The organism is Thioalkalivibrio sp. ALE30 (assembly GCF_000377465.1).
Taxonomy (GTDB): Bacteria; Pseudomonadota; Gammaproteobacteria; order Ectothiorhodospirales; family Ectothiorhodospiraceae; genus Thioalkalivibrio.
The window spans coordinates 1-55,571 of sequence record NZ_KB898174.1 but is presented as its reverse complement, the minus strand read 5'-3'; the positions used below and the strand labels follow the sequence as shown (position 1 = coordinate 55,571).

Annotated in this window: 56 protein-coding genes, 1 other RNA gene and 1 pseudogene; 29 read left to right on the top strand and 29 right to left on the bottom strand. The window is 68.8% G+C overall.

Going from position 1 to position 55,571, the window contains the following annotated elements; translation table 11 throughout:
- Positions 1-280: 280 nt before the first annotated feature.
- Complete coding sequence (locus D107_RS0110565; RefSeq protein ID WP_018876521.1) at positions 281-742, bottom strand: nuclear transport factor 2 family protein; 462 nt, start codon at positions 740-742, stop codon at positions 281-283.
- The gene (locus D107_RS0110560; RefSeq protein ID WP_018865593.1) at positions 718-1,128 is read right to left on the bottom strand and encodes a nuclear transport factor 2 family protein; all 411 of its coding nucleotides are present in this window, start codon (positions 1,126-1,128) and stop codon (positions 718-720) included. The genes D107_RS0110565 and D107_RS0110560 overlap by 25 nt, the downstream gene beginning before the upstream one ends.
- A gap of 137 nt (positions 1,129-1,265) precedes the next feature.
- Here D107_RS0110560 and D107_RS0110555 point away from each other — a divergent pair, with 137 nt between their 5' ends.
- Complete coding sequence (locus D107_RS0110555; protein WP_018881415.1) at positions 1,266-2,156, top strand: PfkB family carbohydrate kinase; 891 nt, start codon at positions 1,266-1,268, stop codon at positions 2,154-2,156.
- Between the two features lie 53 nt (positions 2,157-2,209).
- Here the strand turns inward: D107_RS0110555 and D107_RS0110550 are convergent, their stop codons facing one another.
- The 15 genes from D107_RS0110550 to D107_RS0110480 all read right to left on the bottom strand — a co-directional run bounded on the left by D107_RS0110550 (position 2,210) and on the right by D107_RS0110480 (position 13,732).
- On the bottom strand, positions 2,210-2,479 hold the full coding sequence (locus D107_RS0110550; RefSeq protein WP_018865595.1) for an HPr family phosphocarrier protein: 270 nt from the start codon (positions 2,477-2,479) through the stop codon (positions 2,210-2,212).
- Complete coding sequence (locus D107_RS0110545) at positions 2,451-2,876, bottom strand: PTS sugar transporter subunit IIA (protein WP_018865596.1); 426 nt, start codon at positions 2,874-2,876, stop codon at positions 2,451-2,453. The genes D107_RS0110550 and D107_RS0110545 overlap by 29 nt, the downstream gene beginning before the upstream one ends.
- 51 nt (positions 2,877-2,927) lie before the next feature.
- Positions 2,928-3,800 (bottom strand): RNase adapter RapZ, encoded by an 873-nt coding sequence (rapZ, locus tag D107_RS0110540; RefSeq protein ID WP_018865597.1) that lies wholly within the window; start codon positions 3,798-3,800, stop codon positions 2,928-2,930.
- Between the two features lie 7 nt (positions 3,801-3,807).
- Positions 3,808-4,839: an HPr(Ser) kinase/phosphatase gene (gene hprK / locus D107_RS0110535; RefSeq protein WP_018881414.1), complete on the bottom strand. Its 1,032-nt coding sequence runs from the start codon at positions 4,837-4,839 to the stop codon at positions 3,808-3,810.
- Positions 4,840-4,890: 51 nt separating this feature from the next.
- Positions 4,891-5,358, bottom strand: a complete 468-nt coding sequence (locus D107_RS0110530) for a PTS sugar transporter subunit IIA (protein ID WP_018881413.1) — start codon at positions 5,356-5,358, stop codon at positions 4,891-4,893.
- A gap of 3 nt (positions 5,359-5,361) precedes the next feature.
- Complete coding sequence (hpf, locus tag D107_RS0110525; RefSeq protein WP_018865600.1) at positions 5,362-5,700, bottom strand: ribosome hibernation-promoting factor, HPF/YfiA family; 339 nt, start codon at positions 5,698-5,700, stop codon at positions 5,362-5,364.
- A 16-nt stretch (positions 5,701-5,716) separates the two neighbouring features.
- Positions 5,717-7,198 (bottom strand): RNA polymerase factor sigma-54, encoded by a 1,482-nt coding sequence (locus D107_RS0110520; RefSeq protein ID WP_018865601.1) that lies wholly within the window; start codon positions 7,196-7,198, stop codon positions 5,717-5,719.
- Between the two features lie 88 nt (positions 7,199-7,286).
- The gene (lptB, locus tag D107_RS0110515) at positions 7,287-8,057 is read right to left on the bottom strand and encodes an LPS export ABC transporter ATP-binding protein (RefSeq protein WP_018881412.1); all 771 of its coding nucleotides are present in this window, start codon (positions 8,055-8,057) and stop codon (positions 7,287-7,289) included.
- Entirely contained in the window at positions 8,054-8,581 is a 528-nt protein-coding gene (gene lptA / locus D107_RS0110510) for a lipopolysaccharide transport periplasmic protein LptA (protein WP_018881411.1), read from the bottom strand. Before lptA ends, lptB begins: the two co-directional genes overlap by 4 nt.
- Positions 8,562-9,107 carry an LPS export ABC transporter periplasmic protein LptC gene (gene lptC, locus D107_RS0110505; RefSeq protein ID WP_018881410.1) on the bottom strand — a complete coding sequence of 182 codons (546 nt, stop codon included), beginning with the start codon at positions 9,105-9,107 and terminating at the stop codon, positions 8,562-8,564. The genes lptA and lptC overlap by 20 nt, the downstream gene beginning before the upstream one ends.
- 38 nt (positions 9,108-9,145) lie before the next feature.
- Entirely contained in the window at positions 9,146-9,685 is a 540-nt protein-coding gene (locus tag D107_RS0110500) for an HAD family hydrolase (RefSeq protein ID WP_018865605.1), read from the bottom strand.
- Positions 9,685-10,662, bottom strand: a complete 978-nt coding sequence (locus D107_RS0110495) for a KpsF/GutQ family sugar-phosphate isomerase (protein ID WP_018865606.1) — start codon at positions 10,660-10,662, stop codon at positions 9,685-9,687. The genes D107_RS0110500 and D107_RS0110495 overlap by 1 nt, the downstream gene beginning before the upstream one ends.
- The gene (locus tag D107_RS0110490; RefSeq protein WP_018876516.1) at positions 10,659-11,636 is read right to left on the bottom strand and encodes a calcium/sodium antiporter; all 978 of its coding nucleotides are present in this window, start codon (positions 11,634-11,636) and stop codon (positions 10,659-10,661) included. The genes D107_RS0110495 and D107_RS0110490 overlap by 4 nt, the downstream gene beginning before the upstream one ends.
- Positions 11,637-11,692: 56 nt before the next feature.
- Positions 11,693-12,619 (bottom strand): NAD-dependent epimerase/dehydratase family protein, encoded by a 927-nt coding sequence (locus D107_RS0110485; protein ID WP_018878134.1) that lies wholly within the window; start codon positions 12,617-12,619, stop codon positions 11,693-11,695.
- Positions 12,620-12,634: 15 nt separating this feature from the next.
- Entirely contained in the window at positions 12,635-13,732 is a 1,098-nt protein-coding gene (locus D107_RS0110480; protein ID WP_018878135.1) for an LLM class flavin-dependent oxidoreductase, read from the bottom strand.
- Between the two features lie 102 nt (positions 13,733-13,834).
- Here D107_RS0110480 and D107_RS0110475 point away from each other — a divergent pair, with 102 nt between their 5' ends.
- The 11 genes from D107_RS0110475 (at position 13,835) to hisC (ending at position 23,209) form a co-directional block, all read left to right on the top strand.
- Positions 13,835-14,488: a hypothetical protein gene (locus tag D107_RS0110475; protein ID WP_018881409.1), complete on the top strand. Its 654-nt coding sequence runs from the start codon at positions 13,835-13,837 to the stop codon at positions 14,486-14,488.
- Positions 14,489-14,561: 73 nt separating this feature from the next.
- On the top strand, positions 14,562-15,395 hold the full coding sequence (locus D107_RS0110470; RefSeq protein ID WP_026143123.1) for an ABC transporter ATP-binding protein: 834 nt from the start codon (positions 14,562-14,564) through the stop codon (positions 15,393-15,395).
- Positions 15,388-16,170 (top strand): lipid asymmetry maintenance ABC transporter permease subunit MlaE, encoded by a 783-nt coding sequence (mlaE, locus tag D107_RS0110465; RefSeq protein WP_017942738.1) that lies wholly within the window; start codon positions 15,388-15,390, stop codon positions 16,168-16,170. The genes D107_RS0110470 and mlaE overlap by 8 nt, the downstream gene beginning before the upstream one ends.
- A 28-nt stretch (positions 16,171-16,198) precedes the next feature.
- Positions 16,199-16,657, top strand: a complete 459-nt coding sequence (gene mlaD / locus D107_RS0110460; protein ID WP_017942739.1) for an outer membrane lipid asymmetry maintenance protein MlaD — start codon at positions 16,199-16,201, stop codon at positions 16,655-16,657.
- Positions 16,658-16,703: 46 nt separating this feature from the next.
- The gene (locus D107_RS0110455; RefSeq protein ID WP_017942740.1) at positions 16,704-17,348 is read left to right on the top strand and encodes an ABC transporter substrate-binding protein; all 645 of its coding nucleotides are present in this window, start codon (positions 16,704-16,706) and stop codon (positions 17,346-17,348) included.
- A complete protein-coding gene (locus tag D107_RS0110450; RefSeq protein ID WP_017942741.1) occupies positions 17,345-17,662 on the top strand; it encodes a lipid asymmetry maintenance protein MlaB in 318 nt (105 codons plus the stop codon). The genes D107_RS0110455 and D107_RS0110450 overlap by 4 nt, the downstream gene beginning before the upstream one ends.
- 90 nt (positions 17,663-17,752) lie before the next feature.
- Positions 17,753-19,012, top strand: coding sequence for a UDP-N-acetylglucosamine 1-carboxyvinyltransferase (murA, locus tag D107_RS0110445; protein ID WP_017942742.1), 1,260 nt, complete (start codon positions 17,753-17,755; stop codon positions 19,010-19,012).
- 37 nt (positions 19,013-19,049) lie between these two features.
- Positions 19,050-19,700, top strand: coding sequence for an ATP phosphoribosyltransferase (gene hisG / locus D107_RS0110440; RefSeq protein ID WP_017942743.1), 651 nt, complete (start codon positions 19,050-19,052; stop codon positions 19,698-19,700).
- Positions 19,701-19,711: 11 nt separating this feature from the next.
- Positions 19,712-20,779 (top strand): 3-deoxy-7-phosphoheptulonate synthase, encoded by a 1,068-nt coding sequence (locus D107_RS0110435; RefSeq protein ID WP_017942744.1) that lies wholly within the window; start codon positions 19,712-19,714, stop codon positions 20,777-20,779.
- Between the two features lie 37 nt (positions 20,780-20,816).
- On the top strand, positions 20,817-22,118 hold the full coding sequence (gene hisD, locus D107_RS0110430) for a histidinol dehydrogenase (protein ID WP_018881408.1): 1,302 nt from the start codon (positions 20,817-20,819) through the stop codon (positions 22,116-22,118).
- Positions 22,115-23,209: a histidinol-phosphate transaminase gene (hisC, locus tag D107_RS0110425; RefSeq protein WP_018880006.1), complete on the top strand. Its 1,095-nt coding sequence runs from the start codon at positions 22,115-22,117 to the stop codon at positions 23,207-23,209. Before hisD ends, hisC begins: the two co-directional genes overlap by 4 nt.
- 229 nt (positions 23,210-23,438) lie before the next feature.
- Here the strand turns inward: hisC and D107_RS0110420 are convergent, their stop codons facing one another.
- The 6 genes and pseudogenes from D107_RS0110420 to D107_RS0110395 form a co-directional block, all read right to left on the bottom strand.
- Positions 23,439-27,968 carry a DEAD/DEAH box helicase gene (locus D107_RS0110420; RefSeq protein WP_018881406.1) on the bottom strand — a complete coding sequence of 1,510 codons (4,530 nt, stop codon included), beginning with the start codon at positions 27,966-27,968 and terminating at the stop codon, positions 23,439-23,441.
- A gap of 24 nt (positions 27,969-27,992) precedes the next feature.
- A complete protein-coding gene (locus D107_RS0110415; RefSeq protein ID WP_018880004.1) occupies positions 27,993-28,295 on the bottom strand; it encodes a hypothetical protein in 303 nt (100 codons plus the stop codon).
- A gap of 61 nt (positions 28,296-28,356) precedes the next feature.
- Positions 28,357-29,490 carry an alkaline phosphatase family protein gene (locus D107_RS0110410; RefSeq protein WP_018881405.1) on the bottom strand — a complete coding sequence of 378 codons (1,134 nt, stop codon included), beginning with the start codon at positions 29,488-29,490 and terminating at the stop codon, positions 28,357-28,359.
- Positions 29,491-29,572: 82 nt separating this feature from the next.
- On the bottom strand, positions 29,573-29,893 hold the full coding sequence (locus tag D107_RS0110405) for a BolA family transcriptional regulator (RefSeq protein ID WP_017925236.1): 321 nt from the start codon (positions 29,891-29,893) through the stop codon (positions 29,573-29,575).
- Positions 29,894-30,005: 112 nt separating this feature from the next.
- A pseudogene (locus tag D107_RS13340) lies at positions 30,006-30,304 on the bottom strand (type II toxin-antitoxin system RelE/ParE family toxin).
- Entirely contained in the window at positions 30,301-30,525 is a 225-nt protein-coding gene (locus tag D107_RS0110395; RefSeq protein WP_018138966.1) for an addiction module protein, read from the bottom strand. Before D107_RS0110395 ends, D107_RS13340 begins: the two are co-directional and overlap by 4 nt.
- Positions 30,526-30,642: 117 nt before the next feature.
- Here D107_RS0110395 and D107_RS0110390 point away from each other — a divergent pair, with 117 nt between their 5' ends.
- The 3 genes from D107_RS0110390 to D107_RS0110380 all read left to right on the top strand — a co-directional run bounded on the left by D107_RS0110390 (position 30,643) and on the right by D107_RS0110380 (position 34,056).
- Positions 30,643-31,311: a haloacid dehalogenase type II gene (locus tag D107_RS0110390; protein ID WP_018881404.1), complete on the top strand. Its 669-nt coding sequence runs from the start codon at positions 30,643-30,645 to the stop codon at positions 31,309-31,311.
- Between the two features lie 98 nt (positions 31,312-31,409).
- Positions 31,410-32,579: a GNAT family N-acetyltransferase/peptidase C39 family protein gene (locus D107_RS0110385; RefSeq protein WP_018881403.1), complete on the top strand. Its 1,170-nt coding sequence runs from the start codon at positions 31,410-31,412 to the stop codon at positions 32,577-32,579.
- A complete protein-coding gene (locus D107_RS0110380; RefSeq protein ID WP_018881402.1) occupies positions 32,572-34,056 on the top strand; it encodes a RimK family protein in 1,485 nt (494 codons plus the stop codon). Before D107_RS0110385 ends, D107_RS0110380 begins: the two co-directional genes overlap by 8 nt.
- A 151-nt stretch (positions 34,057-34,207) precedes the next feature.
- Here the strand turns inward: D107_RS0110380 and D107_RS0110375 are convergent, their stop codons facing one another.
- Together D107_RS0110375 and D107_RS0110370 are read right to left on the bottom strand one after the other, a co-directional pair.
- Positions 34,208-34,753 (bottom strand): glycine cleavage system protein R, encoded by a 546-nt coding sequence (locus tag D107_RS0110375; RefSeq protein ID WP_018876500.1) that lies wholly within the window; start codon positions 34,751-34,753, stop codon positions 34,208-34,210.
- Between the two features lie 120 nt (positions 34,754-34,873).
- A complete protein-coding gene (locus tag D107_RS0110370) occupies positions 34,874-35,695 on the bottom strand; it encodes a TatD family hydrolase (protein ID WP_018881401.1) in 822 nt (273 codons plus the stop codon).
- 359 nt (positions 35,696-36,054) lie between these two features.
- Between D107_RS0110370 and pepN the strand changes: the two genes are divergently transcribed.
- The 6 genes from pepN to D107_RS0110340 all read left to right on the top strand — a co-directional run bounded on the left by pepN (position 36,055) and on the right by D107_RS0110340 (position 43,978).
- Entirely contained in the window at positions 36,055-38,691 is a 2,637-nt protein-coding gene (gene pepN, locus D107_RS0110365) for an aminopeptidase N (RefSeq protein ID WP_018881400.1), read from the top strand.
- Positions 38,692-38,960: 269 nt separating this feature from the next.
- Positions 38,961-39,401, top strand: a complete 441-nt coding sequence (locus tag D107_RS0110360; protein ID WP_018881399.1) for a hypothetical protein — start codon at positions 38,961-38,963, stop codon at positions 39,399-39,401.
- 146 nt (positions 39,402-39,547) lie between these two features.
- The gene (locus D107_RS0110355) at positions 39,548-41,158 is read left to right on the top strand and encodes a TolC family protein (protein ID WP_018881398.1); all 1,611 of its coding nucleotides are present in this window, start codon (positions 39,548-39,550) and stop codon (positions 41,156-41,158) included.
- Positions 41,158-42,591: a multicopper oxidase family protein gene (locus tag D107_RS0110350; protein ID WP_018881397.1), complete on the top strand. Its 1,434-nt coding sequence runs from the start codon at positions 41,158-41,160 to the stop codon at positions 42,589-42,591. Before D107_RS0110355 ends, D107_RS0110350 begins: the two co-directional genes overlap by 1 nt.
- A gap of 106 nt (positions 42,592-42,697) precedes the next feature.
- Positions 42,698-43,066: a copper resistance CopC family protein gene (locus D107_RS0110345; protein ID WP_018881396.1), complete on the top strand. Its 369-nt coding sequence runs from the start codon at positions 42,698-42,700 to the stop codon at positions 43,064-43,066.
- 3 nt (positions 43,067-43,069) lie between these two features.
- Entirely contained in the window at positions 43,070-43,978 is a 909-nt protein-coding gene (locus tag D107_RS0110340) for a CopD family protein (RefSeq protein WP_018881395.1), read from the top strand.
- A 26-nt stretch (positions 43,979-44,004) separates the two neighbouring features.
- On the opposite strand, the gene D107_RS0110335 is transcribed toward D107_RS0110340, so the two are convergent.
- Entirely contained in the window at positions 44,005-45,126 is a 1,122-nt protein-coding gene (locus D107_RS0110335; protein ID WP_018865634.1) for a S1C family serine protease, read from the bottom strand.
- Positions 45,127-45,168: 42 nt separating this feature from the next.
- On the opposite strand from D107_RS0110335, the gene D107_RS0110330 reads away from it, so the two are divergent.
- From D107_RS0110330 to D107_RS0110305, 6 genes are all read left to right on the top strand, one after another.
- Positions 45,169-45,918, top strand: a complete 750-nt coding sequence (locus D107_RS0110330) for a Nif3-like dinuclear metal center hexameric protein (protein ID WP_018881394.1) — start codon at positions 45,169-45,171, stop codon at positions 45,916-45,918.
- Between the two features lie 322 nt (positions 45,919-46,240).
- Positions 46,241-46,843, top strand: coding sequence for a ubiquinol-cytochrome c reductase iron-sulfur subunit (gene petA / locus D107_RS0110325; protein WP_026279149.1), 603 nt, complete (start codon positions 46,241-46,243; stop codon positions 46,841-46,843).
- Positions 46,844-48,253 (top strand): cytochrome b N-terminal domain-containing protein, encoded by a 1,410-nt coding sequence (locus tag D107_RS0110320; protein ID WP_018865637.1) that lies wholly within the window; start codon positions 46,844-46,846, stop codon positions 48,251-48,253. It abuts the gene before it with no gap.
- Positions 48,253-48,996, top strand: a complete 744-nt coding sequence (locus tag D107_RS0110315; RefSeq protein WP_018876488.1) for a cytochrome c1 — start codon at positions 48,253-48,255, stop codon at positions 48,994-48,996. Before D107_RS0110320 ends, D107_RS0110315 begins: the two co-directional genes overlap by 1 nt.
- Positions 48,997-49,102: 106 nt before the next feature.
- A complete protein-coding gene (locus D107_RS0110310; protein ID WP_017942770.1) occupies positions 49,103-49,729 on the top strand; it encodes a glutathione S-transferase N-terminal domain-containing protein in 627 nt (208 codons plus the stop codon).
- Positions 49,726-50,154, top strand: a complete 429-nt coding sequence (locus D107_RS0110305; protein WP_018876486.1) for a ClpXP protease specificity-enhancing factor — start codon at positions 49,726-49,728, stop codon at positions 50,152-50,154. Before D107_RS0110310 ends, D107_RS0110305 begins: the two co-directional genes overlap by 4 nt.
- A gap of 67 nt (positions 50,155-50,221) precedes the next feature.
- Here the strand turns inward: D107_RS0110305 and D107_RS0110300 are convergent, their stop codons facing one another.
- From D107_RS0110300 to D107_RS0110290, 3 genes are read right to left on the bottom strand one after another with little or no spacing between them, the layout of a single operon-like run.
- Positions 50,222-51,601, bottom strand: a complete 1,380-nt coding sequence (locus D107_RS0110300) for an FAD-binding oxidoreductase (RefSeq protein ID WP_018881393.1) — start codon at positions 51,599-51,601, stop codon at positions 50,222-50,224.
- A gap of 9 nt (positions 51,602-51,610) precedes the next feature.
- Positions 51,611-51,967, bottom strand: a complete 357-nt coding sequence (locus D107_RS0110295; protein WP_018881392.1) for a YraN family protein — start codon at positions 51,965-51,967, stop codon at positions 51,611-51,613.
- The gene (locus D107_RS0110290) at positions 51,968-53,839 is read right to left on the bottom strand and encodes a penicillin-binding protein activator (protein WP_038035336.1); all 1,872 of its coding nucleotides are present in this window, start codon (positions 53,837-53,839) and stop codon (positions 51,968-51,970) included.
- A 78-nt stretch (positions 53,840-53,917) separates the two neighbouring features.
- Here D107_RS0110290 and rsmI point away from each other — a divergent pair, with 78 nt between their 5' ends.
- Positions 53,918-54,754, top strand: coding sequence for a 16S rRNA (cytidine(1402)-2'-O)-methyltransferase (rsmI, locus tag D107_RS0110285; protein ID WP_026280791.1), 837 nt, complete (start codon positions 53,918-53,920; stop codon positions 54,752-54,754).
- A 342-nt stretch (positions 54,755-55,096) separates the two neighbouring features.
- Positions 55,097-55,442: RNase P RNA component class A (gene rnpB, locus D107_RS13405), an RNA gene on the top strand.
- Positions 55,443-55,571: the final 129 nt, after the last annotated feature.

Sequence of the window (55,571 nt, the reverse complement as noted above, 5' to 3'; positions counted from 1 at the left end):
GAAGACACGAAGTAGGTCAAAAGCGTTTTGACCACAGAGGTCACGGAGGACACAGAGAAGGGAAAGGATTTGTGTGCCACTTAGCCCACAAAGATACGAGATCGTCCCGATTCTTTGGTTTTCGAACCCTTGAACCACAGTGGTTGTGAACGTCCCCGGCAGACGTGACATCCCCGTACCGGCCGCCCAAGAATTCAGCCCTTGTTCGTGTTCTTCGTGCCCTCTGTGGTGCAACCGCCCTTGACCTTCAATTCCGCGTGGGCCTGCGTGGTGCAGGCGGCTAGTGGCGGGTGTTGCCGCCGCCGTCGGGGACGAACATGCCTTCCTGGGAGGGGGGCGAGCGGCGGCCGTGCGAGGCGTGATGGAACAGGAGCCGCCAGCGCGAATCCACCCGTCGCCAGGTCTGGCTGATCAGGATGGTCCCGGTCGGCGCCACGTCGCCCGGGCGGGTGATCGCCTCCTCGATGACCAGGCTGATGACTTCGCCGCTGTCGTGGCGTCCCGCGATCTTTGGCTCGATACCGATGTTCAGTTCGCGCGCGAAGACCAGCAGCCAGCTCTCCATCACCTCCGCCACGCCGCGGTGCGCGCGCGGGCTGCCCGGGTGGATGCAGACGATGTCCGGGCGTTCGGCCCACAGGCGCATCATCTGCTCGATGTCGGCGGCGCGGAACGCGGTGTAGTACGCCTCGACGCAGCGGTCGGCATCGGTCTCCATCAGTGCATGCCCCCGGTCGGCCATTCCGGGGCCGGTTCCGGGTCCGGGCTGGCGTGGTGGAGCACCATGCGCCAGCTGTCGCCCACCTGGCGGTACCCGTTGGTCGCCAGCATCACGCCTCGGCGCTCCCCGTGGACGTAGAGGTTTTCCCGCAGGACGTGCAGGACGAGGTCATCGCCCGGGATCGCCGTCACCTGGGTGCGGTGGACCACGACGCCGCGCATGCCGGGCAGAATGTCGTCCCAGCTCTCCAGGATCACGTCCGTGCCCTGCAGGCGTTCGCCCCCGGGGTGGATGCAGACGCACTCGTCGCTGTCGTGCCAGACCTCGCGCATGCCCTGCGGGTCGCCCGCCTGAAAGGCTTCGTAGAACGCGGCTTCCGCGGACTGGGGAGAGGGGAACGTGGCCATACGCGTCGGGGGAGCTCCAGAAACGGAATGCTTATTGTCGCAGGAGCGCTTCCCGATGACGAATGCGGGTCGGGCCCGGGAGATGACGTAGTCGGCTCGAGCCGCCAGAATGGCGCCCCCGGACCTCTGGAGCCCGCATGGCACGCATCCTCGCCACCGGCATTGTGACCCTCGACCATACCCTCGACGTCGCCGCATTTCCCGCCGAGGACGCGGAGATCCGCGCGCTCGCCAGCACGACCCAGCCCGGCGGCAACGCTACCAATACCGCGGCGATCCTGGCCCAGTTCGGGCATCGCCCGGGACTGGCCGCGGTGATTGCCCGGGGCGCGGGCGGGGATGCCCTGGTCGAGCAGTTGCAGGCGCGCGGGCTGGACGTGCGGCACTGCGTGCGGAAGCCCGGAGCGACGCCGACCTCGCATATCCTGCGTTCCCGGGCCACCGGCAGCCGTACCATCGTCCACCACCGCGATCTCCCCGAACTGGAGGAAGCGGATGTCTCCGGCGTGCCCTGGTCGGAATACGACTGGCTGCACTTCGAGGGCCGTAACCCCGAAGCCCTGGCCGCGATCCTGGCGGACGCGCGCGGGGATATCTTTGATCAGCCGGTGTCACTGGAGCTGGAGAAGCCCCGCCCGGGCCTGGAGGCCTGCCTGGAGTATGCCGACGTCCTGATGCTTTCGCGGGACTGGGCCGCCACCGTGGCGGATACACCGGAGGACGCGCTGCGGCAGATGGCGAGCCGCTTCCCCGACCGCATCCTGACCGTGACGGCCGGAAGCGCCGGGGCCTGGCTGGCTGCCCGTGGCGCGATCCACCACTGTGCACCCACGCCCGGACTGCAGGTGGTGGACAGCGTGGGCGCGGGAGATGCCTTCAATGCCGGCCTGATCGATGCGCTGGTCTCCGGCACCCCCCCCGAGCAGGCCTTGTACGCGGCCGTGCGCCTGGCCGAGCGCAAGCTCGCGCAGCTCGGGTTCGAGGGGCTGGCGGCGGAGGTGTCCGACCTCGGCGTCGGGCCGGGTTAGGGCCGGGAGAAGGGGGGTAGCCGCCTGTTCAGCGGCACACAGGCGTCAGGGGGTCAGGCCTCTTCGCCGAAACGGTCGGCCACCAGTTCGGTCAGCGCGTCCAGCGCCTCGGGGGCATCCTCGCCTTCGGTCTCGATGGTGATCTCGCTGCCCTGGGCCGCGGCCAGCATCATGACCCCCATGATGCTCTTGCCGTTGACCTCCTGCTGGTTGCGGGAGACGGTGACATCGGCGGCGTACTGGCTGGCCAGGCTGACAAACTTGGCCGCAGCACGCGCGTGCATCCCCAGGCGGTTAACGATGGGGACTACGCGCTGCGGCATCGCTGCACTCCTGGTCGCAGAGAAGGATTCCGTCATGCCCGCCGGACAGGGCCTTGTTGACCAGCTCGGTCAGCGGGAGATGCTGGTAGTTGAGGACGCGGATCAGCATCGGCAGGTTGATCCCGGCGATCACGCGCGCGTTGGCCCCGCGAGCCACTCGGCTGGCGACGTTGGAGGGGGTGGAACCGAACATGTCGGTCAGGATCAGTACCCCGGCGCCGCTGTCCAGAGTTGTCAGGCGCTCGCGGGCGCGGGCCAGGACCTCGTCGGGGTCGTCGTTCTGGGACATCGCCATGGACTCGCAGTCATCGGGCAGGCCGCCAAGCATGCTTTGTGCGGTCTGCAAGAGGGTGTCGCCCAGGTTTTGATGCGTGATCAGAATGAGACCAACGCCCATGGATCTGCTCCAATTGCGGGTTCCGTAGGGGCCTGCCCCCGCGCTTCGTGGTTACTGCTTGCCCAGCTCGCGGTGACGGGTGCTAACAGTAACATGTTCCCGGTCCCGCCACGCCCCCGCAAGGCGTTCGACCAGGTATACCGAGCGGTGTCGGCCGCCGGTGCAGCCGATCGAGACCGTCACGTAACTGCGGTGGTCCTCCAGCAGCCGCGGGAGCCACTGTGAGAGAAAGCCCTGGATGCTGTCGAACATGGCCGCGACCTCCCCGTGCCCCTCGAGGAACTCGCATACGGCCGGGTCGCGGCCGGTCAGGCCGGCCAGCTCGCGTTCGTAGTAGGGGTTGGGCAGACAGCGCACGTCGAATACGAAGTCCGAGTCCATCGGCGCGCCGTGCTTGAAGCCGAAGGACTGGAACAGCAGGGACAGCTCGTGCTCTCCGCGCTCGCCCATGCGGTCGCGCAGGGTACGGGCCAGGTCGTGCATCGACAGCCGCGAGGTGTCCACCGTCAGGTCGGCCTCCGCCGCGACGTGGCCCAGCCACTCGCGTTCGCGGTCGATGGCCTCCACCAGGGGCACGCCATCGCGCGCCAGCGGGTGACGCCGCCGGGTCAGGTGGTAGCGCCGCAGCAGTACGTCGCTTGAGGCCTGCAGGAACAGGACCTCCACCTGCAGGCCCTCCGCCCGTAGCCCGGCCAGCAGGCTGGCAAACCCCTTCAGGGCCTCCAGCCCGCTGCGCACGTCGACGCCCACCGCCAGATGGCGATCGCCCTCGGTGTCGTAGTGGCCCTGGCGCACCTGGCGAATCAGGTCCGGCAGCAGCGGCAGCGGGAGGTTGTCCACACAGAAATAGCCCGCGTCCTCCAGGGTGTGCAGGGCGACGGTCTTGCCGGATCCGGACAGACCGCTGACGATCAGCAGGCGCATGGCGGACTCAGCCCTCCGGGTCCGGGTTAGGGACGGTCGTGGCGGGCACGGCCCGGTGGTAGGGCGGCTCCTCGGCCTCGCCGCTCATCTGCCGGCGCTGGCGGGCGCGCAGGTCATCCCCGGCGATGTAGCCCTGCATGTGCAGCATGTGGTTGCGCACGGCGGCCTCGATCATCACCGCGATGTTGCGACCCGGCGCCACCGGGAGGCTGATCAGCGGAATCCGCAGGCCGAGGATGTCGATCTCGCCGCGGCGCCCGTTCAGCCGGTCGTCGGGGACCGGAGAGGGCTCGCCGTGATCGCGCAGGTCGATAATCAGCCGCAGGTACTTGCCGCCCTTGATTGCGGAGTCGCCGTACATCGCGCGGATGTTCAGCACCCCCAGGCCGCGTACCTCGAGCAGGTCCTGGAGCAGGGCCGGGCAGTGACCGCGCACGATGTCGGGGGCGATGCGCGCGAACTCGGGGGCATCGTCGGCGATCAGGCGGTGCCCGCGCGAGATCAGCTCCAGCGCCACCTCGCTCTTGCCGACGCTGGAGGCCCCGCTGATCAGGACGCCGATGCCGAGGATCTCCATGAACACGCCATGGCGCACCTCGAAGTGCGCCAGACGCTGCTGCAGGAAGTAGCGCAGCAGCGCGATGATCTCGTGGCTGCTGGTGCTGGAACACAGGATCAGCGGCAGCGCCTCCTGCGGGGCATGGGGCATCTCCGAGAACGGGCAGGTGTCCTCGGCGAAGATCACCGCGGTGGTGCCGGTGCGGGCCATCTCCAGGATCAGGTCGTTGCGCTGGTCGTCGCTGAGGCCGGCGATGTAGCGGGCCTCGAAGTCCCCGATGACCTGGATGCGGTTGGGGCGGATCAGGTTGAGGTGGCCGGCCAGTGGCAGGTCATCCCCGTCCTCGCCGACGAGCTTGCGGTCGTGGGCGGCGTGCTCGCCATGCACGAAGCGCAGATCCAGGCGGTTGCCCATGGCCTGGATCAGGCTCTCCACGTTGATGTCGCGGGCAATCCCGCCTTCGCCCAGTGCCTCGTTCATGAGCAGGGCCGGCGGGGACCGGTGGCGTGGCAGGGTGCGGGGCGCACGGGATCAGCCCTCGCGGAAGCGGCGGACGAGTTCCTGTTCCAGGCTGGCGGCATCGCTGGCCCGGCGCAGGGCGGCAATGGTGTCCGGTTGCGAAAGCCCGCGCGCCAGCTGGGCCAGCAGGTCGAGGTGATCGCTGGTGGCGGCCTCCGGGACCAGCAGGGCGATCAGGATATCGACCGGCTCGTGGTCCATGGCGTCGAAGTCGACGCCGCTCTCCAGGCGCAGGACGGCCACGCGCGGAGCCTCGAGATCGGCCAGGCGGCCATGGGGGATCGCAACCCCATGGCCCAGGCCGGTGGAGCCCAGCTTTTCGCGCGCGGACAGGGCCTCGAAGATCGCGGTGCTGCCCGGTCCGCCGGCATCACCGCCGCCGGCGAGGAGTTCCGACAGGGCCTCCAGGGCCCGCTTCTGACTGGAGCATTCCGGCTCCAGGCGGATGCGCTCGGCGGTGATCAGCTCGGCAATGGACATGGGTCAGGAGGCCTGCTCGCGGTTGCGCTGGGCGCCCTCGGCCCGGTGATGATCCTTGACCTTTTCCTTGTGCTTGATCAGCTGGCGGTCGACCTTGTCGATCAGCGCGTCGATGGCGGCGTACATGTCCTCGTGGGAGGCCTCGGCGTGGATGTGATTGCCGCTGACCTGGAGATTCGCCTCGGCCTTGTTGAACTGGTTCTGGGTCTTCTCGTGGGTCAGCACGACGTGCACGTCGATGACCTTGTCGAAGTGGCGCTCCAGCTTCGCGAACTTCTCGTTGACGTAGTCGCGCAGGGCGTCGGTGAGGTCCACATGGTGGCCGGTCAGGTTGATCTGCATGGTCGGGACTCCTTGGTTACTTGTGGCCGGTGGGCATGGAGGCCATCTGCCGGCGTTCGCTGGATGAAGGGATGTGCATCGCCTCGCGGTACTTGGCCACGGTGCGACGCGCCACATTGATGCCCCGGTCCGCCAGGATCTGGGCGAGCCGGGCATCGCTGAGCGGCTTGTTCGCGGGTTCGTCGTCGATCAATTCGCGAATCATGGCACGGATGGCGGTGGCGGAACACTCGCCACCGTCGTTGGTGCCGACGTGGCTGGAGAAGAAATACTTGAACTCGAAGACTCCGCGCGGGGTGTGCATGTATTTCTGGGTGGTCACCCGGGAGATGGTCGATTCGTGCATCTCCAGGATCTCGGCGATATCGCGCAGGATCAGTGGCTGCATCGCGACCTCGCCATGTTCCAGGAAGCCTTGCTGGCGATGGACAATCGCCTCGGCGACGCGCAGCAGGGTGTCGTTGCGGCTGTGCAGGCTCTTCAGGAACCAGCGCGCCTCCTGCAGCTGGTCGCGCATGAAGGCACTGTCGCGGGCATCCGATACCTGGCGCACCATGCCGGCGTAGAGGTCGTTGATACGGATGCGTGGCGCGATCTCCGGGTTCAGCTCCACGCGCCAGCCCTCCGGGGTGTGGCGCACGTAGACATCGGGCACCACGTATTCGGAGGTGGCGGCACTGATCTGCGCGCCCGGCCGCGGGTTCAGGGTGCGGATCAAGTCCAGGGCACGCGCCAGTTCGTCCGGGTCGCGCACACCCGACTGGCGTTGCAGGGCTTTGTAATCGCGCTTGCCCAGGCTGTCCATGCCGTGTTCCAGGATCGCCCGGGCGGCCTCGCGGGCGGGGGCGTCCGGGGCCAGTTCGCGCAGCTGGATCTCCAGGCATTCGCGCAGATCGCGCGCGCCCACGCCCAGCGGGTCGCACTGCTGGATCCAGTGCAGGACTGCCTCGACCTCGTCCACGCCGACGGGTTCTTCCTCGCCGCGGCTGATGGTCTCGGCCAGCGTCTCGAGGTCGCCTTCGAGATACCCGTCGGGGCTGATCGCGTCGATCAGGGCTGCGCCGATGCGCTGGTCGCGCGGAGTCAGGTGGCTCAGGTGCAGCTGCCACAGCAGGTGGTCCTGCAGGCCCTCGCCGTCGTCGTCGCTGGTGTTTTCCAGCGGGTCGCGGTCATCCACGCCCTTGGGGGCGGGCGGCGGTTCGTAGATGTCGTCCCAGCGGCTGTCGGTGGTGAGCTCCTCGGGAATCACGTCATCGCTGGTGGTGGTGGCCTCCATGCGGTCGCCTTCCACCACCTCGCCCTCCGCGTCCAGGCGCTCGGCCCCGCCCATGTCGTCCTCGTCCTCCACCTGTTCGAGCATGGGGTTGCTCTCCAGCGCCTGCTGGATCTCCACCTGTAGTTCGAGCGTGGACAGCTGCAACAGGCGAATGGCCTGCTGCAGTTGCGGGGTCATGGTGAGCGTCTGACCCAGCTGAAGATTCAGGCCGGGTTTCAGCATTGGCTATGCGGGTCGCGGGTGACCATAAGAGCGATCTTAAATCGTGCCTCTGGTTTGTGCACCGGCGCGGGTTGTGCGCGTGCCGGCATCACAGGCGGAAATTCTCGCCGAGATAGACCCGGCGCACCTGGGGATCGGCCAGTAGCTCGTCGGGTGTCCCGGCGGCCAGCAGGCGCCCCTCGCTCAGAATATAGGCCCTGTGGCAGATCCCGAGGGTTTCGCGCACGTTGTGATCGGAGATCAGAACCCCGATGCCGCGCGCTGCAAGGTGGCGAATTACATCCTGGATATCGCCCACCGAGATCGGGTCCACCCCGGCAAAGGGCTCGTCCAGGCAGATGAATTGCGGGTCACCGGCCAGGGCGCGCGCGATCTCGGCGCGCCGGCGTTCGCCGCCGGACAGCGCGATCCCGGGGCTGTGGCGCACGGTCTCGAGCTGAAACTCCTCGATCAGCGCGTCGCCGATACGCCGGCGTTCGTGGCGGTCCAGGCCGGGGCGCAGCTCCAGCACGGCCTGCAGGTTGTCCCACACGCTCAGGCGGCGAAAGATCGAGGCCTCCTGGGGCAGGTAGCCGAGACCGGCGCGGGCGCGCACGTGGATGGGCGCGCGGGTGATGTCGTGCCCGCCCAGGGTGATGCGCCCGGCGTTAGGGCGGATCAGCCCGACCAGGCTGTAGAAGCAGGTGGTCTTGCCGGCGCCGTTGGGACCCAGCAGGCCGACCACTTCACCGGGTGCGAGGTCGACATCCACCTGGTCGAGCACGGTGCGCTGGCCGTAGCGCTTGGTCAGTTCGCGCCCGATCAGGCGATCACGGGCCTCGGCGGGTGCTGGCGCCGGGCTGGTGGCGAATGCGTTCATTCGTCGTCGCGTGGCTGGATGGTGATGCGTACGCGTTCGCTGTCGCCCTCGCCGCGTTCGGCCTCGATCACGTCGGTGGTCAGGTCGTAGGTGATGCGCTTGCCGCGCGCCTCTTCGCTGGCGGTGATCACATGGGCCTGGTCGGTGAGGATCATGCGGTCCTCGTTCAGCAGGTAGTCGATGCGCAGCGCGGTGGCGATGCGCATCTCGCCGGTCTCGGGGTCGGGGGACTCCAGGCGGGCTGGCTCGCCGTGGGCCTCCATCTCGTAGGGGCGACGATCCCGGGTACGCACGTAGACCGTGTCGGCCTCCAGCGTCATGTCGCCGCGGATCACGATCACGTCCCCGGTGTAGGTGCCCAGGCCCTGGCGTTCGTCCATCTCCGCGTGGTCGGCGGTGATCTCCACCGGCAGCGAGGGTCCCGATCCCTGCTGGCCCAGGGCCGGCGTCGCCAGCAGGGCGGAGAGGAGGCCGGCCGCCGCAAGCAGGCCCGGCAGGCGGCGGCTATTCGGGATCGGGGTCATGCGCGGGGTCCTCCTCGCTCGCCTCGCTGTAGAGCGAGTACACGTCATGGAACAGCTCTATGGTATCCGCTCGCGAGTCCACGCGCAGTCCGGTGCCACGCTGGAACAGCCCGGGCTGGTTCAGGGTGGAGAGGGCGTCCGAGGTGGCGACCATGGTGTCTGTGGCGATGCGTATATCCCGCGAGTCGATGACCGTCTGCACGCGTTCGCCGCGGGCTGGTTGTACGCCGTGGGTGGGGCCGACCAGGTCCAGGGTTTCGTCAGCCGGGCGGTGCAGGGCCGCCGGGGCGGTCCAGCGCCATTCGATACCGCCATCGGCGAACAGGTCGAGTTCCGGGTCATCCACCCACTGCGGCCCGTCGCGGCCGAATTCGCGCAGTCGGGTGCCCTGCAGCCGGTGGGTCCGCTCACCGTCGTCGCCGGTGGCGTGCAGCGTGAATCCGTCGATCTGCAGGGTCACCTCGCCCTCGGGCGGGGTGACCTCGGCGGTTGCGGGGCTTGCGCACGCCAGCGTGAACAGGATCAACGGCGGCGCCAGACCGTACCGGTTGCGTCTCCGCCGGCTCATCCGTTCAGGTAGGTCTCGAGCAGGGCGTCCAGCCGGTCCTGCGCGGCCAGCAGCCCCTCGCAGGCCTCGCGCACGGCGCCGCGCCCGCCGTGGGCCTCGGTGACCCACTGGGCGTGGCGGCATACCAGCGGGTGGGCGTCCCCGACCGCGATCCCGAGCCCGACCCGCTGCATGGCCGGCAGATCGACGATGTCGTCGCCCATGAAGGCGGCTTCCGCCGGGTCATGGCCGGTGCGCTGCAGCAACTCGTGCAGGGCCTCGCCCTTGTCGCGGCGGCCCTGGATCAGGTGCTCCACGCCCAGGTCCCGCATGCGGTGTTCGACCACCCCGGAGGTGCGCCCGGTCAGGATGGCGATGTCGAGGCCGCCGTCCAGCGCCAGGCGGATCCCGTGGCCGTCGCGGCTGTTGAAGGCCTTGTACTGCTCGCCGCCATCGCCCAGGAACAGGCTGCCGTCGGTCAGCACGCCGTCCACGTCCAGGATCAGCAGGCGTACGGCCTGCTGGCGGGTGCGCAGGGTCGCGGCATCCAGGTTCATCAGGCCACCCCGGCGCGCAGCAGGTCGTGCATGTTGATCACGCCGACCAGGCGCTGGTCGGCGTCGGTGACCGGCAGGGCGTTGATGCGCCGGCTCTCCATGGTCTCGAGTGCCGTGACCGCCAGCCAGTCGGGCTGCGCGGTGTGGCCGCCGGTGGTCATCGCCTCGCCGATGGTCAGGCCGTCCAGGCTGTGCCCGGCATCCAGGGTGCGGCGCAGGTCGCCATCGGTGAACACGCCCTGGATGCGGTCGTCGGCGCCGGCCACGATCACCAGCCCGAGGCCCTTGCGGGTGATCTCGAACAGGGCGTCCTTCAGCGGGGCCTCCGGCGTGATGCGCGGGATCGCGTCGCCGGTGTGCATGATGTCGGCGACATGCACCAGCAGCCGCCGGCCCAGCCGGCCGCCGGGGTGCGAGCGGGCGAAGTCGTTGGCGGTGAAGCCGCGTGCATCCAGTACCGCGACCGCCAGGGCGTCGCCCATCGCCAGCGCCGCGGTGGTGCTGGAGGTGGGGGCCAGGCCCAGCGGGCAGGCCTCGCGCTCGACACTGACATCGAGGTGCACGGTGGCGTCGGCGCCCAGGCGCGAGCCGGGGTTGCCGGTCATCGCGATCAGCGGCACGCCCAGGCGCCGGATCAGCGGCAGGATGGTGAGGATTTCGTCGGTCTCTCCGGAGTTCGACAGCGCGATGACCACATCCTCGCGGGTGATCATCCCGAGATCGCCATGGCTGGCCTCGCCCGGGTGCACGAAGAACGCGGGGGTGCCCGTGGAGGCCAGGGTCGCGGCCAGCTTGCTGCCAATGTGCCCGGACTTGCCCATGCCGGTGACGATCACGCGGCCCTTGCACTCGAGGATGCAGCGGCAGGCCTCGAGGAAGCTGTCGTCGATGCGCCGGGCGAGGTTGTGCACGGCCTCGGCCTCGTCGTTGAGGACGGCCAGGGCCAGGTTGCGGGTGGTTTCGGGGTTGAAGTTCATGCAGTTGCCGTAATTCCCAAATAGACAAGGTAGCTTGCGAAGGCGACGAGGAGAAGGGCGCCCTGCCAGCGCAGGATCTGTCCCCGGCGGCCCAGCGCGATCAGGAACAGGGCCACCGTCAGTGCCAGCATCACGGGATAGTCGCGTGCGAGGACGTCGGCGTCGATTGCCAGCGGCGCGATCAGGGCCGGAACCGCCAGCACCGCGAGCAGGTTGAACAGGTTGGAGCCGACCACGTTGCCGATCGCCAGCCCCGCCTCGCGGCGGAAGGCGGCGACCACCGATGTGGCCAGCTCGGGCAGGCTGGTGCCGATCGCGACGATGGTCAGGCCGATGACCAGATCGCTGACCCCCAGTTGTTCGGCGATTTCCACCGCGCCCCAGACCAGGGCCTGGCTGCTGGCCAGCAGGAGCAGTAGCCCGAACACCAGCCAGGCAATCGCGGGACCGAGGCGATCGCTGTCCGGGATGGTCTCCACCATGCCGCGCACGACTTCGGGGGCATCCTCGCCCGAGGCCTGTTGCGCGCGGCGGGCGGTCAACGCCATCCAGGCGGTGAATGCGGTCAGTCCCGCGAGCAGGGCGATGCCTTCCATCCGGCCCAGCTCGCCGCCGACCAGCAGGAGCAGGACGCCGAAGCTGACCAGCAACAGGATCGGCAGTTCGCGGCGAACCATGCCGCGGCCGATCGCCAGCGGTGCGACCACCGCGGCGGCCCCCAGCACCAGTGCGATGTTAGCGATGTTCGAACCGATCGCGTTGCCTACCGCCACGCCCGGGTTGCCCTGCAGGCTCGCGAGGACCGAGACCACGAGCTCCGGGGCCGAGGTGCCGAAGGCGACAATGGTCAGGCCGATGACCAGCGGGCTCACGCCGACCCCGCGGGCAAAGGCGGAGGCGCCGAACACGAAGCGGTCGGCACTCCAGGTCAGCAGGATCAGGCCGACGATGACGGCGGCGATGGGTAGGGCCATGGGGCAGACGGGTCCCGAACGGTCAGGCCGCGATTGTAGCGGATTGGGGCGCTGTGTCAGTGGCGCAGGCGCTCCAGGCACGCGGTGGTACTGACCCGCGGGGTCCAGCCCAGCTGCTCGCGAGCGCGGGCGCAGTCCAGCACCAGCGGGCCGTCCAGCCCGCGCACCCACCCGGGGTCGCCCGCGCGGGCGCTCAGGCGCCAGGCCAGCGGGTGCAGGGCGCGGATCAGTCCCAGGGGGACCGGTACCCCCCAGCGCCGCTGGTGGCGAGCCATGGCCCGCAGTGACCAGGCGGGTTCGGCCCCCAGATTGAAGGTGCCCTGTGTGCGGGTGGTCACGCTGCGGGCGATCGCCGCCGCGGCGTCGTCCTCCCACAGGATCTGCACCGGCTGCTCGCCCGCGGCGGGATAGAAACGTCCGCGGGCGATCTGCAGCAGCAGCGGGTGCGCATGCGGCCCGACGATCGCGGGTGGGCGCAGGATAGTCACGCGGCATTCAGGGTGTTCTCGCGCGAGGGCGCGCAGGGCCTGCTCCACGGCCACCTTGTCCTCTGCATAGGGGAAGCGCGGCCGGGTCGGGTGGTCTTCGGTCAGGGGCTGCGGGCTGTCCGGCCAGGGGCCGTAGACCGCGGCGCTGGACAGGAACACGAGGTGGCGCACGCCGGCGGCGATCGCGGTCCGAAAGACCTGATCACTGAGGGCGACATTCTGCTGCCGGACCCAGGCACGGTCGTGGCGGCGCCCGTGGCCCCCCATCAACTGGAAGGCGAGGTGCACCAGGGTGTCGACCCCGGCCAGATCCTCCGGCCGGAGCCGCGTCAGGTCGCCCACACGGGCCTCGCAGACGGCGGCGCCTCCCGGCGGGGGGAGCGCCGGCGGGGTCCGGTCCAGCGCGAGGATGCGCAGGATCGCCGGCTCGCGCGCCAGGGCGGGCAGCAGGGCCTGTCCCACGCATCCGGCCGCGCCGGTCACGGCGATATGCATGGGTCCGTGTGGCCCTCAGGTCGCGCTGCGGGCGACGGCTGGAGCGGGATCGGCGAACGCGGGCATGACCTCCTCCGCGAAGCAGTCCATGGACTCCTCGGCCAGGGCCTGCGGGACGGCGCCGGCGCCGAAGGCGAGCAGGACCTGGTCGACCCCCGCCTCGCGCAGTCCCTCGATGCGCTCGCGACACTCGGCGGGCGTGCCGACCAGCGTCATGCCCAGCATGTCGAGGATCTTGAGGTTGATCCCGGCCTTGACCAGGTGGCGGAAGCGGCCCAGCGAACGGTAGTAGTCGTAGCCCTCGATCAGGCGTTCCAGCACCGGCAGGGTCTGCTGGAACATGTGGCGGTAGAACCACTCGAACGCAGGCTTGGCCTCGCGCCGGGCGCGTTTGCCGTCCGGCAGGCACAGGACTCCAAGCGTCATGCCGACCCGCGGCGGATGGGCGATATCGGCGCGCGAGGCATCCCAGGCCTCGTGGTACAGGCGGATGTCCTCGCGGATCATCTGCCAGGGCTTGAACGGGCCCGCCAGCGCCCCGATGCCCTGCTCGGCCGCCCAGGTGAAGGATTCCGGGCTGACCGCGGCGGTCCAGATCGGCGGGTGCGGGGCCTGCACCGGGCGCGGCATCACGGGCACGTCGTCCAGGTGATGGAACGGGCCGTCCTGGGTGATGCGGCCGGTCGCGAAGGCCTGGCGCAGCGCGTCCAGCCCGGCATCGACCCGCGCGCGGGACTCGCTCATCTCGGCCCCGAATGTGGCATATTCGCGCGGCGAGAAGCCGCGTCCGATGCCGAGGTCCAGCCGACCGCCGGAGAGCTGGTCCAGCATGCCGACCCGCTGGGCCACCCGCAGCGGGTGGTGGTAGGGCAGGGGCACTACGCCGAGCCCCAGGCGCAGGTGCTCGGTGCGCTGGCTGGCGGCGGCCAGGACCAGGTCCGGCGCGGTGGAGTGCGAGAACTCCGGCATCAGGTGGTGTTCCACCAGCCAGGCGGTGCCGAAGCCCAGGCGGTCGGCCCGCTCCCACAGGCGCAGGGTGTTCTCCAGCACCTCCGATTCGGAGGTCTGCAGGAAGTCGGGCACCGAGAGTTCATGGAACAGGTCGAAGCGCATGGCGCAACTGTGCCGCGCGCACGGGGGCGATACAAGCAGACTGCGCGAGGATACGGTTACAACGTGGTGATGGTCGGGCGGTGACGGCACGGAAGGAGAGACATGACGAACGATCAGGAAGCGCTGGCGCTGCAGGCCGCCGGAGTCGCGGGCCCCGGCGAGGACTGGTGGGAAGGCTTCTTCCCGGAGGATCTGCCGCGCGAGTGGCAACTCGAGTATTACACCCACTATCACAGCCGCCTGCTGCTGCCCGCCGCGCTGTGGCTGGAGACCTCGGCCCCCGCGTTCGGCGACTGGGGCGAGGCCGTCGCCCCCGCGCTGCGGCTGACGCTCGAGTGGCCGGTGGAGGTCACGCCCGAGTCGGGGGCCGCGCGGGCGCTCGCGCTTGCCGAGGCCGCGGGCCCCTGTCTGCAGGCAGTGGCGCCGGGGCCGATGACGGCGGCGCAGGTCTCGGCAATCCGGGAGGCGCTCGAGGCGGCCGGCCTGGCGCGACTGATGGTCTATGGACCCGGTGAGCCACATACGATCACCCACGCCGAGGCGGCTTTGTTTTATCCGGCCCCGACGGGATCGACGACCGTGGGTGGAGCCTGGCAGATCACCCCCGAGCCGGGCCTGGGCGCGCCGGGCTGGCGTGCGCTGGTGGAGGCCCTGGGTGCGGCCGGCGGAAGCGGCGAGACTCCGGTCTTCCTGCGGGCCCGCCCGGACCGTCTGTCGGACTTTCGGACCATCGCCCAGCTACTGGGAATGGGATGAGCATCTCCCCGTGGGTTTGACGGTCCACCGGCCGGCGGCCAGACTTCCGGGTTCTTAATGGCGAGGAGCGCGCGTGGCTGACCCGGCAGTGGCAGACAGTCCGCATATCGTGATCGAGAACCTGCGTTTCCGGCGCGGGCGCAAGGTGGTCTTCGACGACCTGTCGATGCGTATCCCGCGCGGGCAGGTGACGACCGTGATGGGCCCCAGCGGCAGCGGCAAGACGACCCTGCTGCGCCTGATCGGCGGACAGCTGCGCCCGGACGCGGGGCGCATCTGGGTGGATGGCCAGGAGGTGGCGAAGCTCTCCACCCGCCGCCTGTACGCCCTGCGCAAGCGCATGGGCATGCTGTTCCAGAGCGGCGCGCTGCTGACCGACCTTTCCGTATTCGAGAACGTCGCCTTCCCGCTGCGCGAGCACACCGATCTGCCGGAGGATGTGCTGCACGCACTGGTGCTGCTGAAACTGGAGGCGGTGGGTCTGCGCGCGGCGCGCGAGCTGGACCCGGCCTCGCTGTCCGGGGGCATGGCCCGGCGCGTCGCCCTGGCGCGGGCCATCGCGCTGGACCCGGACCTGATCCTCTACGACGAACCGTTCACCGGGCTTGATCCGATCACCATGGGCCAGATCGTCAGCCTGATTCGCCAGACCAACGAGAGCCTGGGGCTCACCAGCGTGCTGGTCTCGCACGATGTGGCGGAGGCCATGGCGATCTCCGACCATGTGGTGCTGATCGCCAATGGCCGAGTGGTGGATGCCGGGCCGCCGGACGAGCTGGAGGCGCGCGCCTCCGACTGGAGCGCGCAGTTCCTGCAGGGCCGCCCGGACGGGCCGGTGCCGTTCCACTATCCGGGCGCGTCCTATCGCGACGACCTGCTGGGACAGGGGGAGCGCCGCGATGACTGACGCGATTGCCTCGCTGGGCCGGACCACGATCAACGCCCTGGTGGTGTTCGGTCGCGCCTTCGTCTTCCTGATGCGGGTGCTGGCGAGCCTCGATATCGTCATCCGTCGGTTCGGCCTGACACTCGCCCAGGTGTATTCGGTGGGCGTGCGCTCGCTGCTGATCATCATCGTGTCGGGGCTGTTCGTCGGCATGGTGCTCGGGTACCAGGGCTACATCACGCTGGTGAACTTCGGCGCGGCCGAGGCCCTGGGCGGGGTGGTGGCGCTGTCGCTGGTGCGCGAGTTGGGTCCGGTGGTTACCGCGCTGCTGTTCGCCGGCCGCGCCGGCTCGGCGCTGACCGCAGAGCTGGGCCTGATGAAGACCACGGAGCAGCTCTCGGCGATGGAGATGATGGCGGTGAATCCGTACCGCCGGATCTTCGCGCCACGCTTTGTCGCCGGATTCCTCTCCATGCCGCTGCTGGCGGCGATCTTCAGCGCCGTGGGGGTGATGGGGGGCTACCTCGTCGGGGTGGGGCTGCTGGGCGTGGACAGCGGCGCCTACTTCTCGCAGATGCAGTCGGTGACCGACTGGAACGAGGATGTGCTGTCCGGCGTGATCAAGAGCATCGTGTTCGGCTTCGTGGTGACCTGGATCGCGGTGTTCCAGGGCTTCAACGCGCAGCCGACCTCCGAGGGCATCTCGCGCGCGACCACGCAAACGGTGGTGGTCGCGTCGCTGGCGGTGCTGGGCCTCGATTTCATCCTGACCGGGCTGATGTTCGGCGCGGGCTGACCAACCAGTATTTCCCTAGGGTGGCAATATGAAGGTACGTTTCTTCGAACTGGCAGTGGGTGTCTTCGTACTGCTGGGCATCGGGGCGCTGTTCTACCTGGCGGTCCAGGTCAGCAACGTGACCGACTACCACGACCGCGACACCTACACGGTGACCGGCTACTTCGACAACATCGGCGGGCTCAAGACCCGGGCCCCGGTCACGGTCTCGGGTGTGCGCATCGGCCGGGTCGCGGATATCCGCTACGATCCGGAGCGCTTCCGCGCCGAGGTGACCCTCGCCATCCGCTCGGAGCACGACTATCTGCCGATGGATACGCAGGCGGCTATCCATACCGCGGGGCTGCTGGGCGAGCAGTACATCGCCCTGGAGCCGGGCGGCGACTACGAAACCCTGCAGGACGGCGACGAGCTGATGTTTACCCAGTCGGCCCTGGTGCTGGAGAACCTCATTGGTCGTTTCATGACCAACATGGGTAGTGACTGATTCGCCCAAACCCGGAGCAAGAGACATGACACGGTTGCGTGACTATATGTGGAGCCTGCCGCTGGGGCTGATGGTCCTGCTGCTGGCGGCGCCGGCCCAGGCCGACAATCCCGCCGAGATCATCCAGCAGTCCATCGACGCGGTGTACAAGGAGCTGCGCGCCAACGAGTCGCGTGCGCAGGAGGATCCGGACTTCGTGATCGGTGTCATCGAGGACAAGATCCTGCCGGGCGTGGACGTCAACGGCATGGCCCGGCTGGTCCTGGCGCGCCACTGGCGGGATGCCAGCAGCGAGCAGCAAAGCCGGTTCACCGAAGCCTTCAAGAACACGCTGCTGCAGGCCTACGGGGTGCAACTGGCCGACCATCTGGACAAGGATGTGCGCGTGATCGAGCGCCGCTCGCGCCAGGACGAGCGCATGGCGGTGGTGGCCACCGAGGTGGTGATGGGATCCGGCCAGTCGAACATCCAGGTGAACTACCGGCTGCGCCCGGTGAACGGCGAATGGAAGGTCTTCGATGTCGAGGCCGAGGGGCTCAGCTTCGTGGGCAACTTCCGCACCCGCTTCAACGAGGAGATCAACCGCGACGGTCTGGACGCCCTGATCGAGCGCCTGGAAGACGGGGACGAGAGTCTGGTCGAGGACGCGGTGGGCGATGCCATCCAGGACAACGGGGCCGGCAACCCGTGAGCGATGCACAGATCCGGGCCGATGACGGTGGCCTGGTCGTCAGCGGGCCGCTGACCTTCGCCACCGTCTCCGGGCTGGAGGCCCGGGCGTGCGGGCTGATGGCGCACCTGCCGGAGCATGCGCGGGTGGATCTGTCCCGGGCCGGACGCATCGACAGCGCCGGCGTGGCCTTCCTCGTCATCCTCTGGCGCCGGGCGCGGGAGCAGGGCCGCACGCTGGTCTTCGAACCCCTGCCGGACGGGCTCCGGCCGCTGCTGGGGCTGTATGACCTGGAGGCGATCATCACCGACTCCGCGGCCCGATCCGTGGCCTGACCCGGGCGAACGGGCGAGTGCCGCGCGGATTCGTTATCATGGCGCGTTTCGCCGGGCCATGGTCGGTCCGGCGGTGAATCCGGGCACCCCATGGACAAGCTGATCATCACCGGAGGCGGCCGACTCGAGGGTCAGGTCTGGATCTCCGGGGCCAAGAACGCCGTGTTGCCGATCCTGTCCGCCACCCTGCTGGCGGACGGGCCGATGACCATTGGCAACGTCCCGCACCTGCAGGACGTCACCACGACCATGGAGCTGCTCGGGCGCATGGGCGTAAGCCTGACGGTCAACGAGCGCATGCGCATCGAGGTCGACCCGACCACGCTGACCCAGTGTGTGGCGCCGTACGATCTGGTGAAGACCATGCGCGCCTCCATCCTGGTGCTGGGGCCGTTGCTGGCGCGCTTCGGCGAGGCCGAGGTGTCGCTCCCGGGTGGCTGTGCGATCGGCTCGCGGCCGGTGAATCTGCACTTGCGTGGCCTCGAGGCCCTGGGCGCCGAGATCGATGTCGACGGCGGCTACATCCATGCGCGCGCGGATCGCCTGAAGGGCGCGCGGGTGGTGTTCGACCAGGTCACCGTGACCGGGACCGAGAACCTGCTGATGGCCGCGACCCTGGCCGAGGGCGAGACTCTGATCGAGAACGCCGCGCGCGAGCCGGAAGTGATCGATCTGGCGGACTGCCTGACGGCGATGGGGGCGAAGATCCAGGGCGCCGGCACCGACACCATCCGGGTGCAGGGTGTGGAACGCCTGCACGGCTGCGAATACGACGTGATGCCGGACCGGATCGAGACCGGTACGTTCCTGGTCGCGGCGGCCGTGACCCGCGGGCGCGTGCGCTGCCGCAATACCCGTCCCGAGCTACTGGACGCGGTCCTGGCCAAGCTGGTCGAGGCCGGTGCCCGCGTGGATACCGGGCCCGACTGGATCGAACTGGACATGGAAGGCCGCCGGCCGAAGGCGGTGAACCTGCGTACCGCGCCGTTCCCGGCCTTCCCGACCGACATGCAGGCCCAGATGATGGTGCTGAACACGGTCGCCGAGGGCACCGGCTCGGTGGTGGAGACGGTCTTCGAGAACCGCTTCATGCACGCGCTGGAGCTGCAACGCATGGGCGCGCACATCACGATCGAGGGCAATACCGCGATCGTCGAGGGTGTGGAACGGCTGGTCGGCGCGCCGGTGATGGCGACCGACCTGCGGGCCTCGGCCAGCCTGATCATCGCCGGCCTGGTGGCCGAGGGCGAGACCGAGGTGGACCGCATCTACCATATCGACCGCGGCTACGAGTGCATCGAGGAAAAACTGAGCCAGATCGGCGCGACCATCCGTCGCGAGCCGGTCTGATACGCGACTCACACGGAACCGGACGAACGCCTGACCCATGATGGATCCCAACGCCCTGACCATCGCCCTGTCCAAGGGCCGTATCCTCAAGGACACCCTGCCGCTGCTGGCCAGCGCCGGGATTGAACTGCTGGAGGATCCGGACAAGACGCGCAAGCTGATCCTCGACACCAACCGCGAGGACGTGAAGATCGTGGTGGTGCGCGCGACCGACGTGCCGACCTATGTGCAGCACGGGGCGGCATCCATTGGCGTGGCCGGCAAGGATGTCCTGATGGAGCACGGGGCCGCGGGGCTGTACGAGCCGCTGGACCTGCACATCGCCCAGTGCCGCCTGATGCTGGCGGGGCGCCCGGGCCAGCAGCCGGACCCGCAGCAGCGCCTGCGCATCGCCACCAAGTTCGTGAACATCACGCAGAACTATTTCGCCCAGCAGGGCCGCCAGGTGGAGATCATCAAGCTCTACGGCTCGATGGAACTGGCGCCGCTGGTCGGTCTGGCCGACTACATCGTGGACCTGGTCGATACCGGGAACACCCTCAAGGCCAATGGCCTGGAGCCGCTGGAGCTGATTACCCCTATCAGTTCCCGGTTGATCGTGAACCAGGCAGCCATGAAGATGCGACATAGAACCATTCAAAATCTCATCGAGGGCCTGCGGGAGGCCGTCACGCCCGCGACGACGTAACCGAGAACACCATGACCGCCGATACCGACGACCTCCGAATCCGCGAAATCCAGGAGGTGTCCGCCCCGGACACCGTCCGCGAGGAGCTGCCGATCACCGATGCGGCCGCCGACACCGTGTTCGAGGCACGCCAGGCCTGCCATCGCATCCTGCACGGCGAGGACGATCGCCTGCAGGTGATCGTCGGCCCCTGCTCGATCCACGACGTGGATGCCGCGCTGGACTATGCCGATCACCTGAAGACCCTGCGCGAGGAACTCTCCGATGCCCTGCACATCGTGATGCGGGTGTACTTCGAGAAGCCGCGCACCACGGTCGGCTGGAAGGGCCTGATCAACGACCCGGACCTGGACGGCAGCTTCCACATCAACAAGGGCCTGCGCGTGGCGCGCGGGCTGCTGCGCGATCTGGCGGTCAAGGGCATGCCGGCGGCTACCGAATACCTCGACCTGATCAGCCCGCAGTACATCGCGGACCTGGTCGCCTGGGGCGCGATCGGCGCACGCACTACCGAGAGCCAGGTGCACCGCGAACTGGCCTCCGGCCTGTCCTGCCCGGTGGGCTTCAAGAACTCCACCGACGGCAGCCTGCGGGTGGCGATCGACGCGATCCGCTCGGCCTCGCGCCCGCACCACTTCCTGTCGGTGACCAAGGCCGGTCGCTCGGCGATCTTTTCCACCACCGGCAACGACGACTGTCACATCATCCTGCGCGGCGGCAAGCAGCCGAACTACGATGCCGCGAGCATCGAACAGGCATGCAAGGAGCTGCGCATGGCCGAGCTGCCGGAGATGGTGATGGTCGACTGCAGCCACGCGAACAGCCGCAAGGACCCGCAACAGCAGGTCGAGGTGGCACGGGTGCTGGGCGAACAGATCGCCGGCGGTGACCGACGCATCATGGGTGTGATGCTGGAGAGCCACCTGACCGGCGGCCGCCAGGACATCCTGCCCGGCAAGCCGCTGAAATACGGCCAGAGCATTACCGATGCCTGCATGGGCTGGGACGACAGCGAGGCCACCCTGCGCCTGCTGGCCGAGGCCGTGCGGGCCCGCCGCAAGACGCCCGTGCCTGCCTGACAAGACGTCCGTGCCCGTCTGAACCGAGGAATACGCCATGCCCTCCATTGCCCGACTCGATACCCAGCAGCCCGATTTCGACCAGGCCCTGGAGCACCTGCTGTCCTGGGAGTCCGTTGCCGACACCGGCGTACGCGATGCGGTGGACGAGATCCTGGGGGCCGTGCGCGCCGAGGGTGACGCGGCCGTGCTGCGCTACACCGCCAAATTCGATCGCCTCGATCGCCCTGCGGTCGCGGACCTGGAGATCCCGCACGAGCGCCTGCAGGCCGCGCTGGAGTCGATCCCGCCGGAGCAGCGCGCGGCATTGGAGACCGCCGCCGCGCGCATCCGCCAGTACGCCGAACACCAGAAGATGCAGGACTGGGACTTCACCGACGAAGACGGCACGGTCCTCGGTCAGCGCGTGACCGCGCTGGATTCCGTCGGCCTGTATGTGCCCGGTGGCAAGGCGGCCTACCCGTCCTCCGTGCTGATGAACGCGGTCCCGGCGAAGGTCGCCGGCGTCGAGCTGCTGGTGATGGTCGTGCCCGCCCCGGGCGGCGAACTGAATGATCTGGTGCTGGCCGCGGCCGCCGTGGCCGGGGTGGACCGCGTGTTCACCGTGGGCGGCGCCCAGGCGGTGGCGGCCCTGGCCTATGGCACCGATACCATCCCGGCGGTGGACAAGATCGTCGGCCCCGGCAACATCTTCGTGGCCGCGGCCAAGCGCGAGGTGTTCGGCACGGTCGGCATCGACATGATCGCCGGACCGTCGGAGATCCTGGTGGTCTGCGACGGCGAGACCGACCCGGACTGGATCGCGGCCGACCTGTTCTCGCAGGCCGAGCATGACGAACAGGCCCAGTCCATCCTGCTGTCCTGGGATGCGGCCTTCCTCGACCGCGTCGCGGAGGCCATGGACCGCCTGCTGGCCGAGATGCCGCGCGCCGAGATCATTCGCACCAGCCTCGACAAGCGCGGGGCGCTGGTGAAGGTACGCGACTCGGCCGAGGCCGTTGCCGTTGCCAACCGCATCGCCCCGGAACACCTGGAGCTGTCCGTGGCCGATCCGCAGGCGATGCTGGACGCCGGCCTGCGTCACGCCGGCGCGATCTTCATGGGCCGCTACACCTCCGAGGCCCTGGGCGACTACTGCGCCGGGCCCAACCACGTGTTGCCGACCTCGCGTACCGCGCGCTTCTCCTCGCCGCTGGGGGTGTACGACTTCCAGAAGCGCTCCAGCATCATCCACTGCTCGGCCGCGGGCGCGGCGAAGCTCGGCACGACCGCCGCCGCGCTGGCGCACGGCGAGGGCCTGACCGCGCACGCGCGATCCGCCGAACTGCGCACTCGATGACCGCCCGTGCGACCCGGACTCCGGACGCCCTGATGCGCCCGGAGGTGCTGGCGCAGCCGGCTTACCAGGTGGCCGACGCCACCGGCCTGATCAAGCTGGACGCGATGGAAAACCCGCATCCCTGGCCGGGGGAGCTGGAAGACGCCTGGCTGGCGGCCCTGCGTGATCCGCAACTGAACCGCTATCCCGACGCGCAGGCGCAGGGTCTGGCTGCACAGGTGCGCGCTGCCCACGGGGTGCCGGAAGCGGCCGGGCTGATGTTCGGCAATGGCTCCGACGAACTGATTCAGATCCTGATCACGGCGATCGCCGGCTCCGGCCGACCGGTGCTGGCCCCGGAGCCGACCTTCGTGATGTACGGGGTGCTGGCCCGTGCGCTGGGTGTGCCGTTCGTCGGCGTGCCCCTGAACGCGGACTTCACCCTGGATCTCGCGGCGATGCGCAAGGCGATGGCCGAGCACAACCCGGCCGTGGTGTTCCTCGCCTATCCCAACAATCCCACCGGGACGCTCGACGACGCCGCGACCGTGGAGACGATCGTCGACGAGAACCCGGGCGTCACCGTGGTCGACGAGGCCTACGCCCCGTTCGCTGCGCACAGCTTCCTCGCGCGCGTTGGCGAGGATGACGGGCTGATGGTGATGCGCACGGTCTCCAAGCTGGGCCTCGCCGGCGCACGGCTCGGCTATCTGGCCGGAACCCCGGCCTGGGTCGACGCGCTGGACCGCCTGCGCCTGCCGTACAACATCAACACCCTGACCCAGCGCTCCGTGGCCTTCGCCCTGGAGCACCGCGAGGCGCTGGATGCCCAGGCCCGAGGCATCATCGAGGAACGCGACCGCCTGAGCGAGCGCCTGACTGCGACGACGGGCGTCGAGCAGGTCTTTCCCAGCCAGGCCAACTTCATCCTGTTCCGGGTACGCGCCGGGGCGGGGCATGCGACCTTCGCCGCCCTGCGCGACGCCGGGATCCTGATCAAGGACGTCGGCCGCGCGCACCCCCTGCTCGCCGACTGCCTGCGCGTAACCGTCGGCCGGCCCGACGAGAACGACGCGTTCCTCGCCGCCCTAGGGCAGGTCCTCTCCACCTGACGACTTCCGGGTTGCACCACCATGGGCAGGGGCTTCGCCTGCGAGCAGGCTCCTACTGGCTGGGGGCATGTGAACGCCGCGCTGCGACGAATTTCGCCCAATCCTCCACAACCCGAAAGCCCTTCTTCCAACCTCCCCGTCTTCCTGCAGACCACAAACCGAACTTCTCCGTGGCCTCTGTGCGCTCTGTGGTGAAAAGCCCTTCCTGGCCCTTTCCCTGCAAGGTGGGTTAGCGGCGTCCGGCGGGCGGTTCCAGGCGCAGGCCGCGGACCTCGCCCATGGCACCGCCGGCGCGCAGGGCGGCGGCGAACGGGGACTGGCGGGCGGGTTCGCCGTTGATGCTCTCGATGGTGATGCCGCGGCGCTTCGGCAGCCAGGCGCTGCTGGCGAGCTGACGAATCGCCTCGGTGACGAGTGCCGCGTGGGCCTCGCCGGTGTCGATGCCGGGGATGGTCTCCCAGACGAACAGTTGGCGACCGGAGGCGGCCAGGTACAGCAGCGGCTGGCCGCCGGCCAGGGCTACCAGCGCCCCGGCGACCCGGCGCAGGCGGCCCTCGGCCGCTTCCGGCGGCTGCGGCCAGGGCAGGAGCTGGCCCCAGGGGCTGGCCGGGTCGACGCTTGCCAGCCACTGCGGTTCGGGGGTGTCGTCGGCCGCTCGTTCCAGGGCGCGCAGGCGGTCCACCGCGCCAGCGCGGGCGAACTGCGCGCCAGTCAGGCCCTCCACGAAGTGGCCGCGGCGCAGCTTGCCGGTGTCCCCCATCGCGCGGTAGACGGGATACACGCGCCCGAAGCCGCCCGGCAGGCCCTCGGCGCGGGCCATATCGCGGCTGACCACACCGTAGCGGGCCAGCAGGTTCTCGGCCTGTTCGCGGGCGCGCTCGGTCAGCGACACGCCGGGGTCGATCAGCTCGGCGACCCGTGACCAGCGCCCGCCGGCCAGACCCTGTCCCGGGCGTCGCCGGCCGCGCGCGGAGGTCCTGCGCTGGCCCAGGCTGCGCAGCGGCGCGAAGGTGTCATTGGTGATCTGCCCGGCCCAGACCAGGTCCCAGATCGCGGTTTCGATCGCGTCCTGGCGGGCATCCGGCTGTGCGCTGCGGGCCGCGCGTTCCAGCTCCAGGTAGAAGCAGGCGCCGCGCCGGTCCAGGGCCTCCAGGATCGCCTGCGCCAGCGGGTCGTCGTTGGTGGGGGTATCCGTGGCATCGGCCTCCGGCTCCAGCAGCACCATTGCCTGTTCGCGGCGCAGGAAGCGGATGCGCCCGTCGCGCTGGCCCAGCGCACCACTGCCCACCCATACGAACTCCCCGGAGGCGGTGATGCGGTCGAGCGCATCCAGCGAGAAGTCGCGCACCCGCATCGGCAGTACGTGGGCGGTCCAGGCGGACCAGGGCAGGGCGATGCCCTCCAGTTGCGTCAGCGTGTCGCGCAGGGCGCCGGCCCCGCGGCCGGGCTCGGTCAGGCCTTGCCAGGCGGGCAGGAAGCGGCCCAGCGCACGGGCATCGACCGCGGCCGCCTCGTCGCGCAGCCGCGCCAGGGTGCGGCGTTTCAGTCGCCGCAGGATGTCCAGTTCGCACCAGTCCTCGCCGGTGCCCTGCGGGCGGATCTCGCCGCGCAGCAGCACGCCGGCACGTTCCAGGCTCTCGAGCGCCGGCAGCAGGGCGCCCGGCGCGAGGCCATAGCGAGCGCCCAGGTCCTCGTTGCGGAACGGTCCGTGGGTACGGGCGTAGCGGCGCAGCAGCTGTTCCAGCGGGCGCTGCGGCGGTTCCAGGAAGGCGGCGGGCAGGCCGGGCGGGGGCACCACGCCCAGGGCATCGCGGTACAGCGCGGCGTCCTCGGAGGCGATCCAGCGCGGCGCGCCGGCGATGCGTACCTCCACCGCGCGCAGGGATCGGGTGAGCTGTTCCAGCCACGGCCCCGGCGCCTCGGCGCAGGCGGCCGCGACCTCGTCCGGGGTCAGGTCCCCGCGCCGGCGCAGCAGGTCGTGCAGCGCGTCGGCGTCTTGCACCCGGGTCGCCTCGGTGGCGTGCGCCAGCTCGGCCTCCAGCTCGGCCAGGGCCTCGGGGTCGATCAGCTCGCGCAGCTCGGCCTGGCCCAGCAGTTCGGCCAGCATGCCGCGGTCCAGCGTCAGCGCCTGGGCCTTGCGCTCGGCCATCGGCGCGTCCTGCTCGTAGATGTAGGCCGCGACGTAGGCGAACACCAGGCTGCGGGCGAACGGCGAGGCCTGCGGCGTCTCCACCTCGTGTACGCGGATGCGGCGTTCCTGCACCCCGCGCAGGATCTGGCGCAGGGCGTCCAGGTCGAACACGTCGGCCAGCACCTGGCGGTAGGTCTCCAGCACCACCGGGAAGCTCGCGTACTCGCGCACCGAGGCCAGCAGCTGCTGCGACTTCAGCCGCTGCGCCCACAGCGGGGTGCGCTGGCCGGGGCGGTTGCGTACCAGCAGCAGGGCGCGCGCCGCGTTTTCGCGAAAGGCGCTGGCGAACAGGGTGGAGTTGCCCAGCTCGCGGGTGACCGCCTCCTCCAGTTCCTCCGGGTCGGGGAACAAGGCGTCCAGCTCGGGCAGGTCCTCGCTGTCGGCCAGGCGCAGCACGATGCCGTCGTCGGTGTACATCACCTGCACCTCGAAGCCGGAGCGGCTAGTCAGCGCGCCCTGCAGGGCCAGCGCCCAGGGGGCGTGCACGCGCGCGCCGAATGGCGTCAGGATGCAGACGCGCCAGTCGCCAACCTCGTCGCGGAAGCGTTCGACCACGATGCGCTGGTCGGAGGGCAGCTGTCCGGTGGCCTCGCGCTGCTCGTCGATGTAGTCGCTGAGGGTCTCCACCGCCGCCTCCGACAGTGGCGCGTGTTCCCGGAGCCAGGCCGCGCGCTCGGCGCGGCCCATGCGTGCCAGCCGCTCGGTGGCGGCGCCGATGGCCTGGCCGAGCTGGATCGGGCGGCCGGGGCCGTCGCCATGCCAGAACGGGAGCTTGCCGACCTCGCCGGGGGCGGGGGAGACGAGCACGCGGTCACGGGTGATCGCCTCCACGTGCCAGGTGCTGGCACCCAGGGTCACGTTCTCGCCGGTCTTCAGCTCGAACACCATCTCCTCGTCCAGTTCGCCGATGCGCGGCCCGCCCTCGCCGACATGCACGCCGTACAGCCCGCGGTCGGGGATGGTCCCGGCGTTCAGGCGCGCGGCCAGTGCCGCCCCCCGGCGCGGGGTCAGCTCGTCGCGGGCGCGGTCCCAGGCGAGCCAGGGGCGCAGGTCGGCGAAGTCGGTGCTCGGGTAGTGGCCGGAGAGCATGTCCAGCGTGGCCTCGAGCAGTGGCCGCGACAGCTCGCGCCAGGGCGCGGCGCGGCGGACCAGCGCGTACAGCTCGTCCACCGTGCGCGGGCGTTCGCAGACCATCGCGACGATCTGCTGGGCGAGTACGTCCAGCGGGTTGTGCGGGGCGTGGATCGGTTCCAGCGCGCCGGCCTGCATGCGCTCGCCGATCACCGCGCATTCGAGCAGGTCGCCGCGAAAGCGCGGCAGCAGCAGCGAGCGCGAGACCTGGCCCACGCCGTGCCCGGCACGCCCGGCGCGCTGCAGCCCGCGCGCGACCGCGCCGGGGGATTCGACCATGATCACCAGGTCCACCGCGCCCATGTCGATGCCGAGCTCCAGCGAACTGGTCGCGACGATGCCGCGCAGGCGCCCGGTCTTCAGACGGCCCTCGATCTCGGCGCGGCGCTCGTGGGACACGCTGCCGTGGTGAGCGGCGACCAGGTCCTCCACCGGTTCGGCATCCTCCGGCTGTTGTTCGCGCCAGGCCTCGTTGATGCGCTGCACCAGACGCTCGCACAGCCCGCGACTGTTGACGAACACGATGGTGGATCGGTGCTCGAGGATCGCGGCCAGCAGGCGCGGCTCCAGGCGTACGGCGCGGTCGCCGCCAGCGGTGGGGAGCTGCCCGGTGCCCTGGCCGTACACCGCGCCGAGGATGGAGCCGGACGGGATTGGGCTGGTCGCCTCCGTGGCCTCGACGGTGGCGGGTGCGTGCTCGGCGGGCGGCTCCTCGGGGGCGAGGATCTCCAGGTCCAGACGCGGGGGCTCGGCGGCGTCGATCACCTCCACCTCGCGGTCGCCGCCAAGGAAGCCGCGCGCCACCTCCACCGGGTGCACGGTGGCGGACAGCCCGATGCGCTGCGGGTCCTCCCCGCAGCGTTCGGCCAGGCGTTCCAGCGACAGGGCGAGATGCGCGCCGCGCTTGTTGCCGGCCAGCGCATGCACCTCGTCGATGATCACCGTGTGGATGGACTCGAGGTTCTCCGCGGCCTTTGAGCCCAGCAGCAGGTACAGCGACTCGGGGGTGGTCACCAGGATGTCGCCGGGTTCGCGGGCCTGGGCGCGACGCTCGGCCTGCGGGGTGTCGCCGGTGCGGATGTGTACCACCGGCTCGCTTGCGCTCTCGCCTACGGTCTGGCCCAGACGCGCGGCGGTCTGCGCGATGCCGGTCAGCGGGGCGCGCAGGTTGCGTTCGATGTCGGTGGCCAGCGCCTTCAGCGGCGAGATGTACAGCACCGAGTAGCCGTGACGGGCATCCGGTGCGGGCTCGCCGGTCAGGCGGTCAATGGCGCTGAGGAACGCGGCGAGGGTCTTGCCGCTGCCGGTGGGGGCGATCAGCAGGCAGTGGTGGCCGGCCCGGATCGCGGGCCAGCCGCGCGACTGGATCGCGGTCGCCTGCCCGAAGGCCTCGCCGAACCAGGTATCGGTCGCGGGGCGAAAGGGCGTGACCGGCATCGAGGGGAAACGCCGGTGGGCGGGTCAGGCGTGGCCGACGGTGGTGTCGGTGGTGGCGTGGAAGTAGTCGCTGTCGCGCGCCAGTTCGTCGATCAGCTCGTGCAGCATGGCCAGACGGCTCTCGGCGTCCGCGAACGGGGCGCAGTCCTTGCACAACGGATCGCCGCAGGGCTGGCGGCTGTACAGCCAGAAGTGCACGGCACCGGCCAGCAGGCCGTCGGCGACGTCGCCGGTCTCGGCGGCCTGGCCGTCGTCGGCGAGCCGGTTGGCCAGCTCGATCAGGTTCTGGGCAGCGTTGTTGTAGGTCTGGTCGGCGGTGTCGTTCATGGGATCTCGAGATCGGTTTTCGGCTAGCCGCGATCTTTCGACCGCGAACAAACCCAGCAGTTTACCGCGTCTGGCCGATATTCCGAAGAAACAGGGGAATATGGCGCTCCTCGGGGGAGAGTCCGCCGTGGGCGCCAATGAAGAACGGGCCCTCGTCGTCGGCCGGCGGGTCCACCAGATAGGCGTCCTCGGCGGGCAGCAGGAGGTAGTCGCCGGCGCGCGCCCGCAGCTCGGGGTGCTCCCGGTCATGCCCCGGGGGCAGGCCCAGTGTGCCGGGGCTCAGCCAGTCGGCCGCGGGAATGACGGACACGTCCGCGCCGAAGGCCGCGTCCAGGGCCGTCAGGAAGTCCGTGTCGCGTCCTTCGCGCACGTGGGCGATGGCCGCGCGCGGCTCGCCGGTCAGGCGGTGGCGCAGGCAGGCCTGCACCGCCGGGTGCTCGCGCAGGTCCAGGCGTTGCTCCATCGTGCGCATGCCGTGGTCGGCGGTGGTCAGAAAGATGCTCTCGGGGCGCTGGATCTGCGCGCAGGTTGCGGTGTAGGCCAGGTCCAGCTGCTTCAGGTGGCGCTCCACCTCCGGGCTCTCCGGGCCGTATTGGTGTCCCAGGTGGTCGAGCTCCGACCAGTAGACGTAGGTGAAATGCGGCCCCGGCGTCGCGTTCACATGCGCGGCCACCCGTGCCGGCAGCTCGGACAGGTCCTCGAAGCCGATGAACGCGGCGGAGCCGTTCATCATGCGGTTGTACGGCGTGCCGCCGATCCAGTCCGGGCCGATCATGGTGGTGTGGCAGCCGAGCCGGTCGACCAGGCGGTCCGGTTGTACGCGGCCGGTCAGCTCGCGGTAGCCGAGCGTGGCCGGGCGGTCCTCGGTGTCGCGCTCCTGGCCCATCAGCACCGTCAGCGTGCGCTCGGCGGACGGCAGGCGGGTGTGCCAGCCGAGCAGGCCGTGCTGTGCGGGCGTGCGCCCGGTCAGGATGCTGGTAATCGCGGTGGCCGTGGTGCTGGGGAACACGGTCTCGAGGTCCGTCACGTAGTCCGCGCCCAGCAGCGGCGTGTGGCGGCGATAGCGGGTGGCGAAGCCGTCGATCAGCCACAGCACGATGTGGCGGTCCGGCCCCAGGTGTTCAGATACGCCCGCCAGCGGCGGGTGGCTGGCCGCCGGGTTCAGGCTGGCCTCGATCTGGCCGAGCAGGTCCATCAGCCCGGGCGCTTCCAGCCGGGCGCGCAGGACGTCATCCACGGCCGAGTTGGCCGCGGGGGTGTCCGCTATTGGCAAGGGATCAGGCCTTGCCGCCGTCGCCACCCATGCAGGGTGGGGAGTCGGCGACCTTGCCGGCACGCTCGAACCACTGGTCCGGGTCCAGCGTGTGCAGCGCCAGGGCATGGATGCCCCCGGCCAGCTCGTCGGCCAGGGCCTGATTCACCAGCCGGTGCCGCGCGATCAGCTTCTGATCACGAAAGGCCTCGGACACCACCGTCACTTTGAAATGCGACTCCGAACCCGGCGGCACGTTGTGCATGTGGCTCTCGTTCACCACCTCCAGATGCTCGGGCGCAAAGCGCTCCTCCAGCTTCCGGGTAATGGTCTCCTGCATGCTCATCGACGACTCCAGTGCTTCGATTGACGGGACATCGCACTCAGTGTGCCGTGTCGTACCCGCATGTCCAGATCCTTGGCCAGCCGCATGGCTGCCGCTGTCTGGGGGGCAGTCATCAGCCTTCCCGTGTGCGTTCCTTCCAGTAATCCGGGTGGCGGTGCAGGTGCATGACCGCGAGAATCAGGATGCCCCGTCCTCTTCTGCGTAGAGAACCCCATACGGAAACCGCTTCACGAATGAGCGCCGCACTTCGCCCTCCAGAACGGTCCAGGCACGCGGGTAGGCGATGGCGCGTTGCACCGCTGCAAACACTTCAACTGCAAAATCGTTCCCGAGGCGGGGCTCGATTTCTTCGTAGTACTGAACGGCCTCGGTGAGTTCTTGCTCCGCTTCCGGGTGAAAGCGAAAACTCATCGTTCAAACCGGCTCCATATCCTCTCGAAGACCTGTTCGCCCGGAATCGCTTCGACTGTGCCCGAGCGGATCTCTTCCAGGCGCTTCCGCGAGACCTCCGCCCATTTGCGGTCCACGCCCGCATCGGGCGGGTTCAGGCTGCGCAGGAGGGAATCGACCACCAGAGCGCGCTCTTCCACGGGCAGGGACTCGGCTTCGTCAATAAGGTCTTTGATCTTCATGTCACCATCTTCCTGGTATCGCTGGGGGCGATGACCGGCGCAAGCGGAATTCTCATACTGGCATCTTGCGGCCGGTAGTGCGAGATGGCGGTTTGGTGGTTACATCCGGGAGGGGCTATGCGGCAGACGCTGGCGTTTGATGTGTACGGGACGCTGATCGATACCCAGGGGGTTACGGCGACGCTCGAAGGGTGGATTGGCGAGCGGGCACCGGTGCTGGCACGTGCCTGGCGCGAGAAGCAGCTGGAGTACACCTTCCGGCGCGGGCTGATGGGGGCGTACGCGGATTTCGATACCTGCACTGAGCAGGCGCTGCGGTACTGCTGCGAGGCACTGGGTATCGCGCTCGAAGCGGAGCAGGAGGCGGAGTTGTTGCGGTGCTACCGAGAGCTCCCGGCCTTCGCCGATGCAGGGTCGGCCCTGGACGAGCTGCGCGCGGACGGACACCGCCTGTTTGCGTTCTCCAACGGGACGGCTGAGACGGTCAGCGGGCTGTTGCGGAACGCCGGCCTGGAGGATCGCTTCGAGGATCTCGTCAGCGTGGACGAGATCGGCTGCTTCAAGCCGGACCCGCGCGTGTACCGGCATTTCCTGCAGAGGGCGAATGTGCTGCCCCAGCAGGCATGGCTGGTTTCAGGCAACCCCTTCGACGTGATCGGTGCGCAGGCTGCGGCCATGCGTACGGTCTGGCTCGACCGGGCGCGGCAGCGGCTGTTCGACCCCTGGGGTGGGGAGCCCACGGCCACCATCGGCAGCCTGGACGAACTGGCCAGGGCACTGCGTTAGCCGGGGTCTTGCCGTCGGCAAATATTCCTGCTGGAGCGGGCTATTGGCGCCCGGTGGTTGCGCTACGATGGAGATCGGTCCGCCGCCGGGAGAGGAGCGTGAGCCAGCAGGTCAAGCAACGGGTCGCGCCCGCCGCAGAATCGCCCTTGATCCGTCCGGCCACGGTGGAGGATCTGGAGGCGCTAGTCGCGCTGGAAGATGCGGCGTTCGAGATCGATCGCATCTCGCGGCGGCAATTTCGCTACCTGCTCACGCGTGGGCATGCGGTCACGCTGGTGGCGGAGGATGCCGGCGGGGAGGGCTTGCTCGGCTACGTGATGCTGCTGTTCAGCCGCGGTACGTCGCTGGCGCGGCTGTACTCGATTGCGGTCAGCGCGCGGGCGCGCGGCCAGGGGCTGGGACGGCGTCTGGTGGAGGCGGCGGAAGACGCGGCGCGCCAGCACGGGCGGACCGATCTGCGCTTGGAGGTGCGGCGCGACAATGCGGCCAGCCTGGCCCTGTTCCGCGGGCTCGGCTATCGCGACTTCGGCACCATCGACGACTACTACGAGGACCACATGGATGCGCTGCGGCTGCAGAAGTCGCTGGCGATCGGCCCCGATCCGGCGCTGGTACGCGCGCCCTACTATGCGCAGACGCTGGAGTTCACCTGCGGCCCGGCCGCGCTGATGATGGCGATGCGCACGGTGGACCCGGCGCTGAAGCTGGACCGGCGCTTGGAGCTGCGCCTGTGGCGCGACGCCACCACGATTTTTATGACCTCGGGCCACGGCGGCTGCGGGCCGTACGGGCTCGCGCTGGCCGCGGCCCATCGCGGGTTCGAGGTGGAACTGCTGGTGCGCGATCGCGGCGTGGCGTTCGCGGATTCCGTGCGCAGCGCGGAGAAGAAGGAGGTGATGCAGCTGGTGCAGGAGGACATGGTCGAGGAGCTGGAACAGCTGGGGGTGCCGGTGGTGCACGGTCCGGTGAACGTATCCCAGCTGGAGGCGCGCTTTGCCGAGGGCGGGGTGCCGGTGGTGCTGATCAGCAGCGTGCGGCTGTATGCCGAGCGCTTCCCGCACTGGGTCACGGTGACGGGCTTCGACGAGCGCTTTGTCTACGTGCATGACCCGTTCGTGGACGTGGAGCAAGGGGGGCGCGCGGTGGACTCGGTGAACATGCCGATCGCGCGTGCGGACTTCGAGCGCATGGCGCGCTACGGCCGCGCGGGGCTGCAGGCGGCGGTGATCGTCGGCCCGCGCCGTACGGCGGAGGGCGCGCATGCCTGAGCACCGCATCCTGGTCGAGCGCCGGGCGGACTGGAAGTCGCACTTCCCCGACCTTCCGGTCATGGCTATTGACGACTACCTGCGTGGCCCCGCTGCCGACGACCCGGCCAACCTGCGTGTGATCAACCTGTGCCGCAGCCAGCGTTACCTGTCCGCCGGGTACTACGGCTCGCTGCTGGCGGAGGCGCGCGGGCACCGGGTGATCCCCAGCGTACGCACCCTGCAGGACCTGTCGCGCAAGTCCATCTACAGCCTGGATACCGAGGAACTGGACGAGCGCGTGGCACGCGTTCTGGGCCGCAGCCGCCAGGGCGCGCAGCCCGAGCGCCTGGAGCTGACCGTGCTGTTCGGCCAGTGCGACGAGCCGGCGCTGCAGGAGATCGCCGGCCAGCTGTTCGCCCTGTTCCCCGCGCCGATGTTCCGGGTGGAGTTCCGGCTGCAGGGACGCTGGCAGATCCACGCCCTTCGCTCGTTCGCGCTGAACGCGCTGGAACCCGAGCAGGAGCCGGCCTTCTTCGCCGCGCTGGAGCGCTACCTCTCCAAACCCTGGCGCCGCCGCCGCGGGGCACGCAGCGCGCGCTACGAGCTGGCCATCCTGCACAACCCGGACGAGGCGATGGCCCCGTCCACGCCGGCCACGCTCAAGCGCTTCGCCCGCGCCGGGCAGGAACAGGGGATGGATGTCGAGCTGATCCAGGCGCGCGATCTGCCACGACTGGCGGAGTTCGACGCCCTGTTCATCCGCGAGACCACCGCCATCGACCACTACACCTATCGCTTCGCGCGCAAGGCCGAGGCCGAGGGCATGGTGGTAATCGACGATGCCGACTCCATCCTGCGCTGCACCAACAAGGTCTATCTGGCTGAGCGCCTGGCCGCCCATCGCGTGCCGACGCCAAAGACCGTGATCCTCACCCGCGAGACCATCCTGCGCGCGGAGGAACAGATCGGCTATCCCGTGGTGCTCAAGATCCCGGACGGCAGCTTCTCGCGCGGGGTGTTCAAGGCGAACGACCGCGCCGAGCTGGAATCCATCGCCCGACGCCTCTTGAAGGAGAGCGATCTGATCCTCGCCCAGGAGTTTGTCTACACCGAGTTCGACTGGCGCATCGGCGTGCTCAACCGCCAGCCGCTGTATGCCTCGCAGTACCTGATGTCGCGCAAGCACTGGCAGATCGTCAATCACGACGCCAAGGGTGGCCCGCGCGAGGGCGGCTTCCGCACCCTGGCACTGGCGGACGTGCCCGCCGCCGTGGTCAAGACGGCCGTGAAGGCCGCCAACCTGATCGGCGACGGCCTCTATGGCGTCGATCTCAAGCAGACCCCGCGCGGCGTGATGGTCATCGAGGTCAACGACAACCCCAACCTCGACGCCGGCATCGAGGACAAGGTCCTCGGCGAGACCCTCTACACCACCCTGATGCAGGACTTCGTCCGCCGCCTCGACGCCGCCCGCCGCCACCGCGCCGCACCCTGATTGGAACGGGGTCTGCCCGTCGCCACGTCGCAGGATGCGATGAGCGAAGCGAATCGCATCGGGGGATGCACCGAGCGGGGAGTGGTGCGTTTCGCTGCGCTCAACGGCACCCTACGGTTGCAGGATGTTGCCTACCTGTGTCGGGCGGCGGTCAGGCTACGGCCTCGGGTGGTTCCTGCAGCGGGTCGTGGAGTTCGAGGTCGACCATCAACTCGTTGGCCAGGGCCTCCAGGTCGTCCTGCAGCGTGTGCAGGTCCAGGCCTTCCGGCACGCCCAGGCGGGCCTTTGCGCGGAACATCGGCTCGCCGGTCATCGAGCCCGGCTCGCAGGCCGTCTCCAGCGTCTCGACACTCACGCCGTGGCGCGAGAGTACGGCGGTGATGTCCTGCACGATCCCCGGTCGGTCGTGCCCGATCAGGTCCAGCACCACCGGATGCCGCGCCGCCGGGGGCAGCTCGCTGCCGCGCTGGATATGCACCTGCAGCGAGTCGCCTGCCAGCCCGCGCAGCGCGGCCTCCAGCGCGTCGGCATTCTCGGTATCCACCTCCAGCAGTACCACTCCGGCAAACTGTCCGGCCAGTTGCGTCATCCGGCTTTCCAGCCAGTTGCCGCCCGCCGACCGAGCCCGCGCCGCCACCGCGCTCACCAGCCCCGGCCGGTCCGGCCCGATCACCGTCAGAATCACCGAAGTCTTCATACGCACTTCCTCACACGAATCGCTATCGGACCAACCATCCTGCGCGCCCTTGCAGGCCATGACAATGCGCTGGATGTTGCTCACTGCGCCACCGCTCGAGGAACGGCACCATCGCTGCTCTCAGGCGTCGGCGGTTTCGGGCAGGCTGTAGAAGGCGCGGGCGGTGGCGGTGGTGTGGGCGGCGAGGTCTTCCGGGGTCTCGTCGCGCAGCTGGGCCACGTATTCGCCAATGTGGGGGAGGAAGGCGGGTTCGTTGCGCCGGCCGTTGCCGATCTTCTTGCCGCTGCCCTTGGGCAGGGTGCGTGGCAGCAGGTAGGGCGCGTCGGTCTCGATCATCAGGCGGCCGCGCGGGATGCGCGGGACCAGCGGGTGCAGGTGGGTGCCGCGGCGTTCGTCGCAGACCCAGCCGGTGATGCCGATGTGGCAGTCGAGGTCGAGGTATTCGGCCAGGGCGTCGGCCTCGCCGGTGAAGCAGTGCACCACGGCGGCCGGCAGCTTGTCGCGCCAGCGGCGCAGGATCTGGGCGAAGTCGTGGTGGGCGTCGCGCTCGTGCAGGAACACCGGCAGGCCGAGATCCGCGGCCAGCTCCAGCTGGGCCTCGAAGGCGATGCGCTGCTGCGGGCGCGGCGAGTGGTCGCGGTTGTAGTCCAGCCCCATCTCGCCCATGGCGACGACGTTGGCGTCCGCGCGGGCGAGGTCACTGAACCGCGCGGCGATCGCGTCGGTCCACTGTCTGGCCAGGTGCGGGTGTACGCCCAGGGTGGCGCGGCAGCAGTCCGGGTACTGGTCGGCGATCTCCAGGCACTTCTCGCTCTGGTGGGCGTCGGCGCCGGTGATCAGCATCCAGGAGACGCCGGCCTCGCGGGCGCGCTCGAGGACCTCGGAGCGTTCCTTGTTGAAGGATTCGTGGGTGAGGTTGAAGCAGATATCGATCCATTCCATGCGCGGTATGCTAACGGATTGGACGCGCAGCGCCAGATCCCCGGCGCCGTCATTGCGAGGCGCCGAAGGCGGTGAAGCAATCTCCTGCGGCTGGCAGTGCGGTGGATTCGAGGGCCCCGGTGGTTTCGGGCCGGGAGATTACTCGCTGCGCTCGCCCTGCGGGCCGGCCTGCGGCCGTTCAACGCGCTTCGCGCTTTTGTGCTTCGTCGCTGCGCTCCTCGCAATGACGGTGGTGGTCTCACATCATCGCGAGGAGCCCGGGCGTTGCAATGACGGCGCTGGCGTCCGGGTTTGGCGCCGGGACCGTTGCGCCGTGTTAAACCTTTTGCAGTGATTTTGATTTTGAACTGGAGTTTGGAATGCGTGATGCGAGTCCCCAGGCGGTTTATCTGAGCGATTACCAGCCGCCGGCGTTTGTGGTGGAGAGCCTGGAGCTGGACTTTGACCTGGCCGCGGCGACCACCGAGGTGACCACGCGCATGGCGGTGCGGCGCAACCCGCAGGCGGCGGAGCCGAATGGGGCGCTGCGGCTGTACGGCGATGGTGTGGAGCTGGTGTCGCTGACCGTGGATGGTGCGGAGCCGGGCGAGGGCCTGCTCGAGCAGGATGCCGAGGGCCTGCTGCTGCACGGCCTGCCGGAGGCGGCGCGACTGGAGATCGTCAGCCGCTGCCACCCGGAGCAGAACACCGCGCTGGAAGGCCTGTACGCCTCCAGCGGCAACCTGTGCACCCAGTGCGAGCCGGAGGGCTTTCGCCGCATCACCTTCTTCCCCGACCGCCCGGATGTGCTGACCACCTACCGCGTGCGCCTGGAGGCGGACCGGGCGCAGTACCCAGTGCTGCTGGCGAACGGCAACCGCGTGGAGGCCGGCGAGCTGGATGGCGGGCGCCACTACGCGGTGTGGGAGGACCCGTTCCCCAAGCCGTCGTACCTGTTTGCGCTGGTCGCCGGGGATCTCGCCTGCCAGCGCGACACCTTCACCACCATGTCCGGGCGCGAGGTCGCGCTGGAACTGTATGTCGAGGCGCACAACGCGGATCGCTGCGACCACGCGCTGGCGTCGCTGAAGCGCGCGATGCGCTATGACGAGGAGGCCTTCGGCCGCGAATACGACCTGGACGTGTACATGATCGTCGCGGTGGACGACTTCAACATGGGGGCGATGGAGAACAAGGGGCTGAACCTGTTCAACGCCAAGTACGTGCTCGCCAGCCCCGACACCGCCACCGACAGTGACTTTGTCGCCATCGAGTCGGTGATCGCCCACGAGTATTTCCATAACTGGTCGGGCAACCGCGTGACCTGCCGCGACTGGTTCCAGCTGTCACTCAAGGAAGGGCTCACGGTCTTCCGCGACCAGGAATTCACCACCGACTGCACCCTGTTCGGCGTCAAGCGCATCGACGATGTCGCCATGCTGCGCGCCTTCCAGTTCCCGGAGGACGCCGGACCGCTGGCGCACCCGGTGCGCCCGGACCACTACGCCGAGATCAACAACTTCTACACCCTGACCGTCTACGAGAAGGGCGCCGAGCTGATCCGCATGCTGCGCACCCTGATCGGGCGCGAGGCCTTCCGCCGCGGGCTGGACCTATACTTCGAGCGCTTCGACGGTCAGGCCGTGACGACGGACGACTTTGTCGCGGTGATGGCCGAGGCCAGCGGGCGCGATCTCGCCCGTTTCAAGCGCTGGTATACTCAGGCCGGCACGCCGCATGTGACCGCAGGCACCGCGTTCGACGGCCCCGGCGGACCGGCCCGTATCACACTCGCGCAGGAGACCCCGCCGACCCCGGGCCAGGCGCACAAGGAGCCGGTGGTGATCCCGGTGCGCATGGCCTTTCTCGATGCCGACGGCCAGCGCATCCGCGCGCGCCGGGACGGCGACGAAGCCGCGCGCGACGAATGGGTGCTGGAGCTGGACGCCGCCGAGCACACCTTCTGCTTCGAGGACCTGTCCGCCGAGGTGGCCGCGATCTCCTGGCTACGCGGCTTCTCCGCCCCGGTGATCCTGAACGCCAACCAGGGCGTGGACGAACTGGCGCACCTGCTGGCGCATGACGATGATGCCTTCGCCCGCTGGGAGGCCGCGCAGACCCTGTTCCGTCGCGCCATCCGTGCGCGCATCGAGCACGACGCCGCCGACTCCGCGCTGGAGGCCGCCATCGAGCACGCCCTGCACGCCCTGATCGAGGATCCGGCGATCGAGCCGGTGCTGCTGGCGACCATCCTGCAGCTGCCGCCCACGCGCGAGCTGGCCGAGTTGTTCGAGCGCGTCGATCCGGTGCGCCTGCGCATGGAGCGCGACGACCTGGAGAAGCGCCTCTATGCCCCGCTGACCGGCGCGATGCAGCAGATCCAGCCGAAGCTGGACGACGTGGACAATGGTGCCTTCACCGCCGAGGCGATGGGCCTGCGCCAGCTGCGCAACCGTCTGCTGGCGCTGCGTGTGGCGGCCCGCGACCAGGCCGCGGTGCCCGAGGCCCTGGCGCAGTACCAGAAGGCGCGCAGCATGACCATGCGCATGGGTGCGCTGAACGCGGTGAACGAACTGGATCACGAGGCCCGCGAGGTGCTGCTGACGGACTTCGAGCAGCGCTACCGCGACGACCCGCTGGTGCTGGACAAGTACTTCGGTCTGCAGGCCGGCAGCCAGGTCCCCGGAGGCTTCGAGCGCCTGGAGGCGCTGCTGGAGCACCCCGGGTTCCGCTGGACCAACCCGAACCGGGTGCGTGCGGTGCTGGGGCCGTTCATGGCCCGCAACGAACGCCACTTCCACCAGGAAGACGGCGAGGGCTATCGCCGCATGGGCGGCTTTGTCGAGAAGCTGGACGCGATGAACCCGCAGACCGCCGCGCGCCTGGCCCAGCCGCTGACCCGCTGGCAGAAGGTGGACAGCGTTCGCGGCGAACAGATGCGGGCGGAACTCGAACGCCTCGCCGCGCTCGAATTGTCGCGCGACCTGCGCGACGTGATCGAGCGCGCGCTCGCGTAGGAGGCCAGCCCCCTGGCCGATGGGGTGCAGGAACGGCTCCGATTGCCCCGGGGGCTGGCGCCAACAGGGCCAGCCCCGGATTTGTAGGAGGCGAGCCTCTCGCCGATGGGGCGCTGGTCTGGTCCCAATCGGCCAGGGGGCTGGCCTCCTACAGGGATGGCGCCCAAGGGTGTGGGGTGTGGTATGTTGACCGCCGATTGCTGGGCCGAGATGGCCCCAAACGAGGTTTGGCCGACGTGAAAAGGGTCTTCCACCGACTGCTGTGCTGGATGCTGGTGCTGGCGATTGCCGGCCTGCCGGCGCTCGCGGCGGTTGCGAGTGTGGAAGACGGGCACGCCGGGCATGCGATGCACGGGGCCCAGTCGCAGGGCGACAAGGCGGCGGATCACGCGGACCATGATCATTCGCATGATCACGCGCACGGCGACCACCATGATCACCATGCGCAGGACGGTCCCGCCGATACTCGGCATGGCGGCGACCACGCCCATGAAGCATCCGATTCCTCTGACGCCAGCGGGGTGATCGTGCACGCGGATTGCCTGGATGGCGCCTGTCTGGCGAGTTGCTCGGCCTGCAGCCACTGCCAGGGCATGCCGTCCATCACCGGCATGCACCTGCTGACCCCGGTCACGCAGGCCATGCGCCTGTATTCTTTCCAGAGCGGTCCGCCTGCGGCCGCGTTGTACCGCCCCCCCATCCTCTCCTGATCTGACTGTACCGGCGCGAGCGCCGGGGCTGTCCGCTTATCCGGTTTCCACCCGGTGCTGGCGGATGGCAAGGCCGTGTCGCGCGTTCGCGCGGGATGCGGAATCGAAGTCCGATCAAGGAGATTTTCACGATGCGAGCAACCCGATTGCTGCTCCCCGTCGTGTCGGTGCTGTTCCTCGCCGGCTGCGCGGTCACCGCGCCCGAGCTGGATCGCTCCGACCTGGCGGAGGACATCTCGGTGCAGGGGATCGACCTGCCCGAGTCGGAGATGCCCCGCCCCTCTGGCGAGCTGACGCTCGAGGAGGCCATTCATCAGGCCCTGTGGCGCAACCCGCGCATGCAGCAGGCCTACGCCAAGCTGGATCTGACGGCCGCCGATGTGGTCGAAGCCGCCCAGTTTTCCAACCCCACCCTGTCGCTGTCGGTGATGCGCCCCAAGGGCGGTGGCGGCAACGAGACGGGGGTCGGCCTGGCCTGGGGGATTTCCGGCCTGCTGATGCGCAGTGCGCGTCAGGACATTGCTGAATCCCACTGGGAGTCCACACGTCTGCAGCTGGCCGAAGGCATGGTGGCCCTGGCCTCGGACACCGAGCGTGCCTGGTATGACGCGGTGGCCGCGCGCCAGCGGGCGCAGGTGCAGGCGCTGGAGACCCGCGCCGCGGATCTCGGCTCGCTGCTGGGCGAGCGCTTCTATGACGCCGGCAACATCCCCGACCTGAAGCGGGCACAGCTGCGCATCCGTGCGGCCGAGGCCCGGCTGAAGCTCGAGGATGCGCGGCAGCGCGAGCGCGAAACCCGTCTGCGCCTGGCCCACCTGATGGGGCTGCCCGGCCAGGTGGATGGCTGGGAGGTCCCCGGCAAGCTGCCGTTGCCGCTGGCCGGTGTGGACGATCGCGATGCCCTGGTCGCGCAGGCCCTGGAGCAGCGTCTGGACCTGCGGGCCCTGGATCATGCCCTGGAGGGGCTGACCGAGGGTGTGGCCCTGGTGCGCCGCTATCGCTGGCTGGGCGACATCGAGCCCGGTATCGAGTTCGAGCGCGAGACGGACGGCACCCGCCTGTGGGGCGGAGGTATCTCCTTCACCCTGCCGATCTTCAACCAGAACCAGGCCGGCATCGCCCGCGCCGAGGCGCGGCTGGAGGACGGCGAGGCCCGCCGGGCCCGGCTGGAGCAGGCGGTCACCGCCGATGTGCACCAGCACTTCGTCCGCCTGGCCCATCACCGCGACAAGTTCGGCACCAAGCGCTACGAACTGCTGCCGGCCCGGGAGATCGAGCTGGAGCGCGTGCAGGAGCGCGTGAACTTCATGTTCGACGATGTCTTCGACCTGCTCGTGACCAAGCAGGAAGAGCTGGCCGACTGGCAGCGCGCGGTGGCCGCACTGGGCGAGTACTGGCGGGCCCGGGTCGACCTGGCCTTCACCGTGGCCGGCGAGCTGCCGGGCGGGGCGCCGGGTGACGAGGGCTATCTCGAAACCGACGCGCTCGAACATGACCCGTCCGCGATGGATCACGGAGACCATGGCGGTCACGGCGGTCACGGCGGTCACGGCGGTCACGGCGGTCACGGGGGCCACGGGGACCACGGGGACCACGGGGACCACGGGGACCACGGGGAGCACGGGGATCACGGGGATCACGGGGATCACGGGGATCACGGGGATCACGGGGATCACGGAGATCACGGAGATCACGGAGATCATGACCATGGCGACCACGGTGACCACGGCAACGACGGTCACGGAGGGCATCACTGATGAAACGGCGTAACTTCCTGCTGGCCGCCGGCGCGGCAATGCTGCCGGCAACCACCCTGACCCGGGTGATGGCCGAAACGGGTCACGAGCACCACAACGAGGGCGATGCGACGCCCGGCGAACGCACCGAACAGGGCTACATGCCGGTGCATACGCCGAACGGCTGGACCCTGCCGTACGAAATGAACAACGGCGTGAAGGAGTTCCACCTGGTCGCCGAGGAGATCGAGCACGAGTTCGCGCCCGGTTCGGTGGCCAAGTGCTGGGGCTACAACGGCACCACCCCGGGGCCGACCATCGAGGCGGTGGAGGGCGACAAGGTTCGCATCTACGTGACCAACCGCCTGCCGGAGTACACCTCGGTGCACTGGCACGGCATCCATCTGCCTTCGGGCATGGACGGGGTGAAGGGCGTGACCCAGCCGCCGATCCACCCGGGGGAGACCTTCGTCTACGAGTTCGAGCTGAACCAGCACGGGACGCACATGTACCACCCGCATGCCGACGAGATGGTGCAGATGGCGATGGGGATGATGGGGATGTTCATCATCCACCCGAAGGACGGCGAGATCGAGCCGGTGGACCGCGACTACGCGATCCTGCTGCACAACTGGGGGCTGCACCCGGGCACGCGCACGCCGGACCCGTCGATCATGGTCGACTTCGATCTGTGGTCGATGAACTCCAAGGTCTTCCCGGCCATCGACTCGCTGGTGGCGAAGACCGGCGAGCGGGTGCGCATCCGCATGGGCAACCTGTCGATGTGGAACCACCCGATGCATGTGCACGGGGTGTCGTTCGAGGTGACCGGCTCCGATGGCGGTCGCTGGCCGCGCGCGCAGTGGCGCAAGGAGACGACCGAGATCGTTGCGGTCGGCCAGACCCGCGATATCGAGTTCGTGGCGCCACCGGGTGACTGGGCGTTCCATTGCCACATGTCCCACCACACCATGAACCCGATGGGTCACGGCATCGCCAACACCCTGGGCGTGGACCAGTCCGGTCTGGAGGAGGAGATCCGCACATTGCTGCCCGGCTACATGGCCATGGGCGAACACGGCATGGCGGATCACCAGGACCATACCGATGGTGGCCACATGCGCGGGCCGGAGAACACCCTGGCCATGGGCATGGGCCAGGGGCCGTTCGGCAACATCGGCATGGGCGGCATGTTCACCCTGATCAAGGTGCGTGACGACCTGGAGCCCGGGGACTTCCGCGATCCCGGCTGGTACTGGCACCCGGATGGGGAGGTCGCCCGCCGCGTGAGCAGTGATCCGGATTTCGGCAATCCGGTGCGCCGCGGCAAGGTCGCGGGTGCGGATTCCGACGGGCTCCCGACCCCCAGCCGCGATGCGCATGGCGGGCATGGAGGCCATGGCGGCCACGGGGGGCATGGAGGACATAACGGCCACGGAGGCCACAACCACTGAGCTTCCTCCGGCGCGGGCGCCGGGACCGCCGCAAGGCGGCCCCCGGTGGCCTGTGGCCGGCGGACTCTGACACGACACGACTGCACTTGAACAACTTGAGGACTACATGATGACGATTGGTAACCGCAATATCCTGCGTTCCGCCCTTGCGGCCCTGCTGCTGGCCTTCGCCAGCCCCCTGCTGGCCCACGAGGGCGAAATGGGACAGGTCCCGGAGGATGGCTCCACGGTGCAGGGCACCCCGGAGGAGATCGGGATTCACTTCGATGGCGCGATGCGCATCACCCAGTTCGACGTGATCGGCCCGCAAGGCCGCGTGTCTCTGGAGAACGAGCCGGGCAGTGATCCGACCGAGGAGTACCATGTGCGCCCGGCCGGCGACCTGGAACCGGGTCGTTACGAGGTGCGCTGGCGCGGTCTGGCCCGCGACGGCCACATGATGTCCGGGAGCTTCCGCTTCACGGTGGAGAACTAGGCCGTGGCCTGGCTGTCTGCGCTGTCCGATGTGGATGCCTGGACGGTCGCCATGATGCTGGTGGCGGCCGGGTTCTATGCCGGTTCCTTGCTGGCGGCCGGGGCGGTGCTGTTCCGCCTGGCGTTTCCGGATCTGCCTGATCCGGATCGCCGGGCGGCCAGCCGCATGGGGGCGGTCGCGGCCTGGGTCGCGATCGTGCTGGCCCTGGTCCAGTGGCCGCTGCAGGCTGGATTCCTCGGGGGTGGCAATGGTGCGGCTGCCTTCGACCCCATGCTGCTCGGCATGGTGTTCGAGGGGGCGCAGGGAACCCGGCTGGTCCTGGCCGTGAGCGGTTTGTTGCTGGTGCAGGCGATCCTGCTGGATGCCCGGCGGCTGCCGGGGCTGGGCTACGGTCTCAGCCTTGCCGGCGTATTGCTGGTGATGCTCGCCTTCGTGCAGGTCGGGCACACGGTGGACGAGCCGCGCGTCCTGCTGGGAGGGCTGCTGGTGCTGCATCTGCTGACTGCGGCCTTCTGGATCGGTTCGTTGTGGCCGCTGTATCGCCTGGCGGGGCACCCGCCGGCGGGTCGTGATGCCGCGCGCATCCTGGCGCGCTTTGGCCAGGTGGCGGTGTTCGGGGTCGGGCTGCTGGTGCTGGCCGGTGTGGTGCTGGCGGCCTTGCTGCTGGGCGGTGTCACGCCATTGCTCACCACGGGCTATGGGCAGTTCCTGATCGGCAAGGTCCTGATCGTCGGATTGCTCCTGCTGCTGGCCGCCGCGAACAAGTGGCGGCTGGTGCCGGCGTTCGAGCGCGGCGAACCCGGGGCCCCCGGGCGGCTGCGCCGCAGTATCGCGCTGGAGGGCGGTCTGGTCGGGTCGATCCTGCTGCTGACCGCGGTACTGACCACGGTCAGTTCGCCGGCCGGTGGATAGGCGACGCGGGCGCTAGCGGTTCGGCGTCAGATGGGTCGCTGGGCGACCGTGGCGGCGAGTTCGACGTCCTCGCCCTCGCGCTGGACACGGATGTCCAGGGTCGCGCCGGGCGAGGTGCGGGCGATCACGTTGAGCGCTTCTCGCGGGGTGTTCACGCTGCTGCCGTCCAGGTGGGTGATGATGTCCCCCGGTCGGATTCCAGCTTCTTCCGCAGGCCCCTCGCGCAGGATGCCGGCGACCAGCACGCCGCGCGGCGTGTCCAGGCCGAAGGATTCGGCCAGTTCGCGGTTCATCGCCTGGACCTCGATCCCCAGCCAGCCGCGGGCGACATAGCCCTGTTCGATGATCTCGGTCATCACGCTGCGCGCCAGATCCACCGGGATCGCGAAGCCGATGCCGTGGGAGCCGCCGGAGCGCGAGAAGATCGCGGTGTTGATGCCGACGACCTCGCCGCGCGCATTGATCAGCGCGCCGCCGGAATTGCCCGGATTGATCGCCGCGTCGGTCTGGATGAAGTCCTCGAAGGTGTTGATCCCGAGCTGGTTGCGCCCGGTGGCGGAGACGATCCCCTGGGTCACCGTCTGGCCGACGCCGAAGGGGTTGCCGATGGCGAGCACGACGTCGCCCACCCGCAGGTCGCTGGAGTGCCCCACCGTGGCCACACCGAGCCCCGGCGCGCGCACGCGCAGCACGGCGAGGTCGGTATCCGGATCGATGCCGATGATCTCGGCGGGGTGGGCCTCGCCGCCGGGGAGCATGATGGCAATGGCATCAGCCTCCTCGATCACGTGGTGATTGGTGAGGATGTGCCCCTGTTCGGTCATGATGACCCCGGAACCGAGGCTGGACTGCTCCTGTTCACCCGGCGGAAGGGGCTGGCCGAAGAATTCATGCAGGCCGAGGCCGGAGGGCCGGTCGATGGTGCGCGAGGTCATGATGTTGACGACCGCGGGTGCGGCGCGGCGTACGCCGTCGGCGTAGCTGGCCGGCGCACCCGTGGCGCCCGGGGCCGGCACGGGTTCGGCGACCTGCAGATCGGCGCCGGATTCGTCGCGGCCGAGGATCTCGGGGAAGAACACCGCGATCACCACGGCCAGGGCAATGCCGGTCAGCGCGGCTTGCAGCAGAAAGCGAGAGAAATTCACCATATGTCGAATATACCGAATCAGCGTTCAACAGGGGATCCCGCCGTGGTCAATCGCGATGAACTGATGCAGGCACTGAATGCGGAGCTCGAGCCGGAGCGTTTCCGCGATTACTGCCCGAATGGTCTGCAGGTGGAGGGGCGCCGCGAGATCCGTCGGATCGTCAGCGGGGTGACCGCCTCCCTGGCGCTGGTGGAGGCGGCGGTGGAGGCCGGGGCCGACCTGATCCTGGTGCACCACGGGTACTTCTGGAAGGGCGAACCGCAGGAGGTGACCGGCATGAAGCGCGAGCGCATGCGCCTGCTGCTGGCGCATGACATCAACCTGGTCGCCTACCACCTGCCGCTGGATGCCCACCCTGTGCTTGGCAACAACACCCAGTTGGCCGGGCGCCTGGGATTCGCGATCGACGGTGTGCTGCGCGAGGACGGCGTCGGCCAGGTGGGGAGCCCGGCGCGGGTGATGTCGGCGCCCGACATGCAGGCGCATATCAGCAACGTGCTGGGGCGCGAGGCGCTGTGCGTGGAGGCCGGTGACCATCCCATCCGCCGCATCGCCTGGTGTACCGGCGGGGCCCAGTCCCTGCTTACCGAGGCCGCGGCACAGGGAGTGGATGCCTACATCAGTGGCGAGATCTCCGAGCAGACCACCCACGAGGCGCGCGAGCTGGGGGTGCACTACTTCGCTGCCGGACATCATGCGACCGAGCGCTACGGGGCCCCGGCCCTGGGCCAGTGGTGCGCGGAGCGCTTCGGTCTCGAACACCAGTTTATCGAGATCGACAATCCCGCCTGAGCGGGGGTGATCCCGCCCGCACGCGACTGCGTGCGAGATTGCAGTGCAGCCTGTTCGCTTTGGGGGCGTGCCGGACACCCCGTCCGCGCCCGTCTGTAATCAGTTGGTTATGTAGGTTTTCGACGCGCGTGACCAAGCGCAATGCTCGGTCTTAAGGCAGTAATCTACTTGACCTTATTAGCGTGTTCGGGAATTCTATCGGATTTTACAGCCCGCCCAGATGGGTATTCGCGCGTGCGGCCAAGGCCCCTCGCGTTCAGGCTGCGCCTTGGTTGCGTGGCTGCGGGAATACGATTTCAACACGTTGTTTGGAGAGACAAACATGGCAAACCAAGGCGTAAACCGAGGCCGGCGCCGGTTCCTCGTCGCCGCGACATCTGTCGTAGGCGGAGCCGGGGTCGCCGCTGTCGCGGCCCCGTTCCTGGCGTCCTTGCAGCCCAGCGCGCGCGCTCAGGCGGCCGGGGCCCCTGTCGAGTTCGACGTGTCCGCTGTCGAGCCGGGCCAGCGTGTCAGCGTCGAATGGCGCGGCCAGCCCATCTGGGTCGTGCGACGCACCGAAGAGATGATCGCCGGTTTGTCCGAGGTGACCGACCGTCTGCGTGATCCGGAGTCCGAGGTCGAGAGCCAGCAGCCGGAATACGCGCAGAACGAGCACCGTTCGCGCAATCCCGAGTTCCTGGTCGTGATCGGCATCTGCACCCATCTGGGCTGCTCGCCCACCTACCGCCCGGAGATCGGCGACCCCGAGATGGGTTCCGACTGGCAGGGTGGCTGGCTGTGCGGCTGCCACGGCTCCCGCTTCGACCTGGCCGGCCGCGTGTATCGCAACATGCCGGCGGCGACCAACCTGGTGATCCCGCGCCACATGTACCGCACGGACACCTTGCTTGTCATTGGTGAAGACGAAGACGGGGAGGCGATCTAAATGGCCAGCAATCCTGATACCAAGATCCAGGGCGGTCTGCTGGGCTGGGTCGATGCCCGCTTCCCGCTCTCCCAGATGTGGAACGAGCATCTGGCGCAGTACTACGCGCCGAAGAACTTCAACTTCTGGTATTTCTTCGGCTCCCTGGCGCTGCTGGTGCTGGTCATCCAGATCGTCTCCGGCATCTTCCTGACCATGTTCTACAAGCCCGATGCGGAACTCGCGTTCGCGTCGGTCGAGTACATCATGCGCGACGTGGAGTGGGGCTGGCTGATCCGCTACATGCATTCCACCGGCGCCTCGATGTTCTTCGTGGTCGTCTATCTGCACATGTTCCGGGCGCTGCTGTACGGCTCCTACAAGAAGCCGCGCGAGCTGATCTGGATCTTCGGTGTGCTGATCTACCTGGTGCTGATGGCCGAGGCCTTCGCCGGCTACCTGCTGCCGTGGGGCCAGATGTCCTACTGGGGCGCGCAGGTGATCGTGAACCTGTTCCAGACCATCCCGTATATCGGGCCGGATCTGGTGACCTGGATTCGCGGTGACTTCCTGCTCTCCGATGCCACGCTGAACCGCTTCTTTGCGCTGCACGTGATTGCCCTGCCGCTGGTGCTGATCATGCTGGTGGCCGCGCACATCATTGCGCTGCACGAAGTGGGCTCCAACAACCCGGACGGCATCAACATCAAGGAAAACAAGGACGAGAACGGCATCCCGAAGGATGGCATCCCGTTCCACCCGTACTACTCCGTGAAGGATCTGGTCGGTGTCGGCGTGTTCCTGATGGTCTTTGCCGTGATCATGTTCTTCTTCCCGACCGGTGGCGGCCTGTTCCTGAAGCCGGACAACATGATCCCGGCCGACCCGCTGGTCACCCCGGATCTCATCCCGCCGGTGTGGTACTTCACCTCGATGTATTCGGTGCTGCGATCCGTGCCGGATCCGTTCCTCGGCGTGGTCGCGATGGGCCTTGCGGTGGTGATGCTGTTCTTCATCCCGTGGCTGGATCGCAATCCGGTACTGTCGATGCGCTACCGCTCGTTCGCGGCCAAGTTCAACCTGGCGGTGTTCGTGGTGGCCTTCGTGATCCTCGGCTGGCTGGGTCTGCAGCAGGCCACCACGGAAGTGAGCGAGATGAGCCTGCGCTTCTCCACGGTCTACTTCGCGTTCTTCTTCCTGCTGTGGTTCCTCAGCAAGGAACGCTCCGCGGTCTTCAGCCTGATCGCATTCGCCGTGGTGGTGGGCATCTACACGATCTACGACATCCTGCGTTTCGATCCGAGTGACGCGAGTCTGATCATGTGGTCCTGGCTGATTCCGACCGTGTATCTGTTCGTGACCATGGTGGCCCCCGCCTTCGCGCGTGGCCTGGGCCGTGACCGTGCCGTTCCGGAAAGGGTGACTTCGTAATGAAAACGCTGATTGCAACTACGTTCCTGGCCGCTGCGGCCCTGTTCACCGTCCCGGCCGCCTCGGCGGCCGGGTACGACGGTGACCTGGAGAAGGCCAATATTGACGTGACCAATGAGGCCTCGCTGCAGCGCGGTGCCAACCTGTTCATGAACTACTGCATGGGTTGCCACTCCACGGAGTACATGCGCTACAACCGCGTCGCGCGGGATATCGGGCTGACCGAGCAGCACATGGAAGAGAACTTCATCTTCATTACCGACGAAGCCGGTGATCCGGTCGGTGTGGGTTCGCTGATGAAGAACGCCATGAGCGACGACTACGGCGAAGAGGCCTTCGGCGTGGTCCCGCCCGACCTGACCATGACCACCCGCATCCATGGCGAGGACTGGGTCTACACCTTCCTGAAGAGCTTCTATGTGGATGAGTCGCGTCCGCTGGGCGCGAACAATACCGTGTTCAGCAACGTCGGCATGCCGCACGTGCTGTGGGAGCTCCAGGGCTGGCAGGAGAAGGTTGTCGACGAGGACGGCAACGAGCGTCTCGAGTTGGTGCGCTCCGGTAGCATGACGCCCAGCGAATACGACCGCGCCGTGCGCGACATCGTCACCTACCTCTCCTACATGGGCGAGCCGATGCAGCTGGACCGCCAGCGGATCGGCCTGTACGTCCTGATTTTCCTCGGGATCTTCACGATCCTGGCCTACTTCTTGAAAAAGGAGTACTGGAAAGACGTACACTAGGCGGCCTGAACCGTCGCCGGCGCACTGATCAAGGATGATCGCGCGCCGGTGTTATTGACCGTCTGCCCGGCGTGGCCTCGTGCCTGGCCGGGCTAGGGAGAAAGCCATGGCGCTGGTCGCCAACCGTCGTTCCGTTATGACCCTGTTTTCTGCTCACGACTGTGTGCGCTGCCACCGGGTGCGCATCATCCTTGCGGAGAAGGACATCGCCGTGGATGTCGTGAATCTCGGGCCGGACGAGCTGCCCGAGGATCTCTCCGATCTGAATCCGTACAACGAGGTCCCGACCCTGGTGGATCGCGATCTGGCCCTGTACGGGACGCATGTCATCACCGAATACCTGGACGAGCGTTTTCCGCATCCGCCGTTGATGCCGGTGGATCCGGTTTCGCGGGCGGCCGCGCGGCTGGCGCTTTATCGCGTGGAACGCGACTGGTACGAGGGGCTGGACGCGGTCTACAAGGCCTCCGGCTCGGGGTTGACCAAGGCGCGCAAGATCCTGCGCGAGAGCCTGGTGAGCTCGGCGGAGATCTTCGAACTCAAGCCGTACTTCCTGAGTGACGAGTTCTCCATCGTTGACTGTGCCATCGCGCCCGTGATGTGGCGGCTTCCGGCGGTCGGTATCGACCTGGCCTCGCTGCCGCAGGCGATCCAGGAATACGCCGACCGTGTGTGCAAGCGCGAGTCTTTCCAGGTGAGTCTGACCGAGGCCGAGCGCGAGCTGCGCCTGTGACTTCGTCGCGCCCCTATCTGCTCCGTGCGCTGTGGGAGTGGGTCACGGATAACGGCTTCACGCCGCATATCCTGGTCGACGCCACGGTCGAGGGCGTGGTCGTGCCCGAGGCCTTTGTGGATCAGGGCAAGATCACCCTGAACGTTGGTCCCTCCGCGGTACAGGCCCTGAATATCGGGGACGACGCCGTGGCCTTCTCGGCCCGCTTCGCCGGCAACCCGATGGATGTGTTTGTGCCGATGCCGGCGGTCCTGGCGGTCTACGCCCGCGAGAACGGGCAGGGCATGATGTTCGGCAGTGAGCCGGGGCCCGGCCCCGAGGACGATGGTCCGGGTACGCCGCCGGATGGGTCCGGTGATGGCGGGGGTGGAGAGGATGCCCCGGCGCCCAGGCGCAAGGGGCCGTCGCTAAAGGTCGTCAAGTAGTGCGCAGGGCCCCGTATGGGGCCCGTTTCTTTTCCGGGGATGTGTGCCGGACGAAGGGGGCGTAGCCTCAGGCCGGGCCGGGTGCCTTGCCGGGGTTGAGGATGTTGTCGGGATCGAACTCGCGCTTGATGCCCGCCATCAGCCCCAGTGCCACCGGGTCCAGCTCACGCGCCACATAGGGCCGCTTGACCAGCCCGATGCCGTGTTCGCCGGACAGGGTGCCGCCGAGCGCGAGGACCAGCGTAAAGACCCCGTCCAGGCACCGTTCGGCCGCCGCCAGCTCCTGCGGATCGTCCGGGTTGACCAGCAGGTTCACGTGGATGTTGCCGTTGCCGGCATGGCCGAAATTCACGATCTTGATCGCATGCTCCGTGGCCAGGCGGTCCAGGCCCGCGATCAGCTCGGGGATGCGCGAGACCGGCACGACCACGTCCTCGTTGATCTTCTTCGGCGCCACCGTCCGCAGCGCCGGGGACAGGGCCTTGCGTACGGCCCACAGGGCCTGTGCCGCCTCGGGGGTGTCGGCGCTGTGGGTCTCGAGGCAACCGGGGCCCTCGGCCGCGGTGCGCACGCCGGCGGTGGTGGCGTCGATACCGGCCTCGGTGCCATCCGTTTCGATCATCAGGATGGCGCCGGCGCCCGCGGGCAGGGGGCAGTCCGGATCATAGTCGCGAATCATGGCAATGGCGGAGTGGTCCATGAATTCCAGCGCCGAGGGGACTTCCGCTCGGGCCATCAGGCGCGAGACGGCGCGGGCAGCGTCGCCGACATTGCGATATACCGCCTGGATCAGGCGGGTCGCCTCCGGCCTGGGGGTGAGGCGCAGCGTGGCCTCCGTGATCACGGCCAGCGTGCCCTCGGAGCCGATCAGCAGCCGGGTGAGGTCGTAACCCACGACACCCTTGGTGGTGTGGACCCCGGTGCGAAAGGCCTCTCCGGTGCCGGCCACGCCGGCGAGGCCCAGGGTGTTGTCCCGCGGGGTGCCGTACTTCACCGCATGCGGCCCCGCGGAGTTGTACGCCAGGTTGCCGCCCAGGGTGCAGTAGGCGCTGCTGGTCGGATCCGGTGGCCAGAAAAAGCCGTGGCGTCCCGCGGCCTGCTGGATCTCGCCGTTGGTGACGCCGGGTTCCGCGATCAGCCAGCGATTGTCCGGGTCCACCTCGAGGATGCGGTTCATGTGCTCGAAGGACACCACCAGCCCCCCGTGGTCCGGCACCGCGGCGCCCGTGGTGCCCGTCCCGCGCCCCCGGCAGGTGAGTGCAACGCCCAGCCGCCGGCACAGCCGTACCAGCTCGCGCACGGTATCCGCGTCGCGCGGGAAGGCCACCGCGTCCGGGACCGCGTGGAGCTTCGAGTTGTCCGCGCCATACGTCCAGCAGTCCGCCGGATCGAGCAACCGGTCGCCGGGTGCCAGCAGTTGTTCCAGTTCGCGGGCCAGTGGAGTCATGGGGTGGGCTTAATCGGTGGGTGCCTGGATGGCGTCCTGCAGCCAGTCGATCCGGTCGCGACCATCCAGAGTCATGACATCGAAACGCACCGGCCCGTTCCAGGCACGCTCCTGTAAATAGGCCTCGGCGACCCGTAGCAGGCGCGCCTGCTTGCGCCGGTCGATGCTCTCCGCGCCGCCCCCGAACCCGGGGTGGCTGCGTTTGCGTACCTCCACCAGCACGAGCGTGTCACCCTCCTGGGCGACGAGGTCGAGCTCGCCATACGGGCGGCGGACGTTGCGAGCCCGGATCTCCAGGCCGCGGGTCTCGAGGTAGGCGGCGGCCCGGTCCTCGGCGGCCTGTCCCGAGACGCCCGGGCGAAACACTCAGGAGCCTCCGGCGGGGAGGTCGATGCGCCGGGGTTCGCCGCGCTCGAAGCGCGCCCAGGCCGGCTCCCGCACCCATTCATGATTGAACGGGTTCAGGCCCCAGGTCCCGGTGGCGCCGACCAGCTGGTGATGCGGGGCGCTGCGCACCGCTTCCTGGCGCAGGCTCAGGCGCAGCGCGTCCATCCCCAGGGCGACAAAGCGAGGCAGTGCCTCGTCGCCGGCGTCTGCCTCTTCGTCAAGCGGGTGGACTCGGTCGAACAGGCGCGGCGCGTCGGGAAACACGATTCCGTTCAAGTCGGCATCGCGATTGGCATCCGGACGGCCCGAATAGACATGGGCGGTCGCCATCATCGGCAGGTGGCTCGCGCGGTGAAAGTGCACGTGCGGCACGATACGCCGCACCTGCGGGGCCGACCCGGCGATGAACAGATGGTCCACATCGGCACGTACCTGCGGGTCCGCCTCCAGTTCCAGTCCGGTCCGGCGCGCCACCTCGCGAATGCGGGATTCGCTTTGCGGGATCCCCAGGGCATTGCCAATGGTGGCGTTCAGTTCGCCCGCAGTGGGCTGGACCCGGATCACGTCGCGCGGGCGTCGATCGTCCTCGGCGAGCGTCGCCTGGTAGGCGCTCGCCACGCGATCGCCGAAGGCCCCCTCCGGCAGGATCACAAGCGGATGCAGCCAGCCGGCGCGCGCGGCGCGATCGGCCACGGCCCGGGCGTCCTCTTCCGGGTTCAGAGCCAGCGTGGTCATCGCTTCGTGGGCAATGGTGCCGGCCCGGTTCAGCAGCACGGATGGAACGGCCTGATCGCTGGTTGCGACCTGCTGAACCGATTCGCGCCGCAGTGGGCCGATGATGCGCGCGACGCCCGATTCCACGCCGCGCCGGTAGAGCGCGGCCGCGGCATCCGGCTCCCCGCGAGTGTCGCGAACGATCAGGCGCCCGTTGCTGGCCCCCTCTGCGTAGTAGGCGCGGGTGATGCCGTCCAGGACCGCATTGCCGAGTTCGCCGAGATCGCCCGACAGGGGCAGGAGCACCAGAGTGTCGCCCGGTGCGTCCGGTGTCAGGGGATGGGACGCCAGCAGCTCCGGCAGCAGGCTGTTGGCCGGGTGCGAGGGATGGCGTTCCCGCCACTGGCCCGCGGCCTGGCGTGCCGCGTCCTGCGTGTCGGCGCCGCGCAGCAACCGGAACAGGCTGACCCAGGCATCGCCATCCGGCGGGTGGTTGCCGATCACTCGTTCGCGCTGGGCCGGGCGCAGGGCCGCGAGCAGACCCCACAGGCGCTGCTGGTTCTCGCTGTGCAGATCCGGCTCCATGATCAGGAGCCCATCCAGGCGCAGGCGGGCGTCCAGGGCCTGATACCATTGGCCTTCGTGTTCCAGCAGCCGGGCGTGGAGCGACAGGCCTTCACGATAGACCTCCGGTGAACGCGTCGGATCGTCCGGATCGTCCGCTCCGAGACGCTCTCGGGCCAGGTCCCAGTCGCGCTGGGCCGCCGCCAGGCGCGCGCCCAGCAGGCGGCCGGCCTGGGAGTCCCGTTCGGCGTCGGGCAGCTCGGCCCAGAGGGTGTCGGCCCGCTCCAGCTGATCCGGCGTCGCCGGGTCCAGTGCCAGGACGGCTTCGATCGCACCCCGGATGGTCTCCGGTTCCGGGCGCGAACGCGCCTCGCTCAGCAGCAGGCTGGCGCGGACCTCCGGCGGGAGTTCGGCCAGGTCCGCGCGGGGTTCGGGTTCCGGGGCCGGCTCCGGGTCCGGGCGCGGCGTGGCGCACCCGACCACAATGGCCGAGGCCAGCAGCAACAGGGCAAGGCGGGACAGGGGCCGGGCGTGTCCTGCGCGATGAAGGGGTCGGGGCACGATGGTGGTCACGAGGTTTCCCTGGCGAATGAGGAGTCAGTATTGAAAGCGCATCAGGCCGTGTCAACGAACTGGGGCACGTTGTGGGTCGTGGCCACGCCGATTGGTAATCTCGGCGACATGAGCCCGCGTGCGGGCGAGATCCTGGCCCGGGTGCAGCGCATTGCCGCGGAGGATACGCGACACAGCGCCGGACTGCTGGCCCACCTGGGTGTGCATACGCCGCTGGTCAGCCTGCACGAGCACAACGAGGCCGAGCGAATCCCGGCGCTGCTCGAGGCATTGCAGGCGGGGGAGTCGGTGGCCCTGGTCTCGGATGCGGGCACGCCGCTGGTGTCCGATCCCGGCTTCCGTCTGGTGCGCGCGGCGCGGGAGGTGGGCGCGCCGGTGCGGGCCGTTCCGGGCCCCAGCGCCCCGCTGGCGGCGCTGGCCGTGGCGGGGTTGCCATCCGACCGGTTCTGTTTCGAGGGCTTTCTGCCGCACGCGGCCGGGGCGCGTCGGCGGCAGCTGGAGGTGCTGCTGGCCCAGCCGGTTACGACGATCGTGTTCGAGTCGTCTCATCGTATCCGGGCTGCGGCCGGGGACCTTGCCGGACTGGCGCCCGAGCGCGAGGTATTCCTGGCGCGCGAGCTGACCAAGCAGTTCGAGGAGCACTACCGGGGCGTCGCTGCGGACCTCCCGGCCTGGCTGGATGCGGATGCCAACCGCACCCGCGGCGAGTTTGTCCTGATCCTGGGGGCGGCGCCGGCCCCGGAAACCGGCGGCGAGGCCGACGAGCCGCTGGCGGCCGAACACGAGCGCCTGCTCGCCGCGCTACTGCAGGAGCTCCCCCTCAAGCGTGCCGCGCGCCTGCTCTCCGATGCCACCGACCTGCCACGCAACCGCGTCTACGCCCGCGCCCTGGCCCTCAAGGACGCCCAAAGCTAAGGCTTGGTTTTCACCACGAAGCACACGAAGGCACGAAGAAGGGCAAGGTCAAGGGCGCTTCACAGGAAGTCGCGAAGGTTTGAAGGGCTTCACAGGAAGTCGCGAAGGTTTGAAGGAATGAATGCGGGTTGAACCCACTGGGCTCGGACGGTGTAGCAATGAGTGTCCGGCCAATCCTGCCAGCAGTAACGCCCTTCTATCCTTCCAGCCTTCCTGTCATTGCTTTTGACCTTGCCCTTCTTCGTGCCTTCGTGTGCTTCGTGGTGAACAAAAGGGGGGCGTCGGCGGCCAGGCCCCTGAAAAGCCTTGCGTTCCGGGGCGGGGCGGCGTACAAGGAGCGCGGGAGTCGGCCGGGCAGTCGCTGCATCCTCGGATGTGGAGGAAAGTCCGGGCTCCACAGGGCAGGACGCCAGGTAACACCTGGGCGGCGCGAGCCGACGGAAAGTGCCGCAGAAAATACACCGCCGATGGCCTTCGGGCACAGGTAAGGGTGAAATGGTGCGGTAAGAGCGCACCGCGCGACTGGTAACAGTTCGTGGCAGGGTAAACCCCGTCCGGAGCAAGGCCAAATAGGGGTGCATGGTGTGGCCCGCATCGCACCCGGGTAGGCTGCACGAGGCGTCCGGTGACGGACGTCCCAGATGAATGACTGTCCACGACAGAACCCGGCTTATGGCCGGCTCCCACTTTAGTTTTTAGCCTCTGGATCAGCATCTTACGGACTCTTTGAAGGAGTCGAAAGGTGTTGGTACACAGTTTGGTACAAAGCGGTCACCCCTACGTTACCCCCAGGGGACGTGTCTTCTGGTTTCGCTTC

Excerpts from the sequence above, each read along its gene's own strand:
- D107_RS0110565 (WP_018876521.1), bottom strand. The coding sequence starts at position 742 with ATGGCCGACCGGGGGCATGCACTGATGGAGACCGATGCCGACCGCTGC.
- D107_RS0110560 (WP_018865593.1), bottom strand. The coding sequence starts at position 1,128 with ATGGCCACGTTCCCCTCTCCCCAGTCCGCGGAAGCCGCGTTCTACGAA.
- D107_RS0110555 (WP_018881415.1), top strand. The coding sequence starts at position 1,266 with ATGGCACGCATCCTCGCCACCGGCATTGTGACCCTCGACCATACCCTC.
- D107_RS0110550 (WP_018865595.1), bottom strand. The coding sequence starts at position 2,479 with ATGCCGCAGCGCGTAGTCCCCATCGTTAACCGCCTGGGGATGCACGCG.
- D107_RS0110545 (WP_018865596.1), bottom strand. The coding sequence starts at position 2,876 with ATGGGCGTTGGTCTCATTCTGATCACGCATCAAAACCTGGGCGACACC.
- rapZ (WP_018865597.1), bottom strand. The coding sequence starts at position 3,800 with ATGCGCCTGCTGATCGTCAGCGGTCTGTCCGGATCCGGCAAGACCGTC.
- hprK (WP_018881414.1), bottom strand. The coding sequence starts at position 4,839 with ATGAACGAGGCACTGGGCGAAGGCGGGATTGCCCGCGACATCAACGTG.
- D107_RS0110530 (WP_018881413.1), bottom strand. The coding sequence starts at position 5,358 with ATGTCCATTGCCGAGCTGATCACCGCCGAGCGCATCCGCCTGGAGCCG.
- hpf (WP_018865600.1), bottom strand. The coding sequence starts at position 5,700 with ATGCAGATCAACCTGACCGGCCACCATGTGGACCTCACCGACGCCCTG.
- D107_RS0110520 (WP_018865601.1), bottom strand. The coding sequence starts at position 7,198 with ATGCTGAAACCCGGCCTGAATCTTCAGCTGGGTCAGACGCTCACCATG.
- lptB (WP_018881412.1), bottom strand. The coding sequence starts at position 8,057 with ATGAACGCATTCGCCACCAGCCCGGCGCCAGCACCCGCCGAGGCCCGT.
- lptA (WP_018881411.1), bottom strand. The coding sequence starts at position 8,581 with ATGACCCCGATCCCGAATAGCCGCCGCCTGCCGGGCCTGCTTGCGGCG.
- D107_RS0110500 (WP_018865605.1), bottom strand. The coding sequence starts at position 9,685 with ATGAACCTGGATGCCGCGACCCTGCGCACCCGCCAGCAGGCCGTACGC.
- D107_RS0110495 (WP_018865606.1), bottom strand. The coding sequence starts at position 10,662 with ATGAACTTCAACCCCGAAACCACCCGCAACCTGGCCCTGGCCGTCCTC.
- D107_RS0110490 (WP_018876516.1), bottom strand. The coding sequence starts at position 11,636 with ATGGCCCTACCCATCGCCGCCGTCATCGTCGGCCTGATCCTGCTGACC.
- D107_RS0110485 (WP_018878134.1), bottom strand. The coding sequence starts at position 12,619 with ATGCATATCGCCGTGACCGGCGCGGCCGGATGCGTGGGACAGGCCCTG.
- D107_RS0110480 (WP_018878135.1), bottom strand. The coding sequence starts at position 13,732 with ATGCGCTTCGACCTGTTCCATGAACTCTCGGTGCCCGACTTCCTGCAG.
- D107_RS0110475 (WP_018881409.1), top strand. The coding sequence starts at position 13,835 with ATGACGAACGATCAGGAAGCGCTGGCGCTGCAGGCCGCCGGAGTCGCG.
- mlaE (WP_017942738.1), top strand. The coding sequence starts at position 15,388 with ATGACTGACGCGATTGCCTCGCTGGGCCGGACCACGATCAACGCCCTG.
- mlaD (WP_017942739.1), top strand. The coding sequence starts at position 16,199 with ATGAAGGTACGTTTCTTCGAACTGGCAGTGGGTGTCTTCGTACTGCTG.
- D107_RS0110455 (WP_017942740.1), top strand. The coding sequence starts at position 16,704 with ATGTGGAGCCTGCCGCTGGGGCTGATGGTCCTGCTGCTGGCGGCGCCG.
- murA (WP_017942742.1), top strand. The coding sequence starts at position 17,753 with ATGGACAAGCTGATCATCACCGGAGGCGGCCGACTCGAGGGTCAGGTC.
- hisG (WP_017942743.1), top strand. The coding sequence starts at position 19,050 with ATGATGGATCCCAACGCCCTGACCATCGCCCTGTCCAAGGGCCGTATC.
- D107_RS0110435 (WP_017942744.1), top strand. The coding sequence starts at position 19,712 with ATGACCGCCGATACCGACGACCTCCGAATCCGCGAAATCCAGGAGGTG.
- hisD (WP_018881408.1), top strand. The coding sequence starts at position 20,817 with ATGCCCTCCATTGCCCGACTCGATACCCAGCAGCCCGATTTCGACCAG.
- hisC (WP_018880006.1), top strand. The coding sequence starts at position 22,115 with ATGACCGCCCGTGCGACCCGGACTCCGGACGCCCTGATGCGCCCGGAG.
- D107_RS0110420 (WP_018881406.1), bottom strand. The coding sequence starts at position 27,968 with ATGCCGGTCACGCCCTTTCGCCCCGCGACCGATACCTGGTTCGGCGAG.
- D107_RS0110415 (WP_018880004.1), bottom strand. The coding sequence starts at position 28,295 with ATGAACGACACCGCCGACCAGACCTACAACAACGCTGCCCAGAACCTG.
- D107_RS0110410 (WP_018881405.1), bottom strand. The coding sequence starts at position 29,490 with ATGGACCTGCTCGGCCAGATCGAGGCCAGCCTGAACCCGGCGGCCAGC.
- D107_RS0110405 (WP_017925236.1), bottom strand. The coding sequence starts at position 29,893 with ATGAGCATGCAGGAGACCATTACCCGGAAGCTGGAGGAGCGCTTTGCG.
- D107_RS0110395 (WP_018138966.1), bottom strand. The coding sequence starts at position 30,525 with ATGAAGATCAAAGACCTTATTGACGAAGCCGAGTCCCTGCCCGTGGAA.
- D107_RS0110390 (WP_018881404.1), top strand. The coding sequence starts at position 30,643 with ATGCGGCAGACGCTGGCGTTTGATGTGTACGGGACGCTGATCGATACC.
- D107_RS0110380 (WP_018881402.1), top strand. The coding sequence starts at position 32,572 with ATGCCTGAGCACCGCATCCTGGTCGAGCGCCGGGCGGACTGGAAGTCG.
- D107_RS0110375 (WP_018876500.1), bottom strand. The coding sequence starts at position 34,753 with ATGAAGACTTCGGTGATTCTGACGGTGATCGGGCCGGACCGGCCGGGG.
- D107_RS0110370 (WP_018881401.1), bottom strand. The coding sequence starts at position 35,695 with ATGGAATGGATCGATATCTGCTTCAACCTCACCCACGAATCCTTCAAC.
- pepN (WP_018881400.1), top strand. The coding sequence starts at position 36,055 with ATGCGTGATGCGAGTCCCCAGGCGGTTTATCTGAGCGATTACCAGCCG.
- D107_RS0110360 (WP_018881399.1), top strand. The coding sequence starts at position 38,961 with ATGCTGGTGCTGGCGATTGCCGGCCTGCCGGCGCTCGCGGCGGTTGCG.
- D107_RS0110350 (WP_018881397.1), top strand. The coding sequence starts at position 41,158 with ATGAAACGGCGTAACTTCCTGCTGGCCGCCGGCGCGGCAATGCTGCCG.
- D107_RS0110345 (WP_018881396.1), top strand. The coding sequence starts at position 42,698 with ATGATGACGATTGGTAACCGCAATATCCTGCGTTCCGCCCTTGCGGCC.
- D107_RS0110335 (WP_018865634.1), bottom strand. The coding sequence starts at position 45,126 with ATGGTGAATTTCTCTCGCTTTCTGCTGCAAGCCGCGCTGACCGGCATT.
- petA (WP_026279149.1), top strand. The coding sequence starts at position 46,241 with ATGGCAAACCAAGGCGTAAACCGAGGCCGGCGCCGGTTCCTCGTCGCC.
- D107_RS0110320 (WP_018865637.1), top strand. The coding sequence starts at position 46,844 with ATGGCCAGCAATCCTGATACCAAGATCCAGGGCGGTCTGCTGGGCTGG.
- D107_RS0110315 (WP_018876488.1), top strand. The coding sequence starts at position 48,253 with ATGAAAACGCTGATTGCAACTACGTTCCTGGCCGCTGCGGCCCTGTTC.
- D107_RS0110310 (WP_017942770.1), top strand. The coding sequence starts at position 49,103 with ATGGCGCTGGTCGCCAACCGTCGTTCCGTTATGACCCTGTTTTCTGCT.
- D107_RS0110300 (WP_018881393.1), bottom strand. The coding sequence starts at position 51,601 with ATGACTCCACTGGCCCGCGAACTGGAACAACTGCTGGCACCCGGCGAC.